Source organism: Polynucleobacter asymbioticus (assembly GCF_018687575.1).
Classification (GTDB): domain Bacteria; phylum Pseudomonadota; class Gammaproteobacteria; order Burkholderiales; family Burkholderiaceae; genus Polynucleobacter; species Polynucleobacter asymbioticus_C.
On the sequence record NZ_CP061297.1, the window covers coordinates 513,717 to 570,328 of the forward strand.

58 protein-coding genes and 1 tRNA gene (2 of these 59 cut by a window edge) are annotated in these 56,612 nt (G+C 47.4%); 36 read left to right on the forward strand and 23 right to left on the reverse strand.

Annotated features, from left to right (window positions below; translation table 11 throughout):
• A protein-coding gene (locus AOC19_RS02670) for an NAD(P)/FAD-dependent oxidoreductase (RefSeq protein WP_215377368.1) crosses the window boundary here: on the reverse strand, positions 1-1,249 show its 5' portion. It extends 29 nt beyond the left edge of the window; 1,249 of the gene's 1,278 nt are visible here — the first part of the coding sequence; its start codon is at positions 1,247-1,249; the stop codon falls past the left edge of the window.
• Positions 1,250-1,258: 9 nt separating this feature from the next.
• Positions 1,259-1,606, reverse strand: coding sequence for a c-type cytochrome (locus AOC19_RS02675; RefSeq protein ID WP_251368066.1), 348 nt, complete (start codon positions 1,604-1,606; stop codon positions 1,259-1,261).
• A 283-nt stretch (positions 1,607-1,889) separates the two neighbouring features.
• Between AOC19_RS02675 and AOC19_RS02680 the strand changes: the two genes are divergently transcribed.
• The 3 genes from AOC19_RS02680 to AOC19_RS02690 are packed head-to-tail and all read left to right on the forward strand — an operon-like array spanning position 1,890 to position 5,358.
• On the forward strand, positions 1,890-3,494 hold the full coding sequence (locus tag AOC19_RS02680) for an ArnT family glycosyltransferase (RefSeq protein ID WP_251368067.1): 1,605 nt from the start codon (positions 1,890-1,892) through the stop codon (positions 3,492-3,494).
• Positions 3,491-4,738: a sialidase family protein gene (locus tag AOC19_RS02685; RefSeq protein WP_215377370.1), complete on the forward strand. Its 1,248-nt coding sequence runs from the start codon at positions 3,491-3,493 to the stop codon at positions 4,736-4,738. The genes AOC19_RS02680 and AOC19_RS02685 overlap by 4 nt, the downstream gene beginning before the upstream one ends.
• A complete protein-coding gene (locus AOC19_RS02690; protein ID WP_251368068.1) occupies positions 4,735-5,358 on the forward strand; it encodes a hypothetical protein in 624 nt (207 codons plus the stop codon). Before AOC19_RS02685 ends, AOC19_RS02690 begins: the two co-directional genes overlap by 4 nt.
• A gap of 88 nt (positions 5,359-5,446) precedes the next feature.
• Here the strand turns inward: AOC19_RS02690 and AOC19_RS02695 are convergent, their stop codons facing one another.
• The 6 genes from AOC19_RS02695 to fabI all read right to left on the reverse strand — a co-directional run bounded on the left by AOC19_RS02695 (position 5,447) and on the right by fabI (position 11,840).
• Complete coding sequence (locus AOC19_RS02695; protein WP_215377371.1) at positions 5,447-6,439, reverse strand: Bug family tripartite tricarboxylate transporter substrate binding protein; 993 nt, start codon at positions 6,437-6,439, stop codon at positions 5,447-5,449.
• Positions 6,440-6,569: 130 nt separating this feature from the next.
• Positions 6,570-7,415, reverse strand: a complete 846-nt coding sequence (locus tag AOC19_RS02700) for an HpcH/HpaI aldolase/citrate lyase family protein (RefSeq protein ID WP_215377373.1) — start codon at positions 7,413-7,415, stop codon at positions 6,570-6,572.
• Between the two features lie 17 nt (positions 7,416-7,432).
• Positions 7,433-8,803 (reverse strand): MmgE/PrpD family protein, encoded by a 1,371-nt coding sequence (locus tag AOC19_RS02705; RefSeq protein ID WP_215377375.1) that lies wholly within the window; start codon positions 8,801-8,803, stop codon positions 7,433-7,435.
• 13 nt (positions 8,804-8,816) lie between these two features.
• Complete coding sequence (locus tag AOC19_RS02710) at positions 8,817-9,701, reverse strand: FAS1-like dehydratase domain-containing protein (protein WP_215377377.1); 885 nt, start codon at positions 9,699-9,701, stop codon at positions 8,817-8,819.
• 31 nt (positions 9,702-9,732) lie between these two features.
• Complete coding sequence (gene chrA / locus AOC19_RS02715; protein WP_215377379.1) at positions 9,733-11,058, reverse strand: chromate efflux transporter; 1,326 nt, start codon at positions 11,056-11,058, stop codon at positions 9,733-9,735.
• Positions 11,055-11,840 (reverse strand): enoyl-ACP reductase FabI, encoded by a 786-nt coding sequence (gene fabI / locus AOC19_RS02720; protein ID WP_215377380.1) that lies wholly within the window; start codon positions 11,838-11,840, stop codon positions 11,055-11,057. The genes chrA and fabI overlap by 4 nt, the downstream gene beginning before the upstream one ends.
• A gap of 50 nt (positions 11,841-11,890) precedes the next feature.
• On the opposite strand from fabI, the gene AOC19_RS02725 reads away from it, so the two are divergent.
• The 5 genes from AOC19_RS02725 (at position 11,891) to AOC19_RS02745 (ending at position 18,357) form a co-directional block, all read left to right on the forward strand.
• The gene (locus AOC19_RS02725; protein WP_215377382.1) at positions 11,891-13,762 is read left to right on the forward strand and encodes an extracellular solute-binding protein; all 1,872 of its coding nucleotides are present in this window, start codon (positions 11,891-11,893) and stop codon (positions 13,760-13,762) included.
• 11 nt (positions 13,763-13,773) lie between these two features.
• Positions 13,774-14,838 (forward strand): microcin C ABC transporter permease YejB, encoded by a 1,065-nt coding sequence (locus tag AOC19_RS02730; RefSeq protein ID WP_215378040.1) that lies wholly within the window; start codon positions 13,774-13,776, stop codon positions 14,836-14,838.
• A complete protein-coding gene (locus tag AOC19_RS02735; RefSeq protein WP_215377383.1) occupies positions 14,835-15,860 on the forward strand; it encodes an ABC transporter permease in 1,026 nt (341 codons plus the stop codon). Before AOC19_RS02730 ends, AOC19_RS02735 begins: the two co-directional genes overlap by 4 nt.
• A complete protein-coding gene (locus AOC19_RS02740; protein ID WP_215377385.1) occupies positions 15,857-17,536 on the forward strand; it encodes an ABC transporter ATP-binding protein in 1,680 nt (559 codons plus the stop codon). Before AOC19_RS02735 ends, AOC19_RS02740 begins: the two co-directional genes overlap by 4 nt.
• Before the next feature lie 137 nt (positions 17,537-17,673).
• Entirely contained in the window at positions 17,674-18,357 is a 684-nt protein-coding gene (locus AOC19_RS02745; RefSeq protein WP_251368069.1) for a C40 family peptidase, read from the forward strand.
• A gap of 11 nt (positions 18,358-18,368) precedes the next feature.
• Here AOC19_RS02745 and AOC19_RS02750 read toward each other — a convergent pair whose 3' ends face one another.
• From AOC19_RS02750 to AOC19_RS02765, 4 genes are all read right to left on the reverse strand, one after another.
• Complete coding sequence (locus tag AOC19_RS02750; protein WP_215377387.1) at positions 18,369-18,641, reverse strand: BrnA antitoxin family protein; 273 nt, start codon at positions 18,639-18,641, stop codon at positions 18,369-18,371.
• Entirely contained in the window at positions 18,619-18,924 is a 306-nt protein-coding gene (locus tag AOC19_RS02755) for a BrnT family toxin (protein ID WP_353055746.1), read from the reverse strand. The genes AOC19_RS02750 and AOC19_RS02755 overlap by 23 nt, the downstream gene beginning before the upstream one ends.
• Positions 18,925-19,021: 97 nt before the next feature.
• A complete protein-coding gene (locus AOC19_RS02760) occupies positions 19,022-19,981 on the reverse strand; it encodes a hypothetical protein (RefSeq protein ID WP_251368070.1) in 960 nt (319 codons plus the stop codon).
• Between the two features lie 57 nt (positions 19,982-20,038).
• Positions 20,039-20,953, reverse strand: a complete 915-nt coding sequence (locus AOC19_RS02765) for a patatin-like phospholipase family protein (RefSeq protein ID WP_215377391.1) — start codon at positions 20,951-20,953, stop codon at positions 20,039-20,041.
• Between the two features lie 202 nt (positions 20,954-21,155).
• On the opposite strand from AOC19_RS02765, the gene scpB reads away from it, so the two are divergent.
• The 16 genes from scpB to AOC19_RS02845 all read left to right on the forward strand — a co-directional run bounded on the left by scpB (position 21,156) and on the right by AOC19_RS02845 (position 38,357).
• Positions 21,156-21,878 (forward strand): SMC-Scp complex subunit ScpB, encoded by a 723-nt coding sequence (gene scpB / locus AOC19_RS02770; RefSeq protein WP_215377393.1) that lies wholly within the window; start codon positions 21,156-21,158, stop codon positions 21,876-21,878.
• Between the two features lie 6 nt (positions 21,879-21,884).
• A complete protein-coding gene (rluB, locus tag AOC19_RS02775; RefSeq protein ID WP_215377395.1) occupies positions 21,885-23,630 on the forward strand; it encodes a 23S rRNA pseudouridine(2605) synthase RluB in 1,746 nt (581 codons plus the stop codon).
• 173 nt (positions 23,631-23,803) lie between these two features.
• On the forward strand, positions 23,804-24,295 hold the full coding sequence (rimP, locus tag AOC19_RS02780) for a ribosome maturation factor RimP (protein WP_215303141.1): 492 nt from the start codon (positions 23,804-23,806) through the stop codon (positions 24,293-24,295).
• Positions 24,292-25,773, forward strand: a complete 1,482-nt coding sequence (nusA, locus tag AOC19_RS02785) for a transcription termination factor NusA (protein ID WP_215334709.1) — start codon at positions 24,292-24,294, stop codon at positions 25,771-25,773. Before rimP ends, nusA begins: the two co-directional genes overlap by 4 nt.
• Before the next feature lie 13 nt (positions 25,774-25,786).
• Positions 25,787-28,570, forward strand: coding sequence for a translation initiation factor IF-2 (gene infB, locus AOC19_RS02790; RefSeq protein ID WP_215377396.1), 2,784 nt, complete (start codon positions 25,787-25,789; stop codon positions 28,568-28,570).
• Positions 28,571-28,584: 14 nt separating this feature from the next.
• On the forward strand, positions 28,585-28,953 hold the full coding sequence (gene rbfA, locus AOC19_RS02795) for a 30S ribosome-binding factor RbfA (RefSeq protein WP_015420788.1): 369 nt from the start codon (positions 28,585-28,587) through the stop codon (positions 28,951-28,953).
• A gap of 5 nt (positions 28,954-28,958) precedes the next feature.
• The gene (truB, locus tag AOC19_RS02800) at positions 28,959-29,870 is read left to right on the forward strand and encodes a tRNA pseudouridine(55) synthase TruB (protein WP_215377398.1); all 912 of its coding nucleotides are present in this window, start codon (positions 28,959-28,961) and stop codon (positions 29,868-29,870) included.
• A 68-nt stretch (positions 29,871-29,938) separates the two neighbouring features.
• The gene (typA, locus tag AOC19_RS02805; RefSeq protein WP_215377400.1) at positions 29,939-31,756 is read left to right on the forward strand and encodes a translational GTPase TypA; all 1,818 of its coding nucleotides are present in this window, start codon (positions 29,939-29,941) and stop codon (positions 31,754-31,756) included.
• A gap of 96 nt (positions 31,757-31,852) precedes the next feature.
• Positions 31,853-34,216, forward strand: coding sequence for a Tex family protein (locus AOC19_RS02810; RefSeq protein WP_215377402.1), 2,364 nt, complete (start codon positions 31,853-31,855; stop codon positions 34,214-34,216).
• Positions 34,217-34,277: 61 nt separating this feature from the next.
• On the forward strand, positions 34,278-35,030 hold the full coding sequence (modA, locus tag AOC19_RS02815) for a molybdate ABC transporter substrate-binding protein (RefSeq protein ID WP_215377404.1): 753 nt from the start codon (positions 34,278-34,280) through the stop codon (positions 35,028-35,030).
• Between the two features lie 37 nt (positions 35,031-35,067).
• Complete coding sequence (locus tag AOC19_RS02820; RefSeq protein ID WP_215377406.1) at positions 35,068-35,394, forward strand: ArsR/SmtB family transcription factor; 327 nt, start codon at positions 35,068-35,070, stop codon at positions 35,392-35,394.
• A complete protein-coding gene (locus tag AOC19_RS02825; protein ID WP_215377408.1) occupies positions 35,394-35,873 on the forward strand; it encodes an arsenate reductase ArsC in 480 nt (159 codons plus the stop codon). Before AOC19_RS02820 ends, AOC19_RS02825 begins: the two co-directional genes overlap by 1 nt.
• A complete protein-coding gene (arsB, locus tag AOC19_RS02830) occupies positions 35,870-36,922 on the forward strand; it encodes an ACR3 family arsenite efflux transporter (RefSeq protein WP_215377410.1) in 1,053 nt (350 codons plus the stop codon). The genes AOC19_RS02825 and arsB overlap by 4 nt, the downstream gene beginning before the upstream one ends.
• Positions 36,923-37,642, forward strand: coding sequence for an arsenical resistance protein ArsH (gene arsH / locus AOC19_RS02835; RefSeq protein WP_215377411.1), 720 nt, complete (start codon positions 36,923-36,925; stop codon positions 37,640-37,642). It begins immediately after the preceding gene.
• Between the two features lie 95 nt (positions 37,643-37,737).
• Positions 37,738-38,061 carry a type II toxin-antitoxin system RelE/ParE family toxin gene (locus AOC19_RS02840; RefSeq protein WP_215377413.1) on the forward strand — a complete coding sequence of 108 codons (324 nt, stop codon included), beginning with the start codon at positions 37,738-37,740 and terminating at the stop codon, positions 38,059-38,061.
• Complete coding sequence (locus AOC19_RS02845; RefSeq protein WP_114652461.1) at positions 38,058-38,357, forward strand: helix-turn-helix domain-containing protein; 300 nt, start codon at positions 38,058-38,060, stop codon at positions 38,355-38,357. The genes AOC19_RS02840 and AOC19_RS02845 overlap by 4 nt, the downstream gene beginning before the upstream one ends.
• A gap of 28 nt (positions 38,358-38,385) precedes the next feature.
• Here the strand turns inward: AOC19_RS02845 and AOC19_RS02850 are convergent, their stop codons facing one another.
• The 3 genes from AOC19_RS02850 to AOC19_RS02860 all read right to left on the reverse strand — a co-directional run bounded on the left by AOC19_RS02850 (position 38,386) and on the right by AOC19_RS02860 (position 40,004).
• Complete coding sequence (locus tag AOC19_RS02850) at positions 38,386-38,622, reverse strand: hypothetical protein (protein ID WP_215377415.1); 237 nt, start codon at positions 38,620-38,622, stop codon at positions 38,386-38,388.
• A 70-nt stretch (positions 38,623-38,692) separates the two neighbouring features.
• Complete coding sequence (locus tag AOC19_RS02855) at positions 38,693-39,118, reverse strand: universal stress protein (protein WP_215377416.1); 426 nt, start codon at positions 39,116-39,118, stop codon at positions 38,693-38,695.
• Positions 39,119-39,230: 112 nt separating this feature from the next.
• On the reverse strand, positions 39,231-40,004 hold the full coding sequence (locus AOC19_RS02860; protein ID WP_215377418.1) for a sulfite exporter TauE/SafE family protein: 774 nt from the start codon (positions 40,002-40,004) through the stop codon (positions 39,231-39,233).
• A 114-nt stretch (positions 40,005-40,118) separates the two neighbouring features.
• Between AOC19_RS02860 and AOC19_RS02865 the strand changes: the two genes are divergently transcribed.
• From AOC19_RS02865 to AOC19_RS09345, 5 genes are all read left to right on the forward strand, one after another.
• Entirely contained in the window at positions 40,119-41,012 is an 894-nt protein-coding gene (locus AOC19_RS02865) for a pseudouridine synthase (protein WP_215378046.1), read from the forward strand.
• A 7-nt stretch (positions 41,013-41,019) separates the two neighbouring features.
• Entirely contained in the window at positions 41,020-42,102 is a 1,083-nt protein-coding gene (dusA, locus tag AOC19_RS02870) for a tRNA dihydrouridine(20/20a) synthase DusA (RefSeq protein ID WP_215377420.1), read from the forward strand.
• Between the two features lie 64 nt (positions 42,103-42,166).
• Positions 42,167-42,242 (forward strand) — tRNA-His (locus AOC19_RS02875).
• A 63-nt stretch (positions 42,243-42,305) separates the two neighbouring features.
• Positions 42,306-43,076: a formylglycine-generating enzyme family protein gene (locus tag AOC19_RS02880; RefSeq protein ID WP_215377422.1), complete on the forward strand. Its 771-nt coding sequence runs from the start codon at positions 42,306-42,308 to the stop codon at positions 43,074-43,076.
• A 19-nt stretch (positions 43,077-43,095) separates the two neighbouring features.
• Entirely contained in the window at positions 43,096-44,421 is a 1,326-nt protein-coding gene (locus tag AOC19_RS09345; RefSeq protein WP_215377424.1) for an ATP-dependent DNA helicase, read from the forward strand.
• 6 nt (positions 44,422-44,427) lie between these two features.
• Here AOC19_RS09345 and AOC19_RS02890 read toward each other — a convergent pair whose 3' ends face one another.
• Positions 44,428-46,017: a gamma-glutamyltransferase family protein gene (locus AOC19_RS02890; RefSeq protein ID WP_215377426.1), complete on the reverse strand. Its 1,590-nt coding sequence runs from the start codon at positions 46,015-46,017 to the stop codon at positions 44,428-44,430.
• A 47-nt stretch (positions 46,018-46,064) separates the two neighbouring features.
• Positions 46,065-47,054 carry a Bug family tripartite tricarboxylate transporter substrate binding protein gene (locus tag AOC19_RS02895; protein ID WP_215377428.1) on the reverse strand — a complete coding sequence of 330 codons (990 nt, stop codon included), beginning with the start codon at positions 47,052-47,054 and terminating at the stop codon, positions 46,065-46,067.
• 88 nt (positions 47,055-47,142) lie between these two features.
• On the opposite strand from AOC19_RS02895, the gene AOC19_RS02900 reads away from it, so the two are divergent.
• Positions 47,143-48,492 (forward strand): aminotransferase class III-fold pyridoxal phosphate-dependent enzyme, encoded by a 1,350-nt coding sequence (locus AOC19_RS02900; RefSeq protein ID WP_215378049.1) that lies wholly within the window; start codon positions 47,143-47,145, stop codon positions 48,490-48,492.
• Between the two features lie 32 nt (positions 48,493-48,524).
• On the opposite strand, the gene AOC19_RS02905 is transcribed toward AOC19_RS02900, so the two are convergent.
• Both AOC19_RS02905 and AOC19_RS02910 read right to left on the reverse strand, forming a co-directional pair.
• Positions 48,525-49,250, reverse strand: coding sequence for an LrgB family protein (locus AOC19_RS02905; RefSeq protein WP_215377429.1), 726 nt, complete (start codon positions 49,248-49,250; stop codon positions 48,525-48,527).
• The gene (locus AOC19_RS02910) at positions 49,247-49,600 is read right to left on the reverse strand and encodes a CidA/LrgA family protein (RefSeq protein WP_215377431.1); all 354 of its coding nucleotides are present in this window, start codon (positions 49,598-49,600) and stop codon (positions 49,247-49,249) included. Before AOC19_RS02910 ends, AOC19_RS02905 begins: the two co-directional genes overlap by 4 nt.
• A 132-nt stretch (positions 49,601-49,732) precedes the next feature.
• Here AOC19_RS02910 and AOC19_RS02915 point away from each other — a divergent pair, with 132 nt between their 5' ends.
• From AOC19_RS02915 to soxA, 6 genes are all read left to right on the forward strand, one after another.
• Positions 49,733-50,182 carry a (2Fe-2S)-binding protein gene (locus AOC19_RS02915; RefSeq protein ID WP_215377433.1) on the forward strand — a complete coding sequence of 150 codons (450 nt, stop codon included), beginning with the start codon at positions 49,733-49,735 and terminating at the stop codon, positions 50,180-50,182.
• A gap of 9 nt (positions 50,183-50,191) precedes the next feature.
• Positions 50,192-52,417: a xanthine dehydrogenase family protein molybdopterin-binding subunit gene (locus AOC19_RS02920; RefSeq protein ID WP_215377435.1), complete on the forward strand. Its 2,226-nt coding sequence runs from the start codon at positions 50,192-50,194 to the stop codon at positions 52,415-52,417.
• 139 nt (positions 52,418-52,556) lie between these two features.
• Positions 52,557-52,898, forward strand: a complete 342-nt coding sequence (gene soxX / locus AOC19_RS02925; protein WP_251368071.1) for a sulfur oxidation c-type cytochrome SoxX — start codon at positions 52,557-52,559, stop codon at positions 52,896-52,898.
• A gap of 23 nt (positions 52,899-52,921) precedes the next feature.
• Positions 52,922-53,386: a SoxY-related AACIE arm protein gene (locus AOC19_RS02930; protein ID WP_215377439.1), complete on the forward strand. Its 465-nt coding sequence runs from the start codon at positions 52,922-52,924 to the stop codon at positions 53,384-53,386.
• Positions 53,383-53,712, forward strand: coding sequence for a thiosulfate oxidation carrier complex protein SoxZ (locus tag AOC19_RS02935; protein WP_215377441.1), 330 nt, complete (start codon positions 53,383-53,385; stop codon positions 53,710-53,712). The genes AOC19_RS02930 and AOC19_RS02935 overlap by 4 nt, the downstream gene beginning before the upstream one ends.
• On the forward strand, positions 53,709-54,494 hold the full coding sequence (gene soxA / locus AOC19_RS02940; protein ID WP_251368072.1) for a sulfur oxidation c-type cytochrome SoxA: 786 nt from the start codon (positions 53,709-53,711) through the stop codon (positions 54,492-54,494). The genes AOC19_RS02935 and soxA overlap by 4 nt, the downstream gene beginning before the upstream one ends.
• 8 nt (positions 54,495-54,502) lie before the next feature.
• On the opposite strand, the gene purU is transcribed toward soxA, so the two are convergent.
• From purU to AOC19_RS02960, 4 genes are all read right to left on the reverse strand, one after another.
• Positions 54,503-55,357 (reverse strand): formyltetrahydrofolate deformylase, encoded by an 855-nt coding sequence (gene purU / locus AOC19_RS02945; RefSeq protein WP_215377443.1) that lies wholly within the window; start codon positions 55,355-55,357, stop codon positions 54,503-54,505.
• Positions 55,358-55,405: 48 nt separating this feature from the next.
• Entirely contained in the window at positions 55,406-55,690 is a 285-nt protein-coding gene (locus AOC19_RS02950) for a hypothetical protein (protein WP_215377445.1), read from the reverse strand.
• Positions 55,691-55,817: 127 nt separating this feature from the next.
• Positions 55,818-56,225 (reverse strand): surface-adhesin E family protein, encoded by a 408-nt coding sequence (locus AOC19_RS02955; protein WP_215377447.1) that lies wholly within the window; start codon positions 56,223-56,225, stop codon positions 55,818-55,820.
• A 76-nt stretch (positions 56,226-56,301) separates the two neighbouring features.
• Positions 56,302-56,612: the 3' portion of a penicillin acylase family protein gene (locus tag AOC19_RS02960; protein WP_215377449.1), read on the reverse strand. Its footprint extends 2,149 nt past the window's final position; the window shows 311 of its 2,460 coding nt (coding positions 2,150-2,460); its start codon lies off the right edge, out of view; the stop codon is at positions 56,302-56,304.

Consider the following 56,612-nt stretch of genomic DNA (forward strand, 5'->3'; position numbering starts at 1 on the left):
GTGCCCAGCCCCAAGCATAAACGCCCTCAAGAGTACTTGGAGCAGGTGAGAGGCCGCCTGAACCTGGAACAGTCTTGAAGGTTTTCTCGGCAGCGTTGTATTGATGAACGCTGGCGACGTGAACCACTTCTCGATCATTCACAAAGCTGTAGCAGGTGTTGGTGAGCACTGGCGCTGGATTAACTTCCCAACCACTCAATTCTGCAACGATGGCCGCAGCCGCCACTTTGGCATGTTGGTTAGCCATGTGGCCAGACTTCGGCATTAATGGCGCAATTTGAATGGCATCACCCAAGACGTGGATGTCTTTGCGTGCGGTGGATTCAAAGTTGAGGAAGTTGACGTTCACCCAGCGACCGTTGGAATTGGCAAGCCCAGATTTAATCGCAATTTCACCGGCAGCCATTTGAGGCAAAACATTCAATACATCGGCCTTCACATCGTCTTCAACTTCGAGTTTGAGTGTTTTAGTTTTTGCATCCACCCCAACGACATTGCTCTTTGGACGGTACTCAATGATTCCAGCGTACTGTTCAGCCCACACCTTTTTGAACAATGCCCCTTTGGAAGTGACATCTTGGTTGGCATCCAAAATGATGACCTTACCTTTAGGGTTGTGCTGTTTGAGGTAATTAGCTACTTGGCAAGCACGCTCATAAGGTCCTGGAGGGCAGCGATATGGAGCCTCTGGAATGGTAATTGCAAAGGTACCACCTTCACGCATAGCAGCAATTTGCTTATGCAGGGCAACAGTTTCTGGCCCGGCTTTCCAGGCTTGTAAAGTTATGCCATCTTTGTTGGCCTGCGCTAGACCTTCAACGCTCTTGAAATTGAGTGACACACCAGGAGAAACGACTGCTTTGTCGTAACGCAAAGTTTTACCAGAAGCGAGGGTCACCGTCTTCTTGTCTGGATCAATGCTACTGACGCTATCTTGAATGATCTTGATGCCATGACGCTTGCTTAGCGTGTCGTAAGGAGAAGTAATTTCAGCTAAATTTCTTGATCCACCAATAACCAAATTGGACATTGGGCAAGAAATAAAAGAGGTATTGGGCTCAATGAGGGTAACTCGAGCAGTATTCTTAGAGAACAAGCGCAAATACTTGGCGGCAGTAGCACCACCGTAGCCACCACCAATCACCAAAATTTCTGCTTTTTGTAAATTAGCAGCTTTTGTTTGACTTGATAAACCTGCAAGCAAGCCTACGGCTGCAGCGCTCTGACCTATAAAATGTCGACGATCCATGGCGCCTCCTTATTGTTTCTTGCCAAGTTGATTGGCAATAGTAGTGAGTTGTTCATCGGTATAGCCTTTTGCTAATTGAGGCATGATCGTGCCTTCTAGCGCGCCACTTTTATAAGCTTTGAGCTTAGCGAGCATCTCTTGGCTGGTCAGGTTATTGATGAGAGGCATGCCACCATCAACGACACCTTTGCCATCGGTGCCGTGACAATTGGCGCAGGTTGCAGCTAGGCCACGTTTATAGAGTTGGTCGGCCGTTTGCGCAAGGCTGAGGCCACTCCACTGGCTCAGGCCAATCAGGGTGCTGGCTAGCAAAATGGGTTTTAGATACTTCACTCGCATAGGAATAGTCTCCGTCATACATACTGCTGTTCTAAGGATGGTGCTGATAGATCCTATCTTAATCAGATAGTAGTGAGATTGGTGGTTTTACTTAGATGGATTTTCAATAAGCTTAGAACAATAAACGGGGGTGATCGCCCCAATAGTTTTTAGTATGTAAGTCCAAGACCTATAAACTATGGGTATGCGAGGCTCCTTTACCTATCGAAATATATTGTTAATCCTACTTCTAGGTGTATTCACCTACTTGTATGGTTTGGATAGCCGATTTGCTCCTAAGAACGGGGATGAGTATCCCTACATGCATATCGTAAGAATGACTGCGGATGCCGGGGCTTGGTTGCCCCTACAGTCTGAGATGGATGGTATAAAAAACACCAAGCCTCCCTTAGTGTTTTGGGAGGGGATTGCCAGCACGAGCTGGGGACAGGACTGGACGCTTCTGGCGCTTCGTTGGCCTAGTGTTTTATATACCGGCCTGACGGCGTTTTTCTTGTTTCTTGCTGTAGCTCGCTTTAGTGGAAAAAAACAGACGGGCTTAATAGCGGCGCTAGTGTGGCTTTCCTTCTTTGCGACCTATCGCTATGGCCGACCATTTTTGACTGATCCCCCAGAAGTATTTTGGTTAAGCTTGCCATTCTTTGCCTTGCTGTATTGGGGTAAGTCTGCCTTTGAGTCCAAGCTTTTGTTTCCCTTATTAGCTGGCGCTTCTTTTGGCCTGGCATTACTGTCAAAGTCATTTGCCTATATTGTTCCTGCTGCATTTGCTTTGGGCTTGTTTTACTGGCGCTGGCGTGAGTGGAGTATCCCCAAAGTTTTACTGCAAGACTTGTACAAAGTAATTTTGATAAGCGTTCTGTCTTTGGGTGTCTTTGCCTTGTGGTTTGCCCTCGACCCATTTCCACAGGAAGTTTGGAAAGAATTTGTTCTGGGTGAGAATGCTGGTAAGTTTCAGGCTCGTAGCTCTAACTATCTTTTAGATTTAGTGCGTGGCGGCGACAGTATTTGGATGTTGGCTTTAACGACTCTTGCCAATGCTGGACTATTCACTTTTGTTTTAATTTCTGCCTTGCTTCAATGTTGGAGAGAACGACGCTTTATATCGCTTGAAGAAAGCTTGCTGCTGCTGTTGGCTTTGGCATTTTTTATTGTATTAAGTTTGCCAAGTCAGCGCTCTGGTCGGTACCTACTTCCCGTGATGCCAGCATTTGCTGCATTGATTGCCGTGTACTGGGATCGATTGCCTCTTTGGGGATTTCGGATTGCCTTGCTTTTGCAGTTGATCTTACTGTCCGTGCTCTCTTGGCTTGGTGGTAACTTACAGTTATCGAGTTTCTTAGGTCAGCCTGGTATTTGGAGTTATTCCCCTTGGCATTGGGCTTTCATGGGAATTGCGATTGCTTTAATACTGCTGGGTATCTTTACTCGAGAGCGAAGTAAGGTCATCGCTTTGGCTGGATGCTTTCTTTGCTACTGCGCGCTAACTAGTAGCCTATCTCCTTTAGAGGGTTCTCTGGGTCGATATTCACAAAGCACTATTCAGGATGTGGCTGGAAAGGATGTTTGGGTGCCTTGCGACTATCGTGCCAAAGATGAGGAGTATCGACTCTTGTTGCCAGGAGCAATATTGCATGGTTACTTAGCTAAGGATGCCAATCAAATTGATTTACTGAGCGCTACTTATCCATTACTAGCAGCACAGTCGCCGATAGGCATGGATCCTGTGATTTGTGAATCTTGCAAGATCGTGGGTAAACGGATGGAAATGCGAGCCCGTCATTCTGAAGCTGAAATTCAGGCGATACTCAGAGGTCAGATCGGAGAACATCTGTTTGTGAATGAATATTTAATTTCTACGCCTGCAACGATTGCGTTGCCCTTAATAGCTAAGGATGCTTGTCGATGAGTCGTATTATTGCTTTTTGTTTTCTATTACTTGCTTCGGTGCTGGGTTACCTACACATTGATAGTCGTCCAGTATGGGCGCCGTTCGCAAATGAATTTCCAGTTGGCAATGTTAATCAAGCAGATGATGCACTGGAATCATCCGAAGCTAGCAAGCCAAGTAAGAATGTAAAAAATACTGCGCCCGTAAGGCTTATTCAGCCAAGCTTACGGACAGATTGGCTGCCCGATACTGGGGCTCCATCCGTGCATGCTGCCTCTTTAATTGCACTTAAGGATGGTGGAGTCCGGGCTTTCTGGTTTGCAGGAAGCCGAGAGGGCGCACCAGACGTAGTAATTAATACATCTGTTTTTGATCCGCAGGCATCAAGATGGAGTGCTCCGACTGTTGTCATGGATCGTGTCAGTGCGGAGAAGGGTTTGTCTCGCTACATTGCCAAATTGGGCAACCCTGTCCCTGCAAGAATGGCTGATGGCCGCATGCAGTTATTTTTTGTGACTGTTTCTATTGGGGGTTGGGCAGGTAGCTCAATCTCTTCAGTGATTTCAGATGATGAGGGTTTAACTTGGGATCGACCTCAGCGACTTATTAGCTCGCCATTGATTAATCTCAGTACTTTGGTTAAGTCTCCAGCAATTGCATTTACAGATGGGCGTCTTGGTCTGCCGGGATATCACGAGTGGATTGGTCGTTTTGGTGAGTTCCTCAGAATCGAGGCGAGTCAGGTCATTGATAAGCGACGCATGAGTTCGGGTCGGGGCGCGATTCAGCCTGTAGTCTTTGCTGATGGGCCGCAAGAGGCAAGTGCTTTTTTCCGCCAAACTCGACCTGGTTCGCAGCCCAAACAAATTCCAGTCAGCGAAACTAGAGATGCTGGGCAGTCTTGGTCGATTGCAAAAGACCTCGAAATTCCGAATCCCAATTCTGCGGTTGCAGCGCTGACTCTAGCCAACGGCACTAGATTGATGGTGCTCAATAATATTGAGGCAGGGCGCTATCGCCTAGTGATGGTGATGCGTGAACCAAGCTCTATCCAATGGCAAGTGGTACAAGTTATTGAAGATGATGAGACTCTAGTAAATGATCTGCATCGAGAATTCTCTTACCCTTATTTAATTTCCGCCAATGGTGAAGATGCTCATCTTGTCTATACCTGGGATCGAAAAAAGATTAAGCATGTTTATTTTCCTGCGAATTGGCTCAGGCATGCTGTGAGCAATCTCAAAGAAATGGAGGCGCAATGATGGCCCCCTATTTGCAAATCATTGCTTTGCTTGAAATGTCGCTTACCTGTGCGGTAGTGCTCACGATTCTCATGCAAAAAATATCCTCAACAGAAATCCCGTTCGCAATTCGCCTAGTTGTCGTTTTGTTATTAGGAAATCTATTTTTCTGGCCCCTGGGAATGTCACTGGAATTGCCTTTATCTGCCTATGTGCGCGGCGCTACTGGCGAGCTCAGTATTGTCACGATGCTCTTATTGTGGAGTTCTGTATTGCCTGATGCTAAAAAGACACCGCTTGGATTTAAGCTGCCATTAGCGCTGATTGCGATTGTGTTTTATCCCTTGGCACTTGGTTTCGGAATGGTGGATCCTTATGCGTGGGGCTATGGCTCTATTACACTCTTGATTGCCGTTATTCTCTTTGCTATTGGCTGCGGCCTTGCTGGCTGGATCAAAGGTGTTTGGATTATTGCTTTTGCGATCATTGCCTGGGCGGCCAATTGGCACGAATCTGCAAACCTTTGGGACTATCTGCTGGATCCCTTCTTGGCGATCTGGGCTCTCATAGCTATACCCAAAGCGATCTATCTCAAGCGTCGTGAAAAGACTCAGTCAGGCTATCTCTTTAGGGCTGGTTAATGATTGTCAAACTAGTTAGTTAGTCAATTTACAGGTAACAAAAAAGCCAGCAGATCGCTGGCTTTTTTGTTGACTACTATTCCGAGAATTAATCTGGAATATTGGCTTTACGAATGACTGGACCCCAGACGTTGATTTCTTTATCAAGGTGATCCTTGAGTCCTTTGGCGGATACTTTCTCCATTGGCACGATATCAATGTTGGAATCTTCTAAACGCTTCTTCACATCAGGTGTATTCAATGCTTTCTTCAGAGCAGCATTGATTTTGTCCAAGATTGGCTGTGGAACGCCTTTTGGAGTGTATACACCGTGCCAAACTTTAACTTCAAAGCCTTTGAGGCCTTGTTCATTCAAAGTTGGGACGTTAGGAATTGCAGGCAAACGCTTCATGGTTGTTGTACCAAATGCTTTCACGCGACCATCCTTAATATATGGAATGGTTTGTGTAGTTTGGTCACACAAGAGGTCAACCTGACCGCCCAAGAGGTCTGTCAAAGCTGGACCAGTTCCTTTGTAAGGAATATTGGTGAGTCGAACGCCCATGCGGCTTTGGAATAACAGGCCGCATAACTGTGACACTGCACCTGGACCAGCGTTAGCCATAGTTACTTTTGAGCCGTTAGCCTTGATGTAGGCCTCGAGTTCTTTGAAGTTGTTTGCTGGCAAATCTTTTTTACCGAGCAAGACCATTGGCACGTCGGCAACTTGGCCGATGTACTCAAAGTTTGTCATTGGATCGTAAGGGAGCTTGTCATACAAGGCTTGTGCTGTGGCCATGCCCATGTGATGAATGTAGATTGTGTAGCCATCCGGAGCCGCACGTGCGACCTTGGTGGAGGCAATCGTGCCGCCAGCGCCAGGAACGTTCTCAACAACCACTGTTTGACCAAGTGCTTGACCCATTGGCACTGCGATTAAGCGTGCGATTGAGTCAGTTGGTCCACCGGCTGCAAAAGGAACAACCATAGTGATAGATTTTGTTGGCCAATCTTTTTGAGCTGATGCAATATTGCTGCCCAATAAAGTGCTGGCGCCAACAACTGCAGCAATTCCAGCGAAAAGGGTTTTCTTTAATTTCATTTAAGTCTCCGTTAATGTGTGCTACCTAGAGATTTTGCCATCTTTAAATGCCAATATGTTCAGTTTTTTCCTGAGGCACTTATTGACCATTGGGACGGTAGGGCGGGAGGGCAATAAATCATGCCGCCATTTAGGGTTTACCAGCAATAGCTATCGTTCTTTGGGCTAGCAAGACAACTGGACGGTCGATCATGCGGCCATCCAATTTGACTGCGCCCCCTTTGGACGCTTTGTCAGCCTCAATGACGCGATGCGCCCAAGAGACCTCCGAGGCCGTAGGCATAAAGGAATCCTTGACCAGGGAAACCTGTTTTGGATGAATACATAGCTTGCCGCCAAACCCCATTCTTTTGGCGCGCTCCGCATCATCTGTGATGCGTTCAATATTGTCAGTAGAAGGGGTAACCCCATCAATTGGAGGGGCAATTTGGGCTAAACGGGATGCCAACACGATCTGAAAGCGCGCTGTTTGAAGCTCAGTTTCTTGTGCATCACAGACCATTCCTAAGTCCGCCTGTAAATCAATATTGCCTAAGGCCAGACGTAAGACCTGCTCCGAGTTTGCAATTTCATTTAGGCGATCAAGACCAATGGCTGTCTCAATCATGGGAATGATGGCTGTATTGGGTAGGATTTGTGCTGCACCATTAATTTGGTCAAGGGATTCACTCTTTGGAATAAGTAAACATGCTGCATCTAAGTCTTGAACCAAGATTAGGTCTGCAGCATAAAAATGACTGCCAGGAGAATTCGAGCGAATGATCAGACGCTGTCTTTGCTCTGCAGTAAATGTAGGCCAAGCAGCTCGGATCGCTTTGCGTGCGGATTCTTTATCTTCCTCTGCTACCGCATCCTCTAAATCGATGATGACGCTGTCTGCACCACTATCAAGTGCTTTAGTAAAACGTTCAGGGCGAGTGCCAGGAACAAATAAGAAAGTGCTGCTAAAGCCGATGGGTGTATCAAGTGGGTTCATGTGTGAGGCTTTATTAATTAGGAGATCAATAGACTTATCTTGGACTGCTTGCGGATATTCCACAAGCGTTCTATTGCTGAGCTCATTTCACTTGGCGTTGCGCCGCCACTGAATACGGCAAGACGCATCGCTTTGTCCGTGATCTCTTCGCGACTTAAGGTATTGCCAGGATCACCCTTAGGTTCATCAACGCGACCCTCTAAAACCTCGCCGTTTTGTAAGTGCACCTTGACTTTGCCAATCCAGCGTTGAGGATAGGCGCTATCGACCTCTGGATCCAAGATCATGGTGACGCGATCACGGAATGCGCAAATTTCTTCATCGTGGAAATGTTGATCAAATTCCTGTAGGCCGGCAAATTGATAGTGCGCAACCAAGGCCAGTACGGTTCCCATCGAGAACTTGGACTGGTGCACGGTAGCTGGATCCGTTACTGGACCCAATACATCGATCGCACCTTGATGAACCAAGGTTTCCACCTTGGCAATATTACTTGGCTTGAGATGGTGCTTCAGCATGACTTGCAATAAAGCATCTGCAGCAGGATGAGTGTGGCGACATGAAGCGTGGTACTTAAAGCTGGTCTCAGCAATAGTCCAGCGACTACCCAATCGATCAGTTAGCTTACTAGGGTCTGCATCGCTGGACATGCCAGCAGCTAAACCTTGCTTGCCTTCTAGGATATGTTCGGCACCAGTAAAGCCTGATTGTGCCAAGTAGGCTGACATCAAACCAGTTGCAGCGGCATGCGCAGTATGGAGTTGCTTGGAGTCCGCGGCATCGCGCAGGAACTCCCAAAGGCCCGCGGATTGTGTTCCAGCAGAACCAAAGGCATGCAGCATTTGGCTTGGTGTGAGCTTCAGTAGATGACCTACGGCAGCAGCTGCTGCTAGGGTGCCAGCAGTACCGGTGGTGTGAAATGTTTTGTAGTGCGAGCGGCCTAAAAATTCACCAACGCGTATGCCTACTTCATAGCCCACAACAGCGGCCACTAGAAGATCTTCGCCTGAGGCGCCAATAGTCTGTGCCGTTGCCAGTGCAGCAGGAAACACCACAGTGGCTGGATGAAACACCGATCCATTGTGAACATCGTCTTGTTCGGCTACATGTGAAGCTGCTGCATTTGCTAAGGCAGCCAAGAAAGGGCTCGAGCTCTGACGACTAATGAGGATTTCAGCGGAGCCGGGATTGGCAGTATTAAAGCCACCCATATTTTGCGCAAACTGCGTAATCGTTTCTACCGGACGCGAACCTTTGCCAGCAATTGCTGAGCCAAACCAATCCACGAATAAATCCTCGGTGCGGGCAATCACCTCTTCAGGAATGTCGCTCATTTTTAATTCAGCAGCAAAAGTTGCTAGGGCTTTGGATAAGTGCGGAGTAGTCATTGGGTAAAATTTCCTAAGCTAAAACTGCGCTAGCTTGCATGGTGAGCCAGCCTTCATGATCTTCAGCCCAAATAGAGATTGTTTTTCCTGATGGATCTTTCTCGAGATCGGGTTTGGCGTTGACCTTAAAAATATTGATATCAAAAGTAGGGCGAATGGCGCGGAATTCAAAGCTCTTTAATTTGCAGCCTGGAATGCTTTGACGCACAAGATCAACTAAGAGCGTTGCAATTAATGGTCCATGAACAATTAAGCCAGGGTAGCCCTCTACTTCGGTAACGTATTGACGATCGTAATGAATGCGATGACCATTAAATGTCAGTGCTGAGTAACGAAACAACAAGACATCATCAGGGGTAATTGTTTTAGACCAAATGGCTCCAGTAGGTGCTGGCGTTGGTGCAACCGGCTTGTCATCAGGCCCTGGTGCATCGCGATACACAATGTCATGCTCCTCAATGAGAGCTAAGCCACTCTGATTGGAGATTTCATGTTTTACCAACACAAAAATGAGATCGCCAGTGCGACCTGCTTTGTGTGTAACGGATTCGATTCGAGAGACGCGTTCGATTTCATCTCCTACTGCAAGCGGAGCCAACCATTGAACGCGACTACCCGCCCACATCCGGCGAGGCAACGGTACTGGAGGTAAAAAACCGCCACGCTTTGGGTGGCCGTCAGGGCCGATTTCGGATTGAAGGGCGCAGGGCAAAAAGTAAAGCCAATGCCATAGCTCTGGCAGAAAGCTTCCATCGTTAGGGGCAGGGTCGGGTCGATCTAGCGTAGCTGATAACGCTTTGACCGGTGCTGCAGTAACGATATCTTGAAGGGTCTCGGTTTTACCGATCCATTCTTGGAGATGGGTGATGGTTTGGGGTTCGATTCGCATAAGTTCCATTATGCCAATTTCAATCCCAAAAGCAGTGGTGCTAGATCAATAAAGTGCTCAGTAAATAACTCAGTAAGCCGGCTAGAGCTGAACCGGCCAGGACACTGATGACCCCCTTTTGAAAGCGAAAGAGCGCCAAACCAGCAAGTAGGGTGATGGCAATCGAAATCCAAGAAATGGAGCCACCAATACCATGTGGAAAAAAGACGTGATAGGCAAAGAACAGACCTAGGTTGGCGATGACGCCAACTACAGCAGCAGAGATTGCAGTAAGAGGCGCAGTAAAGCTAAGCTTGCCATGGGTGGACTCAATGAGTGGACCACCTACTAGTACTAAGAAAAAAGAGGGCAGAAAAGTAAACCAGGTGGCAACACAGGCCCCAAGCACACCAAACCAAAATGGATTGCTATGACCGATCAAGTGTTGAATGTGGCCAGCCAGATAGCCAACAAAAGCCACCACCATAATGAGTGGGCCAGGAGTGGTTTCTCCCAGCGCTAAGCCGTCCATCATTTGGCCGGCGCTGAGCCAATGGAATTGATCCACGGCACCCTGATAGACATAGGGGAGCACTGCATATGCACCACCAAAGGTGAGGAAGGCAGCTTTAGTAAAGAACCAGGCAATTTGTGGGTAAAGCGTTTTCCAGCCAAAAAGTAAAACTAAAACAAGAAATGGAATAAGCCATAGGGCAGTAACCACTGCAGTATGTAATGCCAATCTCTTTTTAGAAAACTGGGCATGGTCTGGTGTTGGAGTGTGATCGTCAATGATTGCTGCGACATGATTCCCACTCGTTTGATTGTGGGTACCAGTTTGTTGAAAATATTCTGGATAGCGTTTACCACCCCAGATGCCAATTAAAGCGGCACACACCACAATCATTGGAAAAGCCAGGTTGAAAACAAAGATTGCCAAGAAGGATCCGATTGCAACCCAGCGCAGTGCCTGATTGTGAATCGTGCGCTTACCAATGCGAACCGCGGCGTGAAGGATGATTGCGGTAACAGCAGGCTTGATGCCAAAAAAGATGGCGGCAATCCAAGGTACTTGGCCAAAAGTGAGATAGACCCAAGATAGGCCGATCAAAATAAAAAGAGAGGGCAGTACAAATAGGGTTCCAGCTAAGATGCCACCCCAAGTCCGATGCATGAGCCAGCCGATATAAGTAACTAACTGCTGCGCCTCGGGTCCTGGCAATAGCATGCAGTAGTTCAGGGCATGTAAAAAGCGCCGCTCAGAAATCCAGCGACGCTTCTCAACAAGCTCTTGGTGAAGGACTGCAATTTGTCCTGCAGGTCCACCAAAGCTAATAAAGCCAAGCTTGGCCCAAAATTTCAGGGCCTCGCGAAATGGAACACTCAAACTTGTTCCATTCCGCCAACGACTTGGCTAAAGCCGTTATCGACATAAATGATTTCAGCGGTGATACCGTTTGCCAAGTCAGATAACAAGAAAGCTGCGGTGTTACCAACATCGTCAATCGTGACATTGCGACGCATTGGAGCGGTTTGTTCAACGGCATCCAAGATCTTGCCAAATCCTTTAATGCCAGCAGCAGCTAAAGTTTTAATCGGGCCAGCAGAGATGCCGTTAGCACGAATGCCCTTAGGTCCTACTGAGCCAGCGATATAGCGTACCGAGGCTTCTAGTGAGGCCTTAGCAAGACCCATGGTGTTGTAGTTAGGAACGTTACGTAAGCTACCGAGGTAGGTCAGCGTCAATAAGGAGGACTTATCGCGCAACATCGGCAAAGCTTCTTTTGCCATCGCTGGGAAGCTGTAAGCAGAGATGTCATGGGCAATCTTGAAGCCTTCACGAGACAAGCCTTCTAAAAAGTCACCGGCGATGGCTTCGCGCGGTGCAAAGCCGATTGCGTGAACAAAGCCATCAAACTGAGGCCAAGTCTTTGCCAAATCATTGAAGAGGGCAGAAATCTGCTCATCGCTACCAACGTCGCAGTCAAAAATCAGCTCGGTATTGAATTCTTTTGCAAAATCGACAATGCGGTCTTTAAAGCGCTCACCAACGTAGGTAAAGGCCAGTTCAGCCCCTTCGCGGTGACATGCCTTGGCAATGCCATAGGCGATAGAGCGGTTAGAAAGAAGGCCGGTAATCAGAATTTTTTTGCCTGCGAGAAAGCCCATGTTGTGTCCTTTGCTTCAAATGTGGTTTGCTATCTACAATTGTTGCATATATGCCCATGCTCCCTGCCATCCGCCAAATCCCCACTTTGCTGCTCTTAGCCTTTCTAGCTGGGGTAGCGGCCAATTCAGCTCAGGGCGCGCAGGGCATAGCTCAGTATGGCAAACCCAAATATGCCGATGGATTTAGCCATTTTGACTACGTTAATCCCAATGCACCGAGAGGCGGCACCTTAACTTTGCCCAATCCAGATCGTCGGACGAGCTTTGATAAGTTCAACCCATTTACCTTGCGCGGGGTGGCCGCTCCTGGGATTGCTCAGCTCATGTTCGAGTCTTTGGCAGTGGGGAGCGCAGATGAGGTATCGAGTGCTTATGGCCTGATTGCAGAAGATATCCAAGTGGCAGCGGACAAAATGTCAGTGGCGTTTCGGATTCGTCCTGAGGCGAAGTTTTCAGATGGCAGTGCGATCTTAGCTAGTGACGTAAAACACAGCTTTGATACTTTGATGAGTTCGCTTGCTAATCCGCAATTCAAAACGGTGTATGCCGATGTGAAGCAGGCGGTTGTAGTCTCTGATCGCGTTATCCGTTTTGATTTTAAGAATCGCAATCCTGAATTACCGGTGATGGTCGGCACCTTACCCGTGTTCTCCCGTAACTGGGGTAAGAAACCCGATGGCACGATCACACCTTTTGACAAGTTGACTTTTGAGATGCCGATTGCAAGCGGTCCTTATGTGATTGAGTCTTACAAAGCTGGCAAGACAATGATCTTCAAGCGCAATCCGAATTACTGGGCTGATCAAGGCGGTAAGACACTCAATGTTCGCGTTGGTTTTTATAACTTTGATCGCGTGAACTACAAACTCTATAGCGATGACGCCGTACGTCTTGAAGCCTTCAAAGCAGGGGAGTTCGATGCACTAGTGGAATACCGTGCGAAGAATTGGGCGAAGAGTTATGTGGGTCCCCGATTTAATGATGGCACTCTAGAAAAGAAAGCTTTTCTCAATCACAACGGTGCAGGCATGCAAGGTTTTGCCATGAATGTGCGCCGACCCATTTTTCAGGATCCACGCGTACGACAAGCCTTGGGTTATGCGCTGGACTTTGAGTGGCTAAACCGCCAACTATTCTTTGAGCAGTACAGCCGCATCAATAGTTACTTTACGAATAGCGACCTGAGCGCTAACTTTGATGGTCCTCGCAAACCCACTGAAGCGGAATTGAAATTACTCAAACCTCTGAAGGCGCAATATCCTAAGCGGGTGCCGGATGCAGTTTTTGATCCGATGCCCGCTGCACCTTCCACTGCTTCCCCAGATAGCTTGCGTCAGAACTTGCGCAAGGCGCGTGACTTATTGGCTCAAGCTGGATGGCAATATCGTGACGGTGCTTTACGCAATATGCAGGGTGAGCCTTTCCGTTTTGAGATGGTGGAAGATGGCCCATTCTTCTTAAGAGTGATTTCATCCTATGTGCGTAATCTGGAGAAGCTGGGGATTCAGGTGGATATTCGGACGAGTGACTTTGCTTTGCATCAAAAGCGTATGGATGAATACGACTTTGATATGACAACGATTCGTTTCCCTGACTCACAAAGCCCGGGTAATGAATTGTGGGATCGATTTGGTAGTCAGGCTGCAAAAGAAAAGGGATCTGACAATGTGATCGGGGTGCAGTCTCCAGTGGTCGATGCCTTGGTAGATGCAGTTGTGAAGGCTCAGACCCGCGAGGAGTTGCGTGCAGCGACCAGAGCTTTAGACCGTGTTTTGTGGAATAGCTACTACGTGATTCCTCAGTGGTACAACCCAACCCACCGAATCGCGTATCGTAAAGAGATGCGCTATCCAGAACCTCCTTTGTATTACACCGCTGAGTCTTGGATTCTGCTCAATTGGTGGAAAGAGGGGGCGCGCTAATGCAAGGGCAAATGTGGTCTTACATCTTGAAGCGTGTGCTCTTGATGATCCCTACTTTGTTAGGCGTCTTAACTCTCACGTTTGCAGTGGTGCAATTTGTACCAGGTGGTCCTGTCGAACAATTAATGCTGGAGCTCAAAGGCAAGGGCGATGCTGCAGTGAGTGGAGCAGAGTCTTCTGGTGGTGGCAGTAACTATCGTGGCCGCCAAGGCGTAGATGCTGAGCGCTTGGCCGAGGTCAAGGCTTTGTATGGTTTTGATAAGCCACCAGTAGAGCGTTATTTCATGATGCTCAAGCGTTTTGCGCAATTTGATTTAGGCCAGAGCTACTACCAACACCAAAGTGTTTGGCAATTGGTTGTTTCCAAGTTGCCAGTGTCTATCAGCATAGGCTTATGGACCTTCTTTCTAACCTACTTGGTGTCGATACCCTTGGGGATTGCTAAGGCGGTTAGAGATGGCTCGCGCTTTGATGCGGTGACGAGCACCATGATTTTGGTGGGCTATGCCATCCCAGGATTTGTATTAGGCGTTCTCTTACTGGTGATCTTTGGTGGCGGTAGTTTCTTGCAAATCTTCCCCTTGCGTGGATTAACTTCAGATAACTGGAGTGAGCTGAGCATGATGGGTAAGGTGATGGATTATTTGTGGCACTTGGTTCTACCCATTACCGCTTCAGTTTTAGGTAGTTTTGCAGTGATCACGATGTTGACGAAGAATTCTTTCTTAGAGGAAATTCGGAAGCAGTATGTACTGACTGCCAGAGCCAAAGGCCTGACTGAAAAACAAGTACTTTGGAAGCACGTGTTCCGCAATGCGCTTTTGCCTTTGGTGACTGGATTTCCAGCGGCATTTATTGGCGCCTTTTTTACCGGATCGCTATTGATCGAGACCCTGTTCTCCTTGGATGGACTGGGTTTGCTGTCTTACGAATCGGTGATGCGCCGTGACTACCCAGTCGTTTTTGGAACGTTGTATCTCTTTACGCTGATCGGCTTATTTACAAAGTTGATTTCAGATCTTTGCTATGTCTATATTGACCCACGCATCCAGTTTGGTGCGGGAGGTGGCTCATGAGTCGCTGGCATCGATTTAAAAACAGCCGTTTGGGTTATGCCAGTCTGTGGATCTTCATGGTCTTGTTTGGCCTCTCCATGTGTGCTGAACTGATTGCGAATGACAAGCCTTTGGTGGTTCGCTATGAAGGTAAGTTTTATTTCCCAATTCTGAAAACACAGCCTGAGAGAGTGTTTGGTGGAGACTTTGCAACGCCAACTGATTTTTTAGATCCCGATATTCGCCACAACATTACAAGCAATGGCAATTGGGCAGTTTATCCACCAATCCCCTATAGCTATGAAACGCTGAACTACTTCTCAAAAGTCCCGAATCCTGCTCCACCATCTTTGGATAACTGGTTGGGGACTGATGACCGGGGGCGCGATGTCTTATCGCGTTTGATTTATGGCTTCCAACTATCGATTCTATTTGGCTTAGCCTTAACGATTGTGGGGGTGAGTGTTGGCATCATCACCGGATCTTTAATGGGATTCTTTGGCGGCAAGTTTGATCTGGTTTCTCAGCGCTTGATTGAGATTTGGTCAGCGATGCCAGAGTTGTATTTGCTCATCATCTTTGCATCTATCTTTAATCCGAGCATTTGGCTTTTGATTATTTTGTTAGCAGCATTTGGTTGGATGGGTTTGTCTGACTATGTTCGTGCCGAATTTTTCCGCAATCGCGCTTTGGAATATGTTCGTGCAGCCCGAGCATTGGGATTAACGAATTTGCAAATCATGCGCCGCCATATTTTGCCGAACAGTTTGACCCCAGTCATCACCTTCCTTCCTTTCAGAATGAGTGCGGCGATTTTGTCGCTCACGAGTTTAGATTTTTTAGGTCTGGGCGTACCTCCTGGCACACCAAGTCTTGGAGAGCTTCTCTCCCAAGGTAAAAGTAATTTGGATGCCTGGTGGATTTCACTATCGACCTTTGTAGTTTTAGTGGCTACCTTGCTGCTGCTCACTTTTATGGGTGAGGCCTTACGTGATGCTTTTGATTCTCGTAAGTCAGGCGCTATGAGTGGAGGACGCTCATGAGTTCATCCAATGTCCCAAATAAATCGGCGCCCCCTTTGCTGCGCTATGAAGATTTTTCCATTTCCTTTGGCTCCGGTCGGCGTGAGAAATTTGCTGTTAGCCACTTGGATCTCGAGATTGGGGTAGGCGAGCGTGTTGCATTAGTCGGGGAGTCAGGTTCAGGTAAGACGCTGACTGCTTTAGCGCCACTTCGTCTTGAGCCGGAGGGTGCAAAAACCTCAGGCCGAATTCTGTGGAGTGGTAAGAGTACAAATGCTGGTAATCAAGAAGTTGATTTACTGAGTTTGCCAATACAAGATATTCGTGATATTCGTGGTCGTGAGATTGCAATGGTGTTTCAGGAGCCAATGACTGCGCTCAATCCATTGTTTACTATCGGCAATCAAATTGTTGAGGCGGTGCAGATATATCAGCCCTTGATCTCCAAAGCGGATTGCATGTCTGCCGCAATCGATTTGCTGAAGAAGACTGGTATCCCGGAGCCAGATAAACGCTTCCACTCTTATCCGCATCAGTTATCTGGTGGGCAGCGTCAACGTGCCATGATTGCAATGGCCTTGGCCTGTAAGCCAAGATTATTAATTGCTGATGAACCCACAACCGCCTTGGATGTAAGTCTACGTTTGCAGATTTTGGATTTACTGAAAGAGTTGCAAGAAGAGTCTAAAGATCATGGCGGGATGGCGATTCTGTTGATCACTCACGATCTCAATTTAGTAAAACACTTTGCGCAACGAGTTGCCGTATTGAACCAAGGCAATCTCATGGAAGTGGGGCCCACAAAGCAGGTGTTTGAGCACCCGGATAATGCCTATACAAAAGCTTTAGTGAATAGCGCACCTGTCCGTGATTTGGCGCCAGTCATGCCCCTAGCGCCAGTTTTATTGAAGGCAGAGAATCTATCGGTTTCTTACCCAGGCACAGAGTCTGTTGCTTGGTTTAAAAAATCACCACGTCATCAGGTCCTGCGTAAGGTTGGCTTTGAGTTGAAGCAAGGGCAGACTATTGGCGTGATTGGCGAGTCTGGTTCGGGCAAGACCACTTTAGGTATGGCGGTCTTAGGCTTATTGGGCGACTCAGCTGCACAAATTACAGGCGATGTTGATGTGCTTGGTAGTGATTGGCAAAAGTTAAAACCAGCAGAGCGCCGCGCCATGCGCTCGAGCTTACAAGTCATTTTTCAAGATCCCTTTGGCTCACTCTCTCCTCGCATGAATGTGATGCAAATTGTTTCAGAAGGTTTGGATGTGCACTTTCCGAATTTATCTGCCTCGGAACGTGAGTCGCGTGTCTTAGATATTTTGCGAGAAGTCGGAATTGATCGATCCGCTCTTACACGTTATCCCCATGAATTTTCTGGTGGGCAAAGACAACGTATTGCGATTGCGCGTGCTTTGATTCTGAAACCGCAGATCTTAGTATTAGATGAGCCTACTTCCGCATTGGATGTGTCGATTCAAAAACAGGTCCTCGCTTTACTGACTGAGCTCCAGAAAAAATACAACTTGGCCTACCTCATGATTAGCCATGATTTAGCCGTCATTCGGGCGATGTCGCATGAGGTGATGGTCCTCAAGGCGGGCAGGGTAGTAGAGTTTGGGGATACCGAGACTCTGATTCAGCATCCTCGCCAGACCTATACCAAAGAGCTATTTGCAGCAGCGGAGTTAACTTAAGCCCTATACAGGTGAAGCCCTCAAGGCGCTAGATTGGTGCATATATGCACCGCAATAGAAAATATCCCATTGAAAACAATGAGTTAGCCATTGGGCTAGGGCTTGGTGAAATAGTCCTTCTTTGTTAGAATTGAACGATGTCACTTCAAAAAGACCTCATGCCTGCGCTGCTCAAGCAAATGCCGTTTGCTTTGCTGCTCGTATTTGCACTGACTGCAAATCCAGCGTTCGCGGCAGATCCCACTACAGATTCTGCAAAAGAATCCCCTGCCGAGGCCTCTGTGGAGATCCCTAAGCAAAGTATGTTTCAAGCGGGTAAATCTTATTTTTTTCGCGCGTCAGATCGCTTGGTTGATTCCGTTACCGGTAAATCAGATGAGTTGATTAATCGTGCTATGGAAGTCATTGGTGTGCGTTATCGCTGGGATACAGAACTGCCACAATCTGGTTTAGATGGCAGTAGTTTTGTAGGCTACGTTTTCAAAGACAAGTTAGGTTTCTTGCTGCCACGTAAATCTACTCAGATGAGTCGAGTTGGCAAGCCCATTACTCGCGAAGAATTGCAGCCTGGTGATTTGGTGTTCTTCAACACGATGCGTTTAACTTTCTCTCATGTCGGCATTTATGTTGGTGACAATAAATTTATTCACTCCCCATCGAAAGGTACTAGCGTACGCGTAGATGATCTAGGTAGTCTCTACTGGGATAAGCGCTTTGATGGTGCCCGCCGTTTAGATGGCAGTGACAACTTGGGTGATGCTGAGCGTCAAGAGTTGTTAAATGAAGTAAACAAGCTGAAGCGTAAATCTCGTAGTCTTTGATTTGTAGCTTACTAAGCGAGCGTATGTTCCCTTAGCCATTCTTGAAGTGCTAAATCAATTCTAGTCTGCCACCCTGACCCCGATGCCTTGAATGCCTCAATTACATCGCTGGATAAGCGAATAGTTGTTGAGACTTTGGTTGGCAGGACTTGAGCCCCCCTGTGTTTGCGAGAGGCGAGTTTAGTTTGCAACGACTCTGGCAAGTCCTTAAAGGTTTTTGATCTTTTAAGCTCTTCAGCTGACCACTCGAAGTTGTCGTTATCAATCTTGGATTTGTTTTTCATATTCAGTGAGCTCCCGCTTGTTCGCCTTTCTAAAGCTAATTACTCGTATTCCTTTTTCAGTTTCAGTAAACACCAACGTATGTAATCGACATCGTAAAAAACCTATTGCCCGAATCCTTGTTTCCCCATAATCTTTCCGTTCGTCTACAGACAGTCTTGCGCCCTCAAAATCAAAGTCGACAACCTCCTCAAAGGAGAGATTACGTTCAATTAAATTTCTTTTGTTTTTTGAGTAATCATAGGTAATTTCCATGTATCTGATTGTAGTTACAATCAGATACATGGAAATATACCATGCTTATGAAATGGGGATGTAGGGAGCTATTAAATGCCCGAAAAGGCTTAGATATAAGCCCTACATTTTTCAACTTATTCTTGCTTTAGAAGCTAGCGGCTAGGCCAATAGATGTGCCTCGGACGTTCTGTCCAAATTGATATCGAAACACTACTCTCACTCGGCTGAAGATTGGGTCGGATGCACTTCTGTCAATTTCAAATCCCGTGCCGACAGAAGAGAGTGAATCAAACCCAAGGGCACCACGCAGTTGACCCAGAAACTCGGTGTGGGCTAATTCAAATACAGTTCGTAAAGGTCTATCCAGTACCGTGAGTCTAGTGGGGTATCTAGCTCGAGCCCACAAGCCCAGACTTTGAGAGTCAGCGGATCCTTGAACGGCAGTTGAGCTATCAAAGGTATTGATGGCGATATTGGTGTAACGCAATTCGGCATCGTATTCGCGGTCAGGTTTGTAATCCTCATAGTCCAGCATTAATGAGCCGCCGGTGCCATACGCATTCATTCGACCACCATTTAAAAACTGCAGATCTACTCCCGTTTTATTTTCAATGATGCGACCTGCAACAGAGAGGTCGCTCTCCACATGGCCAAGCATGATGTTGGCGATTGGACGAATGCGTAAATTATCTGTTAGCGGGAAATCCCAGCCGATACCGCCTGTGCCGGTAATGCCGGTCCATTTCACGGGAACCGTGACACTCGAGTTACCTATGCCGTCGGTAAACGTTGGGTTGTAGCGATTAAAGGCAATCGTACCCTCAAGATAAAGTGGAAAGTTTGCGCTAATGCGGTCGCCACCCCCAAGAGAAAGCATCTGTAAGCTTTGATTCTCTCCGCCTTTGTCGGTGATCGATAGTGACCCGGTAGTGACATCTGGAGTGAGTGAGTAACCCGTGATGGTCATGAATGCATCGGTGCGTTGTTTGAGGTAATTGTTCACTCCAGCCGTAAATTGGCCTCCCACCTGAGCTTGGGCAAGATGCACTTGAACTGCGATTAATAGTGCAATCCAAAATTTAAGGAAGGTGGCGATAGGTCTCATAAACAATTGCACCGAATCCTAAATCAATGATCAACTCTTGGGAAGTTAGCCCTAGGGCTAGCCTCGAAGTTTTTCTTTCAGGGTGGCCATTTGATCTTGGGCTGCCACCTCACCGGCAAGGATGGCTGCATTTCTGGATTTGAAGTCACCGCTACTCATTTGCTTGAGGTGAGGGGTGATCACGATATCTGCACTCTTGAGTTCATACTGATTAATGCTTCGCTGCATGATAGATATGGTCTGTTGCATCACGCCAAAGGTGCCACTGGCATCTTGATGAACGGGTTCTGATGAAATGTTGACAGCAATGACTAATGTGGCGCCCATTTGCCGGGCATAGCTGACAGGTACGGGAGCGACTAAGCCACCATCAACATACTCTTTGCCGCTGATGACTGCAGGCTGGAATACGCCTGGAACGCTGCACGACGCACGCACCGCTAGACCTGTATTGCCGGAGCGAAACAAAATGCCTTTGCCTGACTGCAACTCGGTCGCCACAATGCCTAGAGGGATGCGCATTTGCTCAATCGATTTATTCTGCACCTCACGATTGACCATATTCTGCAGGGCATCCCCTTTAATCAGGCCGCCAAATCTTCCGGCAAAAGGAAGCCCCCAATCGGCGATTGTTGCTTCATCCAGATTGAGTGCGAGTCGATTCAGGTCATTGCCGCTTGCCCCAGAGGCAAGTAGTGCTGCAATAACGCTTCCGGCACTGCTACCGACCACGATATCCGGCCGAATGCCCTGAGCCTCTAAGGCCTTGATAACGCCCACATGGGCAAAGCCTCTGGCCGCTCCTGCACCGAGTGCTAAGCCAACTACAGGCTTGCGATTACCCGTGAGACTGCATCCAGCTAGGGTTGAACCCCCAATCAGAGCCCCTAAACCAAGGCCAAGACCCAGAAAACGGCGTCTAGCATCCATCTCGGTTGATGGGAATGGGGATGGAGCTGTATTTACTTGCATGTGGCTATTGTATTGAGCCTCCCTTATAATGGTTAAACGGTGAGCGAAAAAGACTTCGTTTCAGCGCGGGTAGCTCTCCCTGAAGGATTTTTGGAGATGAAGTGCCCGTAGTAGCTAAATAGCGCCACCAGAACACCACCAACCCATTATTGAAATAGATTTTTATAGCCTCATCAGGTCATAGCCTGATAGCCCGAATTTTATGGATGATCACAATAAACGCGTAATTGAAACAGCCCTCTTGTGCGCGCAAGAACCATTGACAGTTGCTGATCTCACGCGCTTGTTTGCTGAAGATGTGGCTCCTGCCGAAATTGACGATACGCTCGGAGAACTTCAAAAAGCCTGGGAAGATAAAGGCATGGAGTTGGTTCACATTGCGACTGGCTGGCGTTTTCAGAGTCGTTTAGCAATGCGTGAATACCTCGATCGTTTAACCCCAGAAAAACCGCCAAAGTATTCCCGTGCAGTCATGGAAACCTTGGCGATTATTGCCTACCGTCAACCTGTTACTCGTGGTGAGATCGAAGAGATTCGGGGTGTTGCGGTGAGTAGTAATGTCATGAAGCAGTTAGAGGATCGCGGTTGGGTTGAGGTGATCGGCCATAAAGAGACTGTGGGTCGCCCAGGTTTATATGCCACCACCAAACAATTCTTAGATGATTTAAGTCTTACCAATTTGCAAAGCTTGCCGATGTTAGAGGACGCTGCGCCGATGGCTGCAGCTGAGCACCTAGGACAGGCTGTCATGGAGTTTGATCCGAGTGCTACGGTTGAAACCGTGATTGAGTTGGATGAAAACGGTCAGCCAATCATTCAGTCTGCAAGCGAAGAATCCATTGCCCAAGAAAATAATGCAGAGACAAGTGAAGCAGTAGAAGAAGTTACTCCAGAGTCTGAAGACAAACCAGACGAAACAAAATAATTATTAATGACAAGTCATAACGAAAACGATTCATCTCCGATTAAACCGATATCGGATAACTCCCCTGAATCTGCATCTAATTCTGCAGAAGGTGCGAAGGGCGAAGGGCGCGAGGGCAGTCAACGTCGTCCACGCCGCCAAGGTGCCGGGGCTAGCAAGCATCCATTCAACAAGAAGCGCCCATTTAATAAAGACCGGCCTCGTCGCGAGGGCGGAGAGTCCGGTGGCCAGCGCGAGGGCGGCAATAATGTATCCGCCAAGCTTGCACCGAATCCAGCAGAGAGCGAGGCTTTGTTTGCCTCAGTCGTTTCTGGAGAATTCGACGCGGCATTGGATGCGCCTGAAGTAGTAGAAGTTAAAAATCCTGATGGCCTTAATGAGAATGAGATTTCTCATCAGACTGGTGCTGAGCGTCGCGCACAACGCGTGCGTCATGATGATGATGCCGATACGCCTAGCGATGATGAGATGAGTAGTTTGCAGTTTGCAAACATCGATGATTTGCCGCTGAGTTTGCGTGATGAAGTTTGGTCAGACTTGGATGGTTTGGATGACGAAGCTGACGACGAAGACACGGTCAAGTTGCACAAGGTGTTGGCCGATGTCGGCATGGGATCGCGTCGCGATATGGAAGACTTGATTATTCAAGGGCGCGTATCTGTAAACGGACTACCAGCCCATATTGGTCAGCGTATCGGTCCGACTGATCAAGTGCGCATTAACGGTAAGCCAGTGCATCGCAAGATTCAAACCAAGCCACCACGCGTGATCATGTATCACAAGCCTTCTGGTGAAATCGTGAGTCAGTCCGATCCAGAGGGTCGTCCAACAGTATTTGATCGTTTGCCAAAGCCACGTCAAGGACGCTGGATTGCAGTAGGGCGTCTCGACTTTAATACTGAAGGTCTGTTGTTATTCACGACTTCAGGTGAGTTAGCTAATCGCTTGATGCATCCTCGTTACGGTGTTGAGCGCGAATACGCAGTCCGTATTTTGGGCGATCTGAGCCAAGAAAATATGGCTCAATTAAAGAGCGGTATTACCCTGGACGATGGTCAAGCCAAATTCTTGCGTCTTTCTATGGGTGGCGGGGAAGGTGCAAACCGTTGGTACCACGTTGCTTTAACGGAAGGTCGTAACCGCGAAGTGCGCCGTATGTTTGAGGCAGTAGGTCATACGGTTTCGCGTTTAATTCGAACTCGCTACGGCATCTTCTTATTGCCCCCACGCTTGAGACGGGGCAAATGGGAGGAGATTGAGGCTGGCGGTATCTATAACCTGATGAAGTTTGCAGGTTTAAAAATGCCTCAGCCGCAAGACAAGGGTCGCAATCCGAATGCCCAAGGTCGCGATCGCCGTTCGCCTGCGAGTGAAGACTTCCAGCCTGATCCAATGCAAACCTCAGTTTCTTATTGGGGTTCACGAGATGCCTTAACCCAGGCAAGTGGCCATGGCGCCCTAACCCATCAAAGTAGGGGTGGTAAACCTGGCGGCGGTGGTTCCAGTGAAGGTCGCGGTCCTTTCCGTGGTCGTACCCAAGGTGGTCGCCCTGGAGCAGGTGGTCAGGGTGGTCAAGGCGGTGGACAGGGCCAAAATCGTAATAAAGGTAAGAAAGTCCACCACGGACAGTCTGCTTTTGTGACGGCAAGCCCGCAAAGTCCCGGAAATGGCCCTAAACGAGGGGCACCAAAAGGGCGCAAACCTTTCAATAAAGGCCCTAGAAAACCAAGAAATCCAAGCGAAAGCTTCTGATTTCTATCGGTTTTCCTCTAAATCGGCTATAATTTTGGTCTTACAGCAGTTCGCTGCTGTTTTGAGTTGTTACCGACTGATGTTGCGATCAACGTAAGTCGGCCTGTTCTGAATTTCGAGAATATGGGCTTTGAAGCCCATTTTTTTTTGCCGTTTTGGATTGAAGGGTGTTCGTGAAAGATCAGCGGATTATTTCTGCAGAAGTAGAAAACCTAGGGTACACGCTAGTCGATATCGAGCGTGAAGCCGGAGGTTTGCTGCGTGTCACGATTGAAAACCCGGATTACGAGCGCTTGATTAATGTCCAGGATTGCGAAAAGGTAAGTCACCAACTGAGCTACACCCTGCCAGTGGAAAACATTCCTTTTGAGCGTCTAGAGATTTCTTCTCCTGGCCTAGATCGTCCCGTGAAGTCAGCGGCGGATTACGAGCGCTTCTCCGGAATGGAAGTGGATTTGAAGTTGCGTGTTGCCGTTGGTGACCGCAAGAAGTTTCGTGGTGTGTTGCAAGGTTTGCTGAGTGGTGAGTTGGATTCGCCGGATGCGAAATTTGGTTTGTTGTTTGAAGGTGCTGATGGCACTGAATCTCAATTGGAGTTTTCTTTAGCCGAGGTCGATAAGACTCGGTTGGTCCCTGTTATTGATTTCAAAGGAAGAAAGTCATGAGCCGAGAAGTTCTCATGTTGGCAGACGCCTTAGCGCGTGAAAAGAACGTAGATCAAGCGATTGTGTTTGAGGCGCTAGAAATGGCGTTGGCATCAGCCACTAAGAAGCGTTATCCGACAGAAGATGTGGATATTCGTGTATCGATTGATCGCGAGTCTGGTGAATACGAAACCTTCCGTCGCTGGTTGGTTGTTCCTGATGAAGCGGGTCTCCAAGAGCCAGATAAAGAAATTCTGCATTTTGAAGCCCTCGAGCAATTCCCCGACATGGAAGTTGGCGAATACATCGAAGAGCAAATCGAATCTTTAGCCTTTGGCCGTATCGGTGCACAAGCCGCTAAGCAAGTGATATTGCAGCGTATTCGTGATGCTGAGCGTGAGCAGATTTTGAACGACTACCTTGAGCGTGGCGAAAAAGTCATGACCGGTACCGTGAAGCGTGCTGATAAGAATGGTTTGATTATTGAATCAGGCCGTGTCGAAGCTTTGTTGCGTCGCGATCAAATGATTCCAAAAGAGAATCTGCGTTCTGGTGACCGCGTACGTGCTTATATCCTCAAGGTGGATCGTGAAGCCCGTGGCCCACAGATCGAACTCTCACGTACTTGCCCTGATTTCTTGATCAAGTTGTTTGAGAACGAAGTTCCAGAGATGGAGCAGGGTTTATTGGAGATTAAGGGCGCAGCTCGTGACCCTGGTATCCGCGCAAAAATTGCGGTGATTACTTACGATAAGCGTATCGATCCAATCGGTACTTGCGTTGGCGTTCGTGGCACACGCGTTACTGCAGTTCGTAACGAAGTAGCTGGCGAAGCAGTGGACATCGTATTGTGGTCTGAAGATCCAGCGCAGTTTGTGATTGGCGCCTTGGCTCCAGCTCAAGTGTCTTCTATCGTGGTTGACGAAGAGCGTCATGCCATGGATGTGGTGGTTGATGAAGAGAATTTGGCAATTGCGATTGGCCGTAGCGGACAGAACGTTCGCCTAGCTAGTGAATTGACTGGTTGGCAGATCAACATCATGACTCCTGAAGAGTCTGCTGAGAAAACTGAAAAAGAAGCTGCTTCTGTACGTCAATTGTTTATGGATAAATTGGACGTTGACCAAGAAGTTGCCGACATCTTGATTGAAGAAGGTTTTAATACCTTGGAAGAGGTTGCTTATGTACCTCTCTCTGAAATGTTGGAAATTGATTCTTTCGACGAAGACACTGTAAATGAATTGCGTACTCGTGCACGCGACTCCCTCTTGACCATGGAATTGGCTAAAGAAGAGCGCGTTGGCGAAGTCTCACAAGATTTACGTTCCCTTGAGGGAATGACCACTGAACTGATTGCTAAGCTTGCTGACAATCAAGTTCATACCCGTGACGACTTAGCTGAACTGGCTGTTGATGAGCTAGTTGAGGCGACACAAATTGACGAAGAAACCGCGAAAACGCTCATCATGAAAGCGCGCGAACATTGGTTTACTTCATGAGAGGAAGTAGTGCATGGCAACAACAGTAAAAGTACTCGCTAAAGAATTAAAACGTACCGCGCCAGACCTTCTGGAGCAATTGAAGGCGGCCGGTATCGAAAAAGGTTCTGAGGACGACAGCATTACCGAGAAGGACAAGACTGTCCTGCTTGAGCATTTGCAAAAAGAGCATGGCAGTGCAGATACGGGTAGTCGTAAAAAAATTACTTTAATCAAGCGCGAAAACTCGGAGATTCGTCAAGCAGACTCTGCTGGACGCACTCGTACCGTACAGGTTGAGGTTCGTAAAAAGCGTGTACTAGTTAAAGCGGGAGATAAAGCTCCTGAAGAGACGGCAGCTCCAGCAGCTAAAGAAGTTGCTCCTGCAGCACCTGCTAAACCTATCCTCTCTGCTGAAGAGTTGGAAAAGCGCGCAGCTGAAGCAACTCGTCAAGCTGAGTTATTGGCTCGTCAAGAAGCGGAAATGAAAGCGGCAGAGGATGCTCGCCAAAAAGAAGCTGACGCTGCAGCTGCTGCAAGTGCAGCTGAGCCTGTTGCTGAGAAAGCAGTCAAGTCAGATGATGATGGTTCTGCAGCCGCTGCAAAAGCTGCTGACAAGAAAGCTCAAGCTGATAAAGCTGCCAAAGACGTCGCTGATGCCAATAAAGCTCAGTTAGCTGACATTACAAAACGTCGTGCCGCGGCTGAAGCAGAAGCTTTAGCGATTCGCGACATGATGAGCACGCCTGCACGTGTCTTGAAGGCTCCAAGTGAAATTGCTGCTGAAGAAGCGAAAAAAGGCACTCTTCATAAGCCTGCCAAGGCTGAAGGTGCTGATGATAAGAAAAAGGCAGTTGCTAAGGTTGGTGGCAAGACGATTAAGTCTGCAGAGACCTCATCCACTTGGCAAGAAGAGGGCGCCAAGAAACCAGGCGGTCTCAAGACTCGTGGCGACAGCTCTGGTGGCGTAGGTGGTTGGCGTTCAGGCGGCGGCAGAAGAAAGCAACGTCAAATTGCAGAAGCCAACGTCGATACCAACTTCCAAGTTCCAACAGAACCAGTTGTACGTGATGTTCATGTTCCTGAAACTATTACCGTTGCAGAGTTAGCTCATGCAATGGCCGTGAAGAGTGCCGAAGTGATTAAGCTCTTGATGGGTATGGGTCAGATGGTAACGATCAACCAGATCTTGGATCAAGATACTGCCATGATCATCGTAGAAGAGATGGGCCATACGGCGCATGCTGCTAAGTTAGATGATCCAGATTTAGATCTTGGTATTACAGGCCACGACGCAGAGCTATTGCCACGCCCACCAGTTGTTACTGTCATGGGTCACGTTGACCACGGTAAAACATCTTTACTCGATAAGATTCGTGCAGCCAAAGTTGCTACTGGCGAAGCTGGCGGCATTACTCAGCACATTGGTGCTTATCACGTTGAAACTCCACGCGGCATGATTACCTTCCTCGACACTCCGGGTCACGAAGCCTTTACGGCAATGCGTGCTCGTGGTGCTAAAGCAACGGATATTGTGATCTTGGTTGTTGCAGCTGATGACGGTGTCATGCCACAAACAAAAGAAGCGATTGCTCACGCAGTAGCTGGTGGCGTTCCGATTGTTGTCGCAATTAATAAGATTGATAAACCAGAGGCGAACTTAGAGCGCGTTAAAACTGAGTTGGTTGCTGAGCAAGTGGTTCCAGAAGAGTACGGTGGTGATGTGCCATTTATTGGCGTCTCTGCTAAAACGGGTGACGGTATTGATGCCTTGCTTGAGAACGTACTTTTGCAAGCAGAAATTTTGGAGCTCAAGGCAGCGAAAGATGCTCCTGCGCAAGGTCTCGTGATTGAGGCGCGTTTGGATAAGGGTCGCGGTCCTGTGGCGACTATTTTGGTTCAGTCTGGCACGCTCAAGCGTGGTGACATGCTGTTGGCTGGCTCAACCTACGGTCGTGTTCGTGCGATGTTGGATGAAAACGGCAAGCCATGTAACGAAGCTGGCCCATCTATCCCTGTAGAGATCCAAGGTTTATCTGAAGTTCCTGCAGCAGGTGAAGCAGTGCAAGTCGTTCCTGACGAGCGTAAAGCGCGTGAGATCGCACTCTTCCGTCAAGGTAAGTTCCGTGATGTGAAGTTGGCTAAACAGCAAGCATTCAAACTCGAAACCATGATGGAAAACATGGAAGAGGGTGCGATTGAAGCGAAGTTGTTGCCTTTGATCATCAAGGCAGACGTACAGGGCTCTCAAGAAGCCTTGTCACAGTCATTGCAAAAGCTCTCTACTGCAGAGGTGAAGGTTCAAATCGTTCACGCAGCGGTGGGTGGTATTACTGAGACTGACGTTAACTTAGCGGTTGCCTCTAAGGCGGTCATTATTGGCTTTAACTCCCGTGCAGATGGTGCAGCGCGTAAGTTAGCCGAGAACAATGGTGTGGATATTCGTTATCACAACATTATTTATGACGCAGTGGATGAAGTGAAGGCAGCCTTAAGCGGCATGTTGACACCAGACAAGAAAGAAGAAATCACCGGTATGGTGGAGATTCGTCAAGTCTTCCTGGTATCTAAAGTTGGCGCAATTGCAGGTTGCTTGGTGCTCGACGGTGTTGTTAAGCGTACCTCTAGTGTCCGCCTCTTGCGTGACAACGTAGTGATCTGGACTGGTGAGTTGGATTCTCTCAAGCGCTTTAAAGATGATGCAAAAGAAGTTCGCGCCGGTGTTGAGTGTGGTCTGTCATTAAAAGGCTATAACGACATCAAAGAAGGTGATCAACTCGAAGCGTTTGAAGTGACTGAAGTCGCTAGAACACTGTAAGAGCTATTGAGTTAATGCATAAAACTAGCCCTCATCGTAACCAGCGTCTCGCCGATCAAATTCAGCGAGACCTGGCCGAGCTCATTCCTCGCGAATTGCGTAGCCCAAGCTTGGGTTTGATTACTTTACAAAGTATTGAACTCACGCCGGATTTGGCGCACGCAAAAGTCTTCTTTACCGTCTTAGGTGCTGAGCCTGAAGTGGCATTAAAGGCTTTGCAGGATAAGGCGGGCTATCTTCATTCTTTATTATTTAAGCGTTTGCACATTCATACTGTGCCAACTCTGCATTTCCACTACGACAGTTCTGTTGAGCATGGCATTGAGATGTCGCGCTTAATTGATCAAGCGGTGGATAGTGATCGCAAAGACGAGAACGCATAAATTCCATGTCTGTACGTATCGATGGCGTAGTTTTACTTGATAAACCTGCTGGCATGAGCTCGCAAGGTGCAGTCACTGCTGTCAAGCGTGCATTCAATGCAGAAAAAGCTGGGCACACTGGTACATTAGATCCAATGGCTACTGGTTTGCTTCCGATTTGTCTAGGTGAGGCTACTAAGTATTCTCAGGATTTATTAGAGGCCGATAAAACCTATATCGCTCAAGTGAAATTTGGTCAGCGCACTGATACTGGTGATGCTGAAGGTCTAGTCATTGAAGAGTTGCCGCTCCCAGTATTTGCGGATGAAGTTGCTCTGAAGCTAGCACTAGACTCATTGCTACCCGCATTTAGTGGCCCCATTAGTCAGGTTCCGCCAATGTATTCCGCGCTCAAGCGTGATGGCAAACCTTTATATGAATACGCGCGTGCCGGTGTTGAGTTAGAGCGCGCTCCACGAGATATTACGATTCATGCAATTCGTTGGACTAATGTCAATTGGCCTGAAGCTACATTAGAAGTCAGCTGCAGCAAAGGTACTTATATTCGCGTATTGGCGGAAGATATTGGCAAAGCATTGGGTTGCGGTGCTCATTTGGTTGGCCTACGTCGTACAGAAGTAGGGCACCTCAATTTAGAGCAGTCATTCACAATCGAATCAATTCAGAAGGGCTTGCAAGATAGTTCTAGTTATATCTTGCCAGTAGATGCACTTTTACAAACGCTGCCGCACTTAACTGTAGACGAGCAGCAAGCAAAACGATTAGAGATGGGTCAACGAGTCCCGCTCAATGTACCTTCGATAGAAGCGCTAGTGCGCATCTATCGTGCAACTGCTGCTCCGCATAACTTTATTGGCACTGGAGATTGGCGTTCTGGGGTTTTACATCCTAAGCGTTTGATTTCTTCTGCCCATTAATTTTTTACTGATCGATTTCTTAACCTTAACTAACCCGAATTTCATATTCTTAACTTTAGAAGCTTCACATGACTAAACGCGCACTTCGTAATATCGCTATCATCGCCCACGTTGACCACGGTAAAACTACTTTGGTTGACCAACTCTTACGCCAATCTGGCACATTCCGTTCTAATGAAAAAATGACCGAACGCGTCATGGACTCAAACGACTTGGAAAAAGAGCGTGGCATTACTATTTTGTCTAAGAACTGTGCGGTTGAGTATGACGGCACACACATCAACATCGTAGACACACCGGGACACGCCGACTTCGGTGGTGAAGTAGAGCGTGTGCTCTCCATGGTTGACGGTGTTTTGCTCTTGGTTGATGCGGTTGAAGGCCCAATGCCACAAACTCGCTTCGTAACCAAGAAAGCCTTGGCCCTTGGTTTGAAGCCAATTGTGGTGATTAATAAGGTTGACCGTCCAGGTGCTCGCACAGACTACGTGATCAATGCCACTTTTGAATTGTTTGACAAGCTGGGCGCTACAGAAGAGCAGTTGGATTTCCCAGTGGTATACGCATCTGGCCTGAACGGCTATGCTGGTTTGACGGATGATGTCCGCGAAGGCGACATGCGTCCATTGTTTGACACTGTGCTCAAGCATGTTCCAGTGCGCGATGACAATCCAGAAGGTCCTTTGCAGTTACAAATTACCTCTATTGAGTACAGCACTTACGTAGGTAAGATCGGCGTTGGCCGTGTAAACCGCGGAACTGTGAAGCCTTTGATGGATGTGGTGTTTATGGATGGCCCAGATGGCGTTCAACGTAAGGGCCGTATTAATCAAGTATTGAAATTCCGTGGCTTAGAACGTGAATTGGTAGATGAAGCTCAAGCGGGTGACATCGTACTGGTAAACGGTATTGAAGATTTAGCGATTGGAACAACGATCTGTGCTCCAGATGTTCCAGAAGCATTGCCAATGCTCAAGATTGACGAGCCTACTTTGACGATGAACTTCATGGTGAACACTAGCCCATTGGCTGGTCGTGAAGGCAAGTTCGTTACTAGCCGTCAGATTCGTGAGCGTTTAGATCGCGAATTGAAATCCAATATGGCTTTGCGTGTCAAAGAGACTGATGATGACACCGTATTTGAAGTGTCAGGCCGCGGCGAATTGCACCTCACCATCTTGGTAGAAACAATGCGTCGTGAAGGTTACGAGTTGGCAGTTTCCCGTCCACGCGTGGTATTCCACGAGGTAGATGGTGTGAAGATGGAGCCGTACGAGAACTTAACAGTTGACGTAGAAGACACCACTCAAGGCGCCGTGATGGAAGACTTGGGCAAGCGTAAAGGCGAATTGCTGGACATGGTGAGCGACGGTAAAGGTCGTACACGTCTTGAGTATCGTATTCCTGCGCGTGGTTTGATAGGCTTCCAAGGCGATTTCATGACCATGACTCGCGGTAACGGTTTAATGAGCCACACATTTGATTCTTATGCGCCTGCAAAAGACGGTATCTTGGGTGAGCGTCATAACGGCGTATTGATCAGTCAAGATGATGGCGAAGCAGTTGCTTACGCTTTGTGGAAGTTACAAGACCGCGGCCGTATGTTTGTAAGCCCTGGCGATCCTTTGTATGAAGGTATGGTGATCGGTATTCATAGCCGTGACAATGACTTGGTTGTGAACCCAATTAAAGGTAAGCAATTAACCAACGTTCGCGCTTCTGGTACTGACGAAGCAGTTCGTTTAGTAACACCAATCGCTATGAACCTCGAATACGCTGTTGAATTTATCGATGATGATGAATTGGTAGAAGTAACACCGAAGAGTATTCGTATTCGTAAGCGTTATCTCAAGGAGCATGAGCGTAAGAAAGCTTCACGCGATTAAGCTTCTTCTAGCTGCACAACAAAAGTCACCTCCGGGTGGCTTTTGTTCTTCATTGAAATCCATATTCCAAAAATAATAGTAAAAAAATAGATCCTCATGCTGCCATCCATTGAACAACGCCTTGCCCAAGAGTTATCCGCTAAACCTGCCCAAGTAGCTGCTGCTATTGCCTTAATGGATGAGGGCGCAACAGTCCCCTTTATTGCGCGTTACCGTAAGGAAGTCACTGGTGGTTTAGACGACACTCAATTGCGTTTGCTAGAGGATCGCCTGGGTTATTTGCGCGAGCTAGAGGAGCGCCGTAAAGCGATTGTTGCTTCAATTGAAGAGCAGGGCAAGATGACGCCAGAGTTGCTCAAGTCCATTATGTTAGCTGAGGATAAAACGCGTTTAGAAGACCTTTATCTTCCATATAAGGTTAAGCGACGCACTAAAGCGCAAATTGCCCTAGAGGCCGGTTTAGAACCTCTAGCAAATGATTTATTGGCCAATCCTATGCTGGATCCCGAAGTGGAGGCCGCTAAATATCTCAAAGAAGCATTTACATCCGATCAAGGTGAGAACCCTGGCGTAGTTGATACCAAAGCTGCTCTGGAAGGTGCCCGTCAGATTTTGATGGAGCGCTTTGCTGAAGATGCCGGTCTGGTGCAGTCGCTTCGAACTTACTTGCAAGAACATGGCGTTGTGGAATCCAAGGTCATTGCTGGTAAAGAGCAAGAGGGTGAGAAGTTCGCGGATTACTTTGATTACTCCGAACCTATCGCGGCAATTCCGTCACATCGCGCCTTAGCTTTATTTAGAGGTCGTCGCGAACAAATGCTGATGGTTAATCTACGTCTGGATACCGAAGAAGAAAAGCCCAGATGGGATGCGCCACATAATCCTTGTGAATCCCGCATAGCCAATCAATTCAAGATTAAAAATGAAGGCCGTCCTGCTGATCAGTGGTTAGCGGAGACTGTGCGCTGGACTTGGCGTATTAAGTGCTCCATGCATTTGGAGTCTGAATTGATGAGTGCGTTGCGTGAACGCTCTGAGGCTGAAGCGATCAATGTCTTTGCTCGTAACCTCAAAGATCTACTTCTAGCTGCTCCTGCAGGGCCAAAGGTCACTATTGGCCTAGATCCGGGCATGAGAACAGGTGTAAAGGTTGCTGTAGTCGACGCCACTGGTAAGGTAGTTGATACCGATGTCATTTACCCACACCAGCCTAAGAATGATTGGGATGGCTCATTGCACACGCTTGCTAAGTTGGCAGAAAAGCATCAAGCAACCTTAATCTCCATCGGCAATGGCACTGCATCGCGCGAGACCGATAAATTGGCGCAAGATTTAATCAAAGCCAAGCCAGAACTCAAGCTCACGAAGATTGTGGTCTCTGAAGCAGGGGCATCGGTCTATTCAGCCTCTGAATACGCCTCAAAAGAATTACCTGGTATGGATGTATCTTTGCGTGGTGCAGTATCGATTGCCAGAAGATTGCAAGATCCTTTAGCGGAGTTGGTAAAGATTGATCCTAAGTCGATTGGTGTGGGCCAGTATCAGCATGATGTGATGCAGACCCAGCTAGCCAAGTCATTGGTAGCAGTCGTAGAGGATTGTGTGAATGCGGTCGGCGTTGATGTGAATACAGCATCAGCACCTCTGTTAGCAAGGGTTTCGGGTCTCAGTAGTACGGTTGCCGAAGGGATCGTCACTTACCGAGATAGCCATGGGGCCTTTCAGACGCGTGCAGATTTGCGTAGCGTGCCACGCTTGGGTGAGAAGACTTTTGAGCAGGCTGCAGGTTTCTTGCGCATCATGAATGGTAAAGATCCATTAGATGCGTCAGCAGTCCATCCAGAATCCTATCCATTAGTGGAGAAGATTCTGAAAGACATTCAGAAGGGCGTCAAAGAGGTAATTGGTGATGCAACTATTCTGAAGGGACTTAGCCCAGAAAAGTATGCCGATGAGAAATTTGGTCTTCCTACCGTCACCGACATCATCAAGGAATTAGAAAAGCCAGGTCGTGATCCGCGTCCAGAGTTCACCACAGCAACATTTAAAGATGGCGTAGAAAAAATCAGTGATCTCAAGGCGGATATGATCTTGGAAGGTGTCGTGACTAACGTTGCAGCCTTTGGCGCATTCGTGGATATTGGCGTTCATCAAGACGGCCTTGTGCATATCTCTGCATTAGCCAATACCTTTGTGAAAGATCCGCACACCGTCGTTAAAGCGGGGCAAGTTGTTAAGGTCAAAGTGCTGGAGGTGGATGAGAAGCGTAAGCGGATTGCATTGACAATGCGACTGTCTGATGAGGCTCCAAAAGCATCCGCAGGCGCAAAACCCGAGCAAAGAGGCAATCGCCCAGGCACCCCACGAAGCTCAGAACCGAGAAGGCCGCAGGAAGATAGAAGATCTGCGCCCCCAATGAATAATGCAATGGCGGATGCCTTGCGAAAACTCAAAGGCTAAAACTCAAAAACTAAAACTCGCTACACTAAGCAATGATGAGTAATAGAGAATTGAAACGACCATGATTAAAAGTATTTTTTTAAGCTTGCTGGCTCTTTATGGCGCCATCTCCATCGCTCAAACTGCGCCAACGGTAGCTGCGGCCTCAGATCTGAAGTTTGCTCTAGAGGAGATTGCCGCCAGCTATAAGGCCGATAAAGGCCAAGATGTGAAGCTGGTATTTGGTTCTTCAGGTGTCCTGTGGCAGCAAATCAAAAATGGTGCACCTTTTAGCTTATTCATGTCTGCTGATGAGGCTTATGTAGATGACTTAAATAAGAATGGCCTAACGGTAGACAAGGGAAGTTTATATGCTATCGGCAGAATTGTTCTACTGGAGAAAAAAAGCGGCTCCATTAAGCTCAGCTCAGATAAAGAGGGGTTGATAAGAGCGATTAGGGAGGCCAGGAAAATTGCCATAGCCAATCCAGATCATGCGCCATATGGCAGGGCCGCAAAAGAATATCTCATTAGCATGGGGGTCTGGGATCAAGCTCAAGCTAAGCTAGTGTTTGGGGAAAACATTTCTCAAGCAACGACGTTTGCCTTAACTGGTTCGGCAGATTTTGCAATTTCAGCCTTATCTCTAGCCATATCACCCCAGGTGCAATCTCAATCTAACTCTGTATTGATACCAGATCATCTGCATAAGCCCTTAAGGCAAAAGATGGCCCTGATCAAAAATACCGCCCCAAGCGCTAAAGATTTTTACCTTTACCTGCAAGAGCCTAAGTCTAAGCAAGTAATGGTGCGTTATGGTTTTGTGGCGCCGTAGTCATCAATTTGTAATATAGTTCGATTATTATGGAAATATGAAAAACACCGAAGCTATCCAAGCGCTGATTGCCTTAGGACAAGAATCCCGTTTAAACGTATATCGTCTGATTGTTCAAAAAGGGGATCAGGGCTTGTTGCCATCGCAAATCCATGAAATGCTGGGCATACCCAATGCGACACTCAGCTTTCATCTAAAAGAGCTTTACCAAGCCAATCTCATTACGGTTGAGCGCCAAAGTCGCAACCTCATCTATCGTCCAAATCCAGGAATGATCGAAGAACTGAGTCAATTTCTCTTGGCGAACTGCTGCGGTGGTAAGCCATGTAAAACCACTAAAACCGTTAAGAAGGTCAAAGCCTAATGAAACAGTACAACATTCTTTTCTTATGCACCCATAACTCTGCTCGCTCGGTACTAGGTGAGGCATTAGCATCCACCCATCCCAGCGGTAAGTTTGTAGGTTATTCAGCAGGCTCAACACCAGGCACAAGCGTTAATCCGATTGCAGCAGATATTGCAGAGGAGCTGGGTATGGATCGCACTCTGTTGAGGTCAAAGAGTTGGGATGAGTTTGGTCTAGAAGATGCACCCAAGATGGATTTTATTGTGACAGTTTGCGATAACGCAGCTGGCGAGGTTTGCCCATTCTGGCCCGGTAAGCCTGCTACTGCGCATTGGGGCTTTCCTGACCCATCACAAGTACAGGGTACTGATTTAGAGAAGAGGGCAGCATTTCATGAGGTGAAGAATGGACTTAAAAGACGCTTAGATATTTTGGCTGCAATGCCACTAGAAAAACTCGACTCCATGAGCCTTAAAGAAATTCATAGCAAAGCATGAGCTCCATTACTAAAAAACTCTCGTTCCTGGATCGCTATTTAACGGTCTGGATTTTTGTGGCAATGGCAGTCGGTATTGCCTTAGGCCATTTCATTCCTGGTGTTGAGGGGTTTATTAACTCTTTTCAGGTCGGCACTACAAATCTTCCAATTGCTATTGGTTTGATATTGATGATGTACCCACCCTTTGCTAAGGTTCGTTACGAAGACTTGCCTGACGTATTTAAAGATAAGCGTATCTTTGCCATCTCTATTTTGATGAATTGGATTATTGCGCCTACCTTAATGTTCTTTTTGGCGATTACTTTTGTACCTGACCAACCTGAATATATGGCCGGCCTCATTTTGATTGGTATTGCACCTTGTGTTGCGATGGTGATTATTTGGAATGATCTGGCCAAAGGATCTGCTGAATATGCTGCCGGCTTGGTGGCATTTAATGCGATCTTCCAGGTACTGTTTTTTAGTGTCTATGCCTATTTCTTCCTCACTGTGCTGCCACCATACTTTGGCCTGGCTGGCTCGAATATCAGTGTAGGTATGGGGCAGATTGCTGAGAGTGTCTTTATCTACTTGGGCATCCCCTGTATTGCTGGAATATTGACAAGGGTGGTGATGCTCAAGTTCATGACTAAAGCGCATTATCACGAGCAGTTTGTACCGCGTATTGGCAAGATCACTTTAATTGCGTTGCTCTTTACCATTGTCGTGATGTTTAGCCTTAAAGGCGGGGTGATCTTAACGCTTCCAATGGATGTCGTCACTATCGCTGTTCCATTGCTCGTGTTCTTCCTCATCATGTTCTTGCTGACTTTCTTTGTGACTAGCAAGATGGGGATTGATTACAAACGCTGCTGCACGCTGTCGTTTACCGCTTCAAGTAATAATTTTGAGTTGGCTATTGCGGTAGCAATTGCAGTATTCGGTATCAATTCTGGAGCTGCCTTTGCTGCGGTCATAGGCCCCTTGGTTGAGGTGCCCATCATGATTGGTCTAGTGACGGTGGCTTTGTGGTTTAAAGAAAGTTTTTTCAAAAAGGAAAAAGCTTAAATGTTTGAATCCCCGCTCCAATTCCCATCTCTAGTGGAGGATCTTTTTCAGATTCCTGAAATTGAAAAACTTAGCACAAGCTCTATTGATCATGCGCCTAAATTTTTATTGCTCTACGGATCACTGCGTGAGAGATCCTTTAGTAGACTTCTGACTTTTGAAGCGGCCAGATTATTAACCGCGATGGGTGGGGAGGTCAAAATATTTGACCCTACTGGACTACCTTTGGTTGATAGCGCACCTGATAGCCATCCAAAGGTACAGGAGTTACGTCAACTGGCTTTATGGGCAGAGGGTATGGTTTGGACTTCACCAGAGCGACATGGCGCGATGACTGGACTCTTAAAAACGCAGATTGATTGGATTCCACTAGCGGATGGTGCTGTGAGACCAACTCAGGGTAAGACTTTGGCTGTAATGCAGGTTTGTGGAGGATCGCAATCCTTTAATGCTGTCAATCAAATGCGTATCTTGGGCCGATGGATGAGGATGATTACCATCCCCAATCAATCATCAGTTGCCAAGGCTTTTGCGGAGTTTGAAGAGGACGGGCGCATGAAACCATCCTCCTTCTATGATCGCGTGGTGGATGTCATGGAAGAGCTCTATAAGTTCACATTATTGACTCGTGGAATTAGTGAATACTTGACAGATCGCTACAGCGAACGAAAAGAGTCTGCCGAGGAATTATCTAAGCGGGTAAATCAAAGGGCCATTTAGCCTCTTAAGATTCGTGAGGTCTACATACCCTCGCTATTGGATGGCCCTTGCGCAACATGGTTGTTTGATGATAACATATTTGTTAGCATCATTGAATGACCTACACCATTAGCTATTACAGCCCCGATGTATTGGAGCAAATTTTTGATTTACCTATTTCTTTGCAGGCACGCTACATTGCTTTGACACAGCGGATGATTGAATATGGGCCGCATTTAGGTTTGCCACATACCGATTCGTTTGGAAGTGGTTTATTTGAGCTTAGGCTAAAGGGTATTGAGGGGATTGCAAGAGTTTTCTTTTGTACCGTGGTGGAGCGGGAGATTGTGATGTTGCATAGCTTTATTAAGAAATCGCAGAAAACTCCCAATAAAGAATTAAGGCTGGCTAAGTTGAGAATGAGGGAAGTGAAATTATGAAGACAAAGACATTGACCCATAAACAAGCAGTTAGCAAGATGTTAAAAAATCCAGCAGTCAAGGCTGAAGTCGAGCGTTTAAATAAAGAGGAGTTTGCTATTCTTGATGAAATACTGCAGGCTCGTAAAGCCGCAGGTTTATCTCAGGCTGAAGTGGCTCGCAGAATGGGTACACAAGCTCCTGCTATAGCAAGGCTCGAAAGCTCTTTGGCAACTGGAAAGCACTCCCCAAGTTTAAGTACGCTCCGAAAGTATGCTGCTGCCTTAGGTAAGAGAGTCGAATTACACCTAGTCTGAGTATCAGCTATTTTCGAATGATTATTGGCTATGCTCTAAATGACCTAACAAGATTCTCTAAAGCAAAAGCATCATTGGCGTGTCTAAGCTCATCAATCGATATCCGGAGCTTCTTGAGCTCCTTGCAGGATAACTTCTGCAATTTTTTACGATCCATACCGTAGGTATCTACGAGATAGCGAGCTCTAGAAAGGCATATCTGCAGGCGGATCAGCCAGTAGATGGCAAAAATTCCTGGAGCGAGCAAGAGAAGCAAAATACTCATTTAGTAACCCATCAAAAAGGCCGTCACAGGGACGGCCTATTGAAGTTAATCTATTGATTAACCTCAATACTTATTTAACTAATAAAACAGCTTGTTTGGCTGTGTTGCTGACTCTCTGAGCAACAGAGCCCATCATGGCGTCAACAATACCACTGCGACCTTTTGAGCCCATGACGATAAGATCAAACTTTTCTTTATTGGCCAAGGCAATAATTTCCTTGGCAATGTTGCCACGCTTAATCACCATATTATGTTTAACCCCAGCAGTATCAAGCGCCTTTTGGGCTGCCTTGAGATCTTTCTCGCTCACTTCACGGAGGTAGTCATCGATGACGCTATTAGCCACAAACTGCTTGACATGACCCAGGCCAATATCGTCATGGACGCTAATCAAGGTTACGGTGCATTTGCTGCGCAAATCTTTAGCTAGCTTCCCAACATACTTGGCTGCATTGAGTGAAGATTTTGAGCCGTCGACTGGTAAAAGTATTTTCATTTGTCCCTCTATTTATAGTTAATAAACTGCACCTGCATATGACTAATTTACTATGAAAATTGCCATAAATCTACGAATAACCTAGTAATCTATTGATATATAGATTCTGTGCTTATTTCAGAAAGGCATCGTAGAAGGTCTTGACGATGAGAATGCTTACTAGAATAAAGAAGCCCTTACGAATAAAGGAATTGCCATGCTTCAGTGCAATCTTAGTGCCAATTTGACCCCCTATCAGGTTGGCGCCGGCCATTAGTAGGCCCAGTTGCCAGTCAAAATAGCCAAGATAGAAAAACACACATAGCGCACCTAAATTGGAGGCAATGTTCAGGCACTTTGCCGGTGCTGCAGACCGCAAAAAATCAAATCCTAGTACACGGGTGTAGAAGAGCTTATAAAAAGCACCTGCTCCAGGCCCCAGAAAGCCGTCATAAAAACCAATAATGCCGGCACCAGTAGACGCGATCGCTTTTTGTTTGCGATGCTCATGCTTAGGCGCATGCACTAGGCCTGCATTCGATTTAATGTTAAAGATCAGTAGTGCCAGCAATAAAAATGGCAGGGCACCCCTAAGCCATTCAGTTGGCAATTGAGTCACAAGGTAAGCCCCTGCAACCGAAGCAAAAAAAGCGCAGGAAGAGGAGATGATTACCAAGCCCCAAGGACTCTTATTGGCTCGACTGTACTGAATGGCCGAACCAATTGTTCCTACGATAGAGCCAAACTTATTCACTGATAGCAAGGTGGCTGGTGGAAAGCCTGGAAGGGCTGCAAAAAGGGCCGGCACTTGAATCATTCCACCGCCGCCAATAATGGAATCGACCAAGCCTGCAAATAGGGCGCAGGCCAGCAAGAGGCCGAGATCGAAAGCGGAGAGTTCAAGCATTGTCTATGAATTTTTTAGTTCTTTTGTACATCCCAGCTCATTTTAGAGGGGTTTCATTCTGGATGCTTTTGGATTCTATTATTTGCCCAGGCGGAGGTGGATAATCTAGTGCAAATGAAAGTCAATGCTGAAGGCGTCTCCTCATCTATGGTGTTTTTGCCTGCTGGGCAAGATCATGCCTGTCTGTTGGATTTCTTTATCACCACCTTCCCGCATGTTGATCAGGGTGAGTGGGAAGCGCGTTTTGCAGAAGGTCTGATATTTAATCAAGAGGGTGAGGCACTTGCTGCGGATGCTGCCTATATTCCTAATATCCACTTGCTGTATTTCAGGCGCTTGGCTAGAGAACCGGAAATACCTTTTGATGAAACAGTTCTATTTCAGGATGAATATATTCTGGTGGCAGATAAACCCCATTTTTTACCGGTAACACCTAGTGGTCTTTATTTGCATCAAACGCTATTAAATCGCCTAAAGAAAAAAACGGGTATTCAAAATCTGAGTCCGATGCATCGGATTGATCGCGATACGGCAGGCCTAGTGATCTTCTCTGTGAATCCAAATCAAAGAGCTCAATATCAAAACTTGTTTAGGGATCGCGCAGTCAAAAAAGTCTATGAGGCGATTGCGCCATACTCTGAAGACCTCATCAATCAATTGCCGATGACTTATCAAAGCAGGCTGGAGGAATCTGAGCATTTCCTGCAGATGGAGGAAGTAGAGGGCGAGCCCAATGCTGATACCTTGATTGAATTACTTGAAGTAAGCAAGCCCTGGGCGAAGTACCGCCTAACTCCGGGTAGCGGCAAGAAGCACCAATTGCGTTGTCATCTTAATAGCCTGGGTATTCCTATTCGGCATGATCAAATCTACCCAATCCTGACCCCCTATCAAGAGTATGATTTGGACTTTTCCAAACCCTTGCAACTCTTAGCAAAAGAGATTCATTTCAAAGACCCGATAACAGGGCAAGAAAGATCCTTTGCTAGCCCAAGAGTGCTTGCTTGAAACGCGTATGACTGTAAAGCCTGCTAAACGACTAGCCGTTGCCCCAATGATGGAGTGGACCGACCGTCATTGTCGTTCTTTTCATCGTTCTCTGACTAAAGATGCTGTGCTCTATACCGAGATGGTTACTACTGGTGCACTCATTCATGGGGATGTGCCGCGTCATTTGGATTATTCGCAAGAGCAGCATCCGGTTGTTCTTCAGTTGGGTGGATCGGAGCCATCAGATTTGGCTAAAGCTGCAGAGTTGGCTCGGCAGTGGGGCTATGACGAGATTGATCTCAACTGCGGTTGTCCTTCTGAGCGCGTTCAGCGCGGCGCCTTTGGTGCTTGCTTAATGGCTGAGCCACAACTCGTTGCCGATTGCGTCAAAGCAATGAAGGCGGCTGTAGATACTCCGATCACTGTAAAGCATCGTCTTGGTTTAGATTCTATGGACGCCGCGAATTCTGAAGCAGATTATCAATTTGCTCTGAACTTTATTCTTGCCGTAGCGGATGCTGGTGCGAGCCAGGTAACTATCCACGCTCGCAATGCTGTGCTCAAAGGTTTATCCCCAAAAGAAAATCGTAGTAAACCACCATTACGTTATGAGGTTGCTGCAAAGCTTCGCCTGGATGCGCAAAAGCAATTTCCGAGCCTGAAGGTATTGCTCAATGGCGGACTAGAAAGCAATGAACAAATTGCTGGTCACTGGGATGACTTTGATGGCTTTATGGTGGGCAGAGCGGCCTATCATTTCCCTGCAATGTTGCTGGGTTGGGATGACATGATCAAGACTCATGGTGACGCTGCTGGCTATCTTTTTAGTGAGACGGAATGGCACCGTATTCAGATTGCGTTAGTGAAACAAGTCCAAGCCTGGTTTGATGAATGTCGCGCTAAAGAGAAGCCTTTTTATATCGGTGCCTTTACCCGTCATATTTTGGGCTTAGCTCATGGCAGGGCGGGTTCGCGTTACTGGCGCCAGCGCCTTTCTGACCACCATGCCTTGGCTAAAGTCCAAAGTAAGGCCGCTATTGTGGACTTCTTTATCGATGCCAGTCTGACCCTGGGGGATTGGGCTGCTTTTGAGTTTGAAGGAGCCTAAATCGCCCATCTAAGCCATTTTTGACAGGGTTTTAGCTCAAAAGCTATAATCTAAGTCTTCAGTGGCGGACGTAGCTCAGTTGGTAGAGTCCCAGATTGTGATTCTGGTTGTCGCGGGTTCGAGCCCCGTCGTTCGCCCCACCGAATATTGCAGTATCCTAAGGCTCCCTTTGTGGAGCTTTTTTATTTTTCTCGATTTTAGCCATGAAAAAATTCGACATTCTTCCAATTCTGTTTGGTGTGCTGCTCTCTGTCATCGCGCTGTATTTCATGTTGCGACCATCTACTGCAACTAGTGCACCTGTCTCAACTATTCCCACTATAAAAGTAGGCAATGTTTCTTGGGATCAAACTGAGATGACGATTGCTGATGTCAAAACCTTTGCTGATGCGACTGGGTTCGTCAGTCAGGCCGAGAAAAATGGTGGTGGGCTTTCTTATGAATCTGGCTTTGTCAAAAAACCAGGTTGGACTTGGAAAACCCCCTATGGCGTTGCTGCCAAAGCGAGTGAGCCTGCAGTCCATCTCAATCAATCTGAAGCTGCCTCTGTTTGCCGTTTTCATGGCAAGCGTTTACCCACTGAAGCGGAGTGGACCACCGCAGCTTTTCTTGAGCAAAGACAGACTCCTCCAGCGGGCTATACCAAGGGTCAGCGATATCCCTTTCCTGGTGGCGCCACTCCAGAAGTTTCTCATTGCCTAAGTGGCTGTGGTGAATACAAAGGTGTAGCACCAGTAGGCGCATTAAACCGGGGTACTGGTCATGTGCCTGCAGGCACGACCAAGCCAGGCGTCAATGGTTTATTGGACATGGGTGGCAATGTTTGGGAGTGGACCGCAACTGAGCGCAATGGCGGATTCATTACTCGTGGGGCTTCCTGGTGGTATGGACCAGAGCGGCAAAAGGAGTCAGATGTGGAGTCTAAGCCTGCTGATATTGGCGTGGTTTATATCGGCTTTCGCTGCGTTAGTTAATCCCATGAAACAATAAGGGATGACCAATCCTGTAGTTGACCCATCCGCTATTGAAATTACCCCTGAATACCAGGATGTAATCGATGCCATCGAGCGTCACGACCCGTATATTTTTGTTAGCGGTAAAGCGGGTACGGGCAAGACAACCTTAATTGGCTATCTGCGTGAGCATATTCATGGCAACGTAGTGGTGGTTGCACCAACTGGCGTTGCTGCATTGCAGGTGAAGGGTGTCACGATTCACTCATTCTTTCGGCTGCCGCCTCGCTTGATCTTTCCGGAAGAGGATATCAAGCCTTTAAAAGATAAGCGCCTCTATAAAGATATTCGCCTACTCATCATTGATGAGATCTCCATGGTGCGAGCAGATGTAGTGGATGCGATAGATTTATTTCTGCGCGCTAACGGCCCACATAAGAGCCAACCCTTTGGCGGCATTCAGGTGATGTTTGTAGGGGACTTATTTCAGTTGCCGCCAGTTGTATCTCAAGCGGATATGCAAGTACTATCTGAGCGCGGTTATGAAGGGCCTTACTTCTTTTGCGCTAATGCGCTGCATCGTAAAGATGTGACGATGGTGGAGTTATCCAAGATCTTCCGTCAGAAGGATGCGCACTTTGCAGGACTGCTCAATCAAATTCGCATTAATCAAGATATTGATGAAGCGCTTGATACCCTCAATGCAGTTTGTTATGAAACTAAAAAAGAGATCGATGAACAAACAATTACTTTGACTACGACCAATGCACGCGCCGATCAAATCAATGGCGCAGGTCTGCGAGCATTAACAACCGATGCCAAGGTCTATACCGGTAATAGTACGGGTAAGTTCAATGTAGATGATCGCAATCTGCCATCGCCTAATCAGCTCACTCTCAAGGTGGGTGCAAAGGTCATGTTTACGGCAACCGATAGTAACTTTCCTAAGCGCTGGGTCAATGGCACGATCGGGGTGGTTCGTGAGTTGTTACCCAACACCGTGAAGGTCATGGTACAAAACGGGCCTTACTCTAATACAGTAGAAGTCAAAGGGCATCAGTGGGAGTCGTATCGCTATGATCACGACATGATGTCTGGAAAGATTTCACCAAACATCATTGGTACCTTTGTGCAGATCCCGCTAATGCTAGCTTGGGCTGTCACTATTCATAAGAGTCAAGGCAAGACCCTCGATAAGATCAAGGTCGACTTATCTTCTGGTGCATTTGCATCGGGACAGGTATATGTCGCACTAAGCCGTTGCACCTCGATTGAGGGCATTACCCTAGAGCAACCCATACAGCCCAAAGATGTAAGCTGTGATCAAGAGGTGAAACGCTTTTATCTTAATTGCTTACCAGCTTAATTTGCCTTAGAAGCCGGCAGCTAAGCCATCGCGGCGATGATCACTACCAGCAATATAGGCTTCATTCGTTGTTTCACTCAATAGGGCAATCGCTTGAGCACTTCCAAAGTCCAAACTATTGGCTGGCATCACAGTCAGCTCATGCCCCATTGCCTTTAGTCCCTCGACTACTGCAGTTGGCATAGAGGCTTCAACAGTCAGTTTGCCCACATCATCAATTCTCCAGCGCGGTGCATCTGAGCAGGCTTGGGGGTTGAGATATTCATCAACAAAGCGCATCACAAACTGAAGATGTCCTTGTGGCTGCATATTGCCACCCATCACGCCAAATGCCATTGCTGGCTGACTACCTTTGATCAGGAATGCTGGAATGATCGTATGGAAAGGGCGCTTGCCCGGCGCTACTTGATTGGGATGGCCATCGACCAAACTAAAACTCATACCGCGGTTATGGAAAGCAATGCCGCCAGGAGCAACCACTCCAGAACCAAAGCCTTTGAAGTTCGACTGAATATAAGAAATCATCATGCCGGATTCATCAGCGGCGCACAGGTAAACGGTGCCACCAGCATGAGGATCTCCGGCGCCATAAGTACCTGCTTGATTGTGATTAATGAGTGCAGCACGGCTGGCCAAATAGTCTCTATCTAGTAGGGCGCTGGTTGGTACCTTCATCGTACTGGCGTCAGACACGTGTGCGTAAGCATCAGCAAAAGCAATCCGCATCGCTTCTACTTGTAGATGAATACGCTGTGCAGAGTTTGCTGGATATTGCTTCACATTTGCCGCTTGCAAAATACCAAGCGCCATCTGCGCAACGATGCCTGAACCATTTGGTGGAATCTCATGCAGGGTGTAGTCGCCATAGTCAAAAGCCAATGGCTCTACCCAATCGGTTTTATTGGCGGCGAAGTCTGCCATCGTAAAACAGCCGCCAGTGCTTTGGGCAAAGTCGACCATGCTTTGAGCTAGCTTGCCAGTGTAAAAAGATTCACCTTCAGTTTCAGCAATCTCGCGAAGTGTTTTCGCTTGAGCAGGGTAACGCCAGATTTGACCAGCCGCAGGAGACTTGCCTTCAATTAAGAATGACTCACTAAAGCCAGGTTGATTTTTGAGAATCGGAATCGCTTCACGCCATTGGCGCGCAATCACTGGCGAAACAGGAAAGCCATTCTCGGCATAGTCAATTGCACGCTGAAAGAGTTGCGCAAAAGGCAATTTGCCAAATTTGCGAGATAACTCAATCCATCCCGAAACCATGCCTGGGACTGTTACGGTATTCCAGCCAATCAAATCCATGGCCGCTTTGCCAGAAAAGTAGTCTGGCGTCCAGGCTGCTGGAGCGCGACCGGAGGCATTCATGCCATGCAGCTTTTTACCATCCCAAATTAATGCAAAGCCATCACCACCTAAACCATTCATGGTGGGCTCAACCACAGTCAGTGTGATTGCTGTAGCGAGAGCTGCATCGACAGCATTACCCCCGTTTTGTAAAGCCTCGATACCGGCTTGTGTTGCTAATGGCTGAGAGCTTGCAACAGCATTCTTAGCTAAGACTGGGGCGCGGCCGCCACCAAAAGGGGGTGATATCAACATGGATCTAATCTATTCAATAAATGGGTGTGTGCAAAACGAATGGGCAATTAATCGATTTTAATGTTTGCTGCTTTAACTACTTTGGCCCACTTTTCCTGCTCACTTTGGGTGATCACAGCCAATTGCTCTGAGTTCGCAAATTGTGGGTGAATACCTTGGGTAGCAAGACGCGCCTTGAAGTCAGGGTTCGTGAGAATCTTACGGATTTCTCTTTCCATTTTTGCAATGATGGCTGGTGAAGTACCTTTGGGAACATAGATCGCGTAAAAGTTTTCAACATCAAATTGCTTCATGCCGTCTTGGCCCAATGTAGGTACATTAGGCATGAGTGGTGAGCGTTCTGCAGCGGCAATAGCAATAGGGCGTAACTTACCACTCTGAATATGCGGCAAGGATGCTGTCACGCTATCAAACATCATAAGTGTATTGCCAGCAATTAAATCTGGTAACGCAAAAGAGCTACCCTTGTATGGGATGTGTGTGCCGGTAGCGCCAATACGTTGCATAAACATGGTGGACTCAAGGTGAGAGAGACTACCGTTACCTTGGGAGGCGTAATTAAAGTCACCCTTTTTAGATTTAATAAAGGCAATGAGCTCTGTTAAGTTCTTAGCGGGGACTGTGGGGTTAATCACAATCAGGTGTGGAATGGTGCCGATCAGGGCAACAGGCGCAAAATCCTTTGTCAGGTCTGCTGGAGGATTTTTAAAGAGTGCCTGTGAAATAGACTGATTAGTCATCGCACTAATATGGATCGTATAGCCATCTGGAGCAGCTTTTGCAGCAGCGCCCAAACCAATCATGCCGCCAGCACCGGGTTTATTTTCAATCACGATAGACTGCCCAAGCGCCTCACCAAGTGGGGCTGCTACTGCACGTGCAAACACGTCAGTCGAGCCGCCTGCAGGGAATGACAGGATGGCAACAATCGGTTTTTTAGGCCAATCCGTATCTGGTGCTGACATGACTTGTCCAGATAAGCCGCTGAGTAGCAAGAGTCCGAGGAGTGTTTTGGAGAGGCAACGTAAAGTATTCATTTCAGTATCCAGTTAGTTAATGAGTAATATAGTATTGGAAAACGCACCCTCAGGTGTGAGACAAATTAAAAATAACATCGAGACAAATATGACAGTAGCTGCAAACACTCCTAGCGCGATTGATATGTCCGCCTATTGGCTGCCATACACACCGAATCGCTACTTTCATCAAAATCCAAAAGTGATGCAGTCGGCTAAAGGAGCTTACTACTTTGATGACCATGGTCGAAAATTATTTGACGGTCTTTCAGGTCTGTGGTGCTCTCCATTGGGGCATGCCGATCCACGTATTGGTGCAGCGATTCAAAAGCAGTACGAAACCATGGATTACTGCCCTGCATTTCAGATGGCAAGTGAGGCTACCTTTACCCTAGCCAGTCGCATTGTTGACATGGCACCAGCCGGTTTAGATAAAGTCTTCTTTACTAACTCAGGATCTGAAGCAGTAGATACCGCACTCAAAATGGCTGTTGCCTATCATCGTTGTATGGGTAATGCTTCACGCTTTCGCATGATTGGTCGTGAGCGTGCCTATCACGGTGTGGGTATTGGCGGTATTTCTGTTGGCGGCATTGTTGCTAATCGCAAAGCATTCGCGAACATGATGATGAATGGCGTTGATCATCTTCCGCATACATTCAATCTTTCTCAAATGGCGTTCTCTAAAGGGCAGCCTACTTGGGGTGCGCACCTGGCTGACGAGCTAGAAAACATTGTCACCTTGCATGATGCCAATACGATTGCTGCAGTGATTTTGGAGCCAGTACAGGGCTCAACAGGAGTGCTTGTCCCGCCACAAGGGTACTTACAAAAGATTCGAGATATTTGTACAAAGCACGGCATCTTACTGATCTTTGATGAAGTGATTACAGGTTTTGGTCGCCTAGGTGCAAACTTTGGCGCAGATCGATTTGGTGTCACTCCAGACATGATCACCTTTGCTAAAGCGATTACCAATGGTGTGATTCCAATGGGGGGTGTGTTGGTGCGTGGAGATATTTACGATGCCATCATGTCGCAAGGTGGACAAGAGCAGGCTATTGAATTCTTCCACGGCTACACTTACTCTGGTCATCCAATTCCAACGGCTGCTGCCCATGCAGTCTTGGATATTTTTGAGTCTGATGATCTAGTGAATCGCGCTAAAGCCCTAGAGCCCGTCTTGGAAAATTCCTTACATGCCCTCAAAGGAAAAACAGGCTTACTGGATATTCGCAACTTTGGTCTTTCGGGCGCGGTGGACTTGGTTCCCATTGCCGGAAAACCAGGCTTGAGAGCAATGAAGACCTTGGAAGCCTGTATTCAAAGAGGTGCATTAGTCCGCATTACAAACGACACGATTGCTGTTGGCCCTCCATTTATTTCAACGCCTGCAGAGGTTGAATTTTTGGTGAGCGTATTAAGTGATGCGATTGATGATGCGATGAAGATCGCTTAATGTCATCAAGCAGTCGGTGGGACCTTAGTTGCTTAGTTGAATAGGTGATACAGAATGGGGATGGCTACTGCGCTAATCACCCCATTCATTCCCATCGCTAGACTGGCATAAGTCCCAGCTTCTGGGTGAATGCTAAATGCACGTGAGGTTCCAATGCCATGTGCGCCGATACCAATTGCAAAACCACGCTGCCACCAAGCCTTCATTCCGAGTGCATTCAGAATAAATGGCGCCAAAATCGCCCCTAGTATTCCGGTGGTAACAGCAAAGATGGCTGTCAAAGTTGGGGATACGCCAATACGCTCAGCAATACCCATGGCGATTGGTGCCGTTACAGATTTGGGGTACATGGCCCCGGTAATGCTGGAGTCAGCCCCCAATAATTTAGCGATGTTGACGGCGCCCACAATCGACACCAAGCCGCCTGCAATCAAAGATGCTAGCAAGGGAAGTGATCGACCCTTCAAGCTACTTAAGCCTCTGTAGATGGGTATGGCCAGCGAGACGGTTGCCGAGCCCAATAAGAAGTGAATAAACTGCGCACCTTCAAAGTAGGTGGAATACGGCATCTCAACAAATTGAATAATGCTGGCCACCAAGATAATCGCAATTGCTACAGGATTGGCCAAAGGATTCTGTTTTGTAGCTTTATAAATAGTTAGGCCAATTTGATAGGCGGCCAAGGTAATAAAAAGTGCAAATAAAGGGCTGCCCGATAAGTAAACCCAGATCTCGACGATGGAGTGCTTTTCGCTCACTGATTTACCTCTTTAGGTTTTGAGCTTAAAAAGCGAACAACGATTGCACTGGTGGCAATGGTCAAAATGACGCTACCTACCAATGCACTCACAATTGCTAGTGCATTGGCTTTGAGTTGGGGTAGAAATAGCACTACACCAACCGCTGCAGGAACAAATAAGAGACCAAGATACTGGCTAAAGCCATCCGCTACCATGGCGAGCTCATGATTGATGCCCTTGCGCAGTACCAACCAAACAATCAGAAGTACAAGCCCAATAACGGGGCCAGGGAGGGTGGGTAAGACAAACTTGGAAACAAGTTCACCTAAGCTTTGAAATAGAAGAATTTGGACAAGGCCAGAGATCATGCTCCGATCTTACTGCTCCGCAATATATGTTGCATAGCAATAAATTATTTCTTGGTTAATATAAACACAACAAAAGCAGGGTCTTTATCTGATGGGTAAGACTTCAATACAAAAACACTTAGGAGAGCACTCATGGCTGACTTAAACGTCAACGGTAAAAAGTACAAGGTGGATGTTGATCCAGAAACCCCTTTGTTGTGGGTGATACGAGATCATGTCGGTTTGACGGGTACTAAATATGGTTGTGGCGTGGGTCAGTGCGGTGCTTGCACCGTACTCTTTGATGGTCAAGCAATTCGTAGCTGCATGATTCCGGTGAGTGCAGCTGCCGGTAAAAAGATTGAGACGATTGAGAGTCTAGAAAAAAATGGTCAGCTCTCCAAAGTGCAAAAAGCATGGGTTGATAACCAGGTGCCGCAATGTGGCTACTGCCAGTCCGGCATGGTGATGGCAACTACCGCCTTATTGCGCAACACCCCAAAACCTACAGATGCCCAGATTGATGCCGCAGTAACCAACATCTGCCGTTGCGGAACTTTCCAACAAGTGCGTGATGCTATTCATGCTGTGAGCAAGGCATAAGGAGCGATCATGACTAAAAATACAACTTCTACCAATATTTCACGTCGCCACTTTATTGTTGGCTCTAGTGCTATTGCAACTGGACTGGCAATTGGCTTTGACTTCTCTTTCATCTCTTCTGCAAATGCTGCAATGGGAACGGGTGCTACTTCTATGGCGCCCTTGGCCACACCAGAGATTGGTGTGTGGGTAGTGGTCAAGCCAAACGATGACATCGTTGTCCGTATCGTGCGCTCTGAAATGGGTCAAGGCACCATTACTGGCTTGGCTCAGATGGTTGCCGAAGAATTACAGTGCGACTGGAAAAAAGTCTCTTATGAGTACCCATCGCCTACCGAGAACCTCAAGCGTAATAAAGTGTGGGGTAGTTACTCCACTGGCGGCAGTCGCGGTATTCGTACGTCTGAGCAGTATGTGCGTAAGGGCGGCGCAGCTGCTCGCATCATGCTCGTTCAAGCTGCTGCAAACCAATGGAATGTTCCTGCATCCGAGTGCGTTGCTAAAGACAGTGTGATTACACATACTCCATCTGGCCGCAAAACTACCTTTGGAAAAGTATCAGTTGCTGCATCTCAGTTAGATGTGCCAAAAGAAATCCCTCTTAAAGATCCTAAAGAGTGGACTGTGATTGGCAAGTCAATGAACCGTATTGATGGAACGGCTGACAAAGTTACCGGCAAGCAAGTCTACGCAATTGACCTCAAGTTGCCCGGTATGTTGGTTGCCACCATTAAAGAGTCTCCTGTATTTGGGGGCAAGGTAAAAAGCTATGACGCTTCTAAAGCCTCCAGCATGAAGGGAGTGAAGAAAGTCGTTCAAGTAGGTGATACCGCTATTGCCGTGATTGCAGAAACTTTCTGGCAAGCTAAAACTGGCTTGGATGCAGTCAACATCACTTGGGACAACGGCGCAAACGGCGATCTTTCTAGTGCTTCTATTAAGAAGATGTTGGAGGAGGGCCTTACTGCAAACGATACATTTGTAGGTAACTCTAATGGCGATGCAAAAGAAGCGATTAGCAAGGCTGCCAAAACCATTGAGGCAACTTACTTTTATCCATTCTTGAATCATGCAACCCTGGAGCCACAAACTGCAACTGCAAAGTGGACGCCAGATTCTTGTGAGGCCTGGGTTCCTACTCAGGACGGTGAAGCTTCTCTAGCAGCTGTGATCGCAGCATCTGGTTTGCCAGCAGAAAAGTGCAATGCCTATAAGGTAAACCTCGGTGGAGGATTTGGTCGCCGCGGAGCCTTCCAAGATTACACAACCCAAGCTGTCAATATCGCCAAGCAAATGCCAGGTACGCCAATTAAGTTAATTTGGACGCGCGAAGAAGATATGACGCAAGGCCGCTATCACCCAGTCATGATGTGCAAAATGACTGCAGCGCTAGATGATAAGAAAAATATCGCTGGTCTGAATATGCGTTTGTCTGGCCAATCTATTTTGGCGGCTGTACGCCCAGCAGTGGTTGCTGCGAATAAGGGTAAGGATCCCGTGGTATTCCAGGGGCTAGACGCTGCTGGTGAGCATGGTATTACTTACAGCTTCCCGAATTTGATGGTTGATCACGCAATGCGTAACACTACTGTGCCACCAGGTTTCTGGCGCGGGGTGAACGTCAATCAAAATGCCATCTTCCTGGAAACGTTCATGGATGAGATGGCTGAGGCAGCTGGCGTTGATGCAGTCGAGTTCCGCCGTAAGCATATGGAAAAGTTCCCGCGTGCAGTAGCGGTATTGAATGCCGTAGCTGATGGTATTGGTTGGACCAAGCCAGCTAAACCAGGCGTCTTCCGTGGTCTAGCGCAGATGCGTTCATTCGGTAGTTACGTTGCTGCTGCTTGTGAGCTTTCCGTGACCAATGGCAATGAGGTGAAAATTCACCGCATTGTGGCTGCAACGGATCCAGGTTACGTAGTGAATCCTGCGCAAGTTGAGCGTCAAGTTTCTGGTTCGTTTGTTTACGGTTTATCTGCTCTCTTCGAAGAAGAAATTACGATTGAGAAAGGTGCGGTTGTGCAGAAGAACTTTGATACGTTTAACTCCATTCGCCTATCCCAAATGCCTAAGGTGGAAACCATCATCATCCAAGGTGGTGGTAAAGACTGGGGTGGCGTTGGTGAACCAACCATTGCAGTTGCAGCGCCAGCTGTTCTGAATGCAATCTACCGCGCCACTGGTAAGCGCTTGCGTACCGTACCATTGAAAAACAGTGGCATTAAGTTGGTTTAATTGCAGTAATGAATAGGATGGAGTAGATGGTCATGGGCAAGCAGGAATGAGGCGAACGCTAGCGGCTTTATTGCTAGGGACATCGACTCTTCTCCTACCTTGCTTAGCGCACTCTCAAACCTGGGTAGGGGATTCGATTGTGAATCCCCTTACTTCTTCTCCGGGTGATGTTGCTAGAGGGCGAGCGATTGTGGCAAACCGCCAAGTCGGCTTATGCTTGCTGTGCCATAGCGGACCTTTTCCAGAAGAGCGCTTTCAGGGTAACTTAGCTCCTGAGCTGACTGCTAGTGTGGGTCGATCTACTCCAGCTCAATTGCGGGCACGATTGGTTGATCCGAGCCGCTTTAATCCAAGCAGCATCATGCCAGCCTATTACCGTAGCACTGACCTGAACCGTGTAGCCCCTAAGTTTGCCAATCAAACTATCCTCACTGGCCAGGAGATAGAGGATGTTGTTGCATTTTTAGTAAGTCTTCGATAACTAAGCAAAATAACGGAATCAATATGACTGAATTAAAGCTGAGCCGGCGCAGGTATTTATCCGCACTCGGTCTTTTGGGTATATCAAGCTGGATAGCTCCGAGTGTAGCTATCGCAAAGAAGCCGGAAGCCATGGAGACGATCGCAAAAATTGTCGGCGCAAATACTGTCCGTGATGGCCGGGTGAAGTTGGTGATCCCGCCCCTGGTAGAGAGTGGCAACTTGGTAGTTCTCAAGTTGTCCATCGAGAGCCCTATGACGGCAAATGATTACGTTAAGGCGGTGCATGTAGTTTCAGAGGCAAATCCATCCCCCAATATGTTTACTGCTTATTTCACGCCACGATCTGGTCGCGCTGAGTTAACTACTCGGGTTAGGCTGGCTGACTCGCAACGGGTGTGGGCCATTGCACAAATGAGTGATGGCAGCTTTTGGCGGGGATCTGCTGATACCTTGGTAACGCTTTCTGCTTGCACGGAGATGATATGAGTAAGACCTCTCGTACAGGCATTACGATGCCATCCCAGGCAAAAAAAGATTCCATCATTGAGATTCGGGCAATTGCTCAGCATGATATGGAGACGGGTTATCGGTATTCAGAGGATGGTAAACGGATACCTCGTGATCTCATTCGTTTGTTTACCTGCCAATACAACGGCGAAGAGGTCTTCAGGGCAGATTTTTATCCAGGCATCGGCGCTAATCCCCTCGTCATCTTTACAACCGTGGCAGTTGCCTCTGGCACGCTCGTGTTTAAGTGGGTAGGGGATAACGGTTATGAGGCCACCAATCAAGCGCAAATTACCGTCTCGTGAATCTTTTTGCTTTCTGTTGTCGTGCAATACCTGTGTTGGCAATTCTGCTTGGGGTCGATGCCAGCCTAGCGCTGGAGGCTTCACAAGATGCTCGGCAATCTAGTTATGAGTTAATGACTGCAGAGAACCGGGCAATGCAAGATGACCCCAATTTAAATCCGGCCCTGTTTTGGGTGATGGATGGTCATAGCCTCTGGAAAGAAAAGGCTGGAAAGAAGGATGTGTCTTGTGCAACTTGCCACGGCGATTCTGGAAAAAAGATGACCGGTGTTGCGACACAGTTTCCTAAGATGATGAAGGGTAAGTTGCAGACCCTAGAGGGGCAAATCAATCAGTGCCGTGTTTCACAGCAAGCAGCCCCAGCTCTTGCCTATGAAAGCAAAGAGTTATTGGCGTTGACAACATTTGTGGCGACACAATCTAAGGGCTTGCCAATCGCCATTCAAGAAACGCCTCAGAATAAAAAAGACCTGCAACAAGGTCGTCAATTCTTCAATGAAAGAATGGGGCAACTCAATTTGTCTTGCGCCCAATGCCATCAAGATCGTGCTGGTCTAAAGCTGGGTGGAAGCCTTATTCCCCAGGGACATCCGACTGCATACCCCATTTATCGGATTGAATGGCAGACCATGGGATCCTTGCAAAGACGCCTACGCAACTGTATGAGTGGGGTGCGCGCTCAGCAGTTTGAGTATGGCTCGAAAGAGATGGCTCAGTTAGAGCTATTTTTGATGTGGCGAGCGAGGGGAATGCCCCTGGAAACTCCAGGGGTTCGCCCATAAAGTGCAACTTAGTCTGAGAAGACTACCGAAGTTGCACCATTAATCAAGACGCGGTCATGCAGGTAGTAACGTAGGGCGCGAGATAGTACTGTACGCTCTAAGTCACGACCTTTGCGAACCAAGTCTTCAGGCGTGTCACCATGGGTAACACGAGTCACATCTTGCTCAATAATTGGGCCTTCATCCAAATCACTGGTAACAAAGTGCGCTGTAGCGCCAATCAACTTGATGCCGCGGGCATGAGCCTGATGGTAAGGTTTTGCGCCTTTAAAGCTTGGTAAGAAAGAGTGATGAACGTTGATGCAGCGTCCAGATAGCTTGGTAGATAAGTCATCAGACAGAATTTGCATATAACGAGCCAAGATCACCATATCGACTTTTGAATCCGCAACGATTTCTAATAGTTTGGCTTCTTGTGCTGGCTTAGTCTCCGGTGTTACGGGGAGGTGATAAAACGGAATATCGGAAAAATCAATGCTGGAGTACACCTCGCGTGGATGGTTAGAGACAATTCCACAAATGATCATTGGCAATTCACCGATACGCCAGCGGTAGAGAAGATCCACCAAGCAATGATCCAGCTTAGATGCCATGATCAATACGCGCTTTAAATCCTTCACTGCACGTAAGTCCCAAGTCAGGTCAAAACGTTTAGCGATCTCTACAAAACCAGTCCTCAAAGTATTGCTATCAGCGCTGCAGCTAAAGCTCACGCGCATAAAGAAGCGTTTGGATGCTTTGTCATCAAATTGCTGAGCCTCTTCAATGTCACCACCTAATTCAAAGATGTAAGTTGAAACTGCGGCAACAATTCCTGGCCGATTAGGACAGGTAAGTGTGAGGTAGTAATTTTCTGTGGTCATGGCTTTGATAGAAAGAAAGATTGCTAATAAGACGTAATTTTAGACTGCTTATTTGGATGGGGCTAGGCTATCTGCTAGGCCTGGATAAGGTTCGCTCATATCCTTGATGGTCGGAACGGGAATATCGCTGCAAATAGGCTTAGGCCCTAGGGCATTGAGGAAATTACAGTCTTGCTTTGTTGCTGCAGAGGCTGCATGCTCCAAAGGGGACTTTCCTGTAGCAGCGGTAGAAATAGCGCTGGCTGCAGTCGAGGGATTTGCTACTGCTACAGATGCAGCTGCAGTTCCAGCGGAACTGGCTACGCTAGTTGCCGAGCTTCCCAGGGCAAGCAATGGCGCCGCGCAACCACTTAAATTAAGGCAGAGAAAAATGCCCCCAAAAGTAAGGCCCCAATAAATGCAAAAAGCAGACCAACCCGATGGGCTTGATCTGCTTAAGTGGGTATTCAATCTGATGTATTTATTTACGCTGGCAGACAACGTTAAATACTCCTGCTGTCCAAGACTCATTGATGACAGGCTCAAATTCACTATTAGGGGTCTTGTTATCTGAGACTACTTTGCCAGTTCCTTTATTGCCAGCGAACTCCTTGTATTCGATTGGACGGTAGCTAACGGCTGGACAGTTGTATTCATTGAGTCCGATAATTGAGCTTACTGGCTGCTTCGTTTTTGGATTCATGCCTGGTTTTTTAAGGTCCAGCATTGACATGATTTGTGCTTTTTCGCCGGAAGTGCTCACGGTATCTACATCTACATAAACCACCATGACTTCATTGGAGCCCAATTCTTTCCACTCAGCGAAGCTGCTAGAAAAAGGCAATAAGGAGAGGGCGGTAAAAATAGTGAGTGCGTGTAATTTTTTCATAATCAATAGTGTTATAGATCAATCGGTTAATCCCTAAACGGGCCTGTGTATCTATTCTAAACGCCCCAGCCTATTTCTACTTAATATTCAGATCCAGTTGTCGAGTGATCTTTGCAGGTTTCATTTGCAGGGGAAGATATTCATTGCGAGCCCAAGGCCCACTCATATTGCGGTAGAGCTTATTCTGTACCCAGCCAGACTGCCCAGACTGATAAATAAAGAGAGACTGCTCTAGGTCGGAGAGGTCAAAGAGGGTTCTAAGACTGGGGGCCTGCTTGGTTTCAAAAGGATTTTCAGCTCTTAGAAGTTCAAGACGCCCTACGTTAATGCTGAAGCTATCTCCAGGAAAGGGTTGGGTCAAATTAAAGAGGCTACCAAGAAAGGGAA

Excerpts from the sequence above, each read along its gene's own strand:
- AOC19_RS02675 (WP_251368066.1), bottom strand. The coding sequence starts at position 1,606 with ATGACGGAGACTATTCCTATGCGAGTGAAGTATCTAAAACCCATTTTG.
- AOC19_RS02680 (WP_251368067.1), top strand. The coding sequence starts at position 1,890 with ATGCATATCGTAAGAATGACTGCGGATGCCGGGGCTTGGTTGCCCCTA.
- AOC19_RS02685 (WP_215377370.1), top strand. The coding sequence starts at position 3,491 with ATGAGTCGTATTATTGCTTTTTGTTTTCTATTACTTGCTTCGGTGCTG.
- AOC19_RS02690 (WP_251368068.1), top strand. The coding sequence starts at position 4,735 with ATGATGGCCCCCTATTTGCAAATCATTGCTTTGCTTGAAATGTCGCTT.
- AOC19_RS02695 (WP_215377371.1), bottom strand. The coding sequence starts at position 6,439 with ATGAAATTAAAGAAAACCCTTTTCGCTGGAATTGCTGCAGTTGTTGGC.
- AOC19_RS02700 (WP_215377373.1), bottom strand. The coding sequence starts at position 7,415 with ATGAACCCACTTGATACACCCATCGGCTTTAGCAGCACTTTCTTATTT.
- AOC19_RS02705 (WP_215377375.1), bottom strand. The coding sequence starts at position 8,803 with ATGACTACTCCGCACTTATCCAAAGCCCTAGCAACTTTTGCTGCTGAA.
- AOC19_RS02710 (WP_215377377.1), bottom strand. The coding sequence starts at position 9,701 with ATGGAACTTATGCGAATCGAACCCCAAACCATCACCCATCTCCAAGAA.
- fabI (WP_215377380.1), bottom strand. The coding sequence starts at position 11,840 with ATGGGCTTTCTCGCAGGCAAAAAAATTCTGATTACCGGCCTTCTTTCT.
- AOC19_RS02725 (WP_215377382.1), top strand. The coding sequence starts at position 11,891 with ATGCCCATGCTCCCTGCCATCCGCCAAATCCCCACTTTGCTGCTCTTA.
- AOC19_RS02730 (WP_215378040.1), top strand. The coding sequence starts at position 13,774 with ATGTGGTCTTACATCTTGAAGCGTGTGCTCTTGATGATCCCTACTTTG.
- AOC19_RS02735 (WP_215377383.1), top strand. The coding sequence starts at position 14,835 with ATGAGTCGCTGGCATCGATTTAAAAACAGCCGTTTGGGTTATGCCAGT.
- AOC19_RS02740 (WP_215377385.1), top strand. The coding sequence starts at position 15,857 with ATGAGTTCATCCAATGTCCCAAATAAATCGGCGCCCCCTTTGCTGCGC.
- AOC19_RS02745 (WP_251368069.1), top strand. The coding sequence starts at position 17,674 with ATGTCACTTCAAAAAGACCTCATGCCTGCGCTGCTCAAGCAAATGCCG.
- AOC19_RS02750 (WP_215377387.1), bottom strand. The coding sequence starts at position 18,641 with ATGAAAAACAAATCCAAGATTGATAACGACAACTTCGAGTGGTCAGCT.
- AOC19_RS02755 (WP_353055746.1), bottom strand. The coding sequence starts at position 18,924 with ATGTATCTGATTGTAACTACAATCAGATACATGGAAATTACCTATGAT.
- AOC19_RS02760 (WP_251368070.1), bottom strand. The coding sequence starts at position 19,981 with ATGAGACCTATCGCCACCTTCCTTAAATTTTGGATTGCACTATTAATC.
- AOC19_RS02765 (WP_215377391.1), bottom strand. The coding sequence starts at position 20,953 with ATGCAAGTAAATACAGCTCCATCCCCATTCCCATCAACCGAGATGGAT.
- scpB (WP_215377393.1), top strand. The coding sequence starts at position 21,156 with ATGGATGATCACAATAAACGCGTAATTGAAACAGCCCTCTTGTGCGCG.
- rluB (WP_215377395.1), top strand. The coding sequence starts at position 21,885 with ATGACAAGTCATAACGAAAACGATTCATCTCCGATTAAACCGATATCG.
- nusA (WP_215334709.1), top strand. The coding sequence starts at position 24,292 with ATGAGCCGAGAAGTTCTCATGTTGGCAGACGCCTTAGCGCGTGAAAAG.
- infB (WP_215377396.1), top strand. The coding sequence starts at position 25,787 with ATGGCAACAACAGTAAAAGTACTCGCTAAAGAATTAAAACGTACCGCG.
- rbfA (WP_015420788.1), top strand. The coding sequence starts at position 28,585 with ATGCATAAAACTAGCCCTCATCGTAACCAGCGTCTCGCCGATCAAATT.
- truB (WP_215377398.1), top strand. The coding sequence starts at position 28,959 with ATGTCTGTACGTATCGATGGCGTAGTTTTACTTGATAAACCTGCTGGC.
- typA (WP_215377400.1), top strand. The coding sequence starts at position 29,939 with ATGACTAAACGCGCACTTCGTAATATCGCTATCATCGCCCACGTTGAC.
- AOC19_RS02810 (WP_215377402.1), top strand. The coding sequence starts at position 31,853 with ATGCTGCCATCCATTGAACAACGCCTTGCCCAAGAGTTATCCGCTAAA.
- modA (WP_215377404.1), top strand. The coding sequence starts at position 34,278 with ATGATTAAAAGTATTTTTTTAAGCTTGCTGGCTCTTTATGGCGCCATC.
- AOC19_RS02820 (WP_215377406.1), top strand. The coding sequence starts at position 35,068 with ATGAAAAACACCGAAGCTATCCAAGCGCTGATTGCCTTAGGACAAGAA.
- AOC19_RS02825 (WP_215377408.1), top strand. The coding sequence starts at position 35,394 with ATGAAACAGTACAACATTCTTTTCTTATGCACCCATAACTCTGCTCGC.
- arsB (WP_215377410.1), top strand. The coding sequence starts at position 35,870 with ATGAGCTCCATTACTAAAAAACTCTCGTTCCTGGATCGCTATTTAACG.
- arsH (WP_215377411.1), top strand. The coding sequence starts at position 36,923 with ATGTTTGAATCCCCGCTCCAATTCCCATCTCTAGTGGAGGATCTTTTT.
- AOC19_RS02840 (WP_215377413.1), top strand. The coding sequence starts at position 37,738 with ATGACCTACACCATTAGCTATTACAGCCCCGATGTATTGGAGCAAATT.
- AOC19_RS02845 (WP_114652461.1), top strand. The coding sequence starts at position 38,058 with ATGAAGACAAAGACATTGACCCATAAACAAGCAGTTAGCAAGATGTTA.
- AOC19_RS02850 (WP_215377415.1), bottom strand. The coding sequence starts at position 38,622 with ATGAGTATTTTGCTTCTCTTGCTCGCTCCAGGAATTTTTGCCATCTAC.
- AOC19_RS02855 (WP_215377416.1), bottom strand. The coding sequence starts at position 39,118 with ATGAAAATACTTTTACCAGTCGACGGCTCAAAATCTTCACTCAATGCA.
- AOC19_RS02860 (WP_215377418.1), bottom strand. The coding sequence starts at position 40,004 with ATGCTTGAACTCTCCGCTTTCGATCTCGGCCTCTTGCTGGCCTGCGCC.
- AOC19_RS02865 (WP_215378046.1), top strand. The coding sequence starts at position 40,119 with ATGAAAGTCAATGCTGAAGGCGTCTCCTCATCTATGGTGTTTTTGCCT.
- dusA (WP_215377420.1), top strand. The coding sequence starts at position 41,020 with ATGACTGTAAAGCCTGCTAAACGACTAGCCGTTGCCCCAATGATGGAG.
- AOC19_RS02880 (WP_215377422.1), top strand. The coding sequence starts at position 42,306 with ATGAAAAAATTCGACATTCTTCCAATTCTGTTTGGTGTGCTGCTCTCT.
- AOC19_RS09345 (WP_215377424.1), top strand. The coding sequence starts at position 43,096 with ATGACCAATCCTGTAGTTGACCCATCCGCTATTGAAATTACCCCTGAA.
- AOC19_RS02890 (WP_215377426.1), bottom strand. The coding sequence starts at position 46,017 with ATGTTGATATCACCCCCTTTTGGTGGCGGCCGCGCCCCAGTCTTAGCT.
- AOC19_RS02895 (WP_215377428.1), bottom strand. The coding sequence starts at position 47,054 with ATGAATACTTTACGTTGCCTCTCCAAAACACTCCTCGGACTCTTGCTA.
- AOC19_RS02900 (WP_215378049.1), top strand. The coding sequence starts at position 47,143 with ATGACAGTAGCTGCAAACACTCCTAGCGCGATTGATATGTCCGCCTAT.
- AOC19_RS02910 (WP_215377431.1), bottom strand. The coding sequence starts at position 49,600 with ATGATCTCTGGCCTTGTCCAAATTCTTCTATTTCAAAGCTTAGGTGAA.
- AOC19_RS02915 (WP_215377433.1), top strand. The coding sequence starts at position 49,733 with ATGGCTGACTTAAACGTCAACGGTAAAAAGTACAAGGTGGATGTTGAT.
- AOC19_RS02920 (WP_215377435.1), top strand. The coding sequence starts at position 50,192 with ATGACTAAAAATACAACTTCTACCAATATTTCACGTCGCCACTTTATT.
- AOC19_RS02930 (WP_215377439.1), top strand. The coding sequence starts at position 52,922 with ATGACTGAATTAAAGCTGAGCCGGCGCAGGTATTTATCCGCACTCGGT.
- AOC19_RS02935 (WP_215377441.1), top strand. The coding sequence starts at position 53,383 with ATGAGTAAGACCTCTCGTACAGGCATTACGATGCCATCCCAGGCAAAA.
- purU (WP_215377443.1), bottom strand. The coding sequence starts at position 55,357 with ATGACCACAGAAAATTACTACCTCACACTTACCTGTCCTAATCGGCCA.
- AOC19_RS02955 (WP_215377447.1), bottom strand. The coding sequence starts at position 56,225 with ATGAAAAAATTACACGCACTCACTATTTTTACCGCCCTCTCCTTATTG.